This is a genomic window from Thermodesulfatator autotrophicus, from assembly GCF_001642325.1.
GTDB lineage: Bacteria > Desulfobacterota > Thermodesulfobacteria > Thermodesulfobacteriales > Thermodesulfatatoraceae > Thermodesulfatator > Thermodesulfatator autotrophicus.
On record NZ_LSFI01000007.1, the window covers coordinates 1 to 57,671 of the forward strand.

Consider the following 57,671-nt stretch of genomic DNA (forward strand, 5'->3'; position numbering starts at 1 on the left):
TGCGGACACAGTTGACGAAACACTATGAAATATTTCGAGATTTCTTACGAAAATGGAGTGATAATTTTAAAACCCCTCCAAATAGAACCAATAAAATCGGATACTATTCGGCAAAAAAATGAAAAAGCTTGGTCTTTCTGAAGATTCTGTAGCTGAGGCTATCAAGCATGAGTTCCATTTCGGGGGTCAGAGTGGCCATATTTGCTGGATGATGAGGATTTTGAACATCATGACGGGGTTATAGGCTTTACGGCCGACTTTAGAGAGATGGAGGGAAAAGAGGATTTGTTCGAAGGGTGCCAGTTAATGAGCTCATTGATGCGAGATATGTCTTCTGGGAGATTTTGGTATATGAGATGTTTGCCGATAGTAAGTTGGCCATTGTTTTTCTTGAACATTAAGCAACCCCTCAAGTTTTGAAGCCGTTTCAATATGGGAAACTAAGCTTTTCAGGAATTCCTACAAAGATCTTTAAATTGTTTTAAGTAGTTGGTCTATAACTAAATCAAGATCTTTAAGTCTAGCATTCAAATTCCTACTACTTATGTTAGGTAATCTTTTCATATTCGTTACTTTTACAGAATGAATTTTATTTCCCCATTCTCGAATTCTATGAGCAGCATTATAACCAGTTTTGGTAATCAATTTTGCCTTATAAGTCTCATCAATTAAAGTTTTAAGATTCGGAATCCGAGATAAGTAAATTTCGTTATCATCTGTAATAGTAATATTGTATTTTTTAAGATCTTTTTCTGACCAATCAAATAATTCCAACAAAAATCTTGCCATAAGTATAGTTTCTAAAGCAGCTCGTGTAGAAACGAGGCCAGCAAAATAAGCTTTTGAGTTAAGACATATTTCTGCCTCATTTCTATATTTTTGTACAAGTTTTAACATCAACTTCCAATTTATGCGCCTTTTCATAGATCTATCGAATATATATAAGCTTAAAAATTTAACCTTTATTGCCTATCCATTCTCCGTTATTGACATAATTCAAAGATCTTGGAAATCCGCAAGCATTCCATATTGAATCAAAACAAGGACGTAATATTTTAGCAGGATCAATATCATAAGTTTCAATGAAAATTTCTGGAACTAATAAATTTTCTCGATCAACAGGATAAATTTCAGTTTCGTCACGAAAATGTGAATAATAAGGATATCTTTTATCAAGATGCATATGATAATCTTTTATCTTTACAAAAGATAAGAATACAAAGAACGATGGTTCCGCTCCTAATATTTTTAGGAGTTTTAAATAATTTGCAAAAGATTCAATCACTACTTTTTCAAAAACTAAACTAGGAATTATTAAATTTCCATTTTTAGGAGCCAAGGTATAAGCATTTACCATTTCAATAATTCCATTTTTAAATAACTGAAGATAAAAATTTGGCATTCCTTCTAGAGACTCTGAATAGCTAAGAATACCATCAAGATTATATCTATCTCGGCTTCCAAAGCCATATCCATTTGATATCTCCTTTTTGAAGCTAAAAAATTTAAAAATATCGTATCTTTTTCCTGGATAAAAGCTATTATAAGGAATTATGTGAAAAACAATTTTAGCTCCATCTGGCAATAATATTGGAGTATCATTTGTCTGGATTTTAGATATTCTTTCCAATCTAAAATTACGAACCTTTTCTGCTATCCTTTCAGATAAAGTAAATGCAATCCGTAATTCTGTTATATCCATACGATATTTTCCTTTTGTGCTACGAGAGTAAAATTTGCAATGATCCTTGAATTTTATCCAATGTGGACCAATATAACTTTTGGGAATACGAATAATTAAAGCGTACTTTGAATTTGAAAGTTTAATAGAGTAAACTTCGACATTAAGAATCCTTGGTTCAATTCCTGTTCTTATTATTTCTTCAAGTCTTAATATTTCTTTATCTATGTCTTCAACATCTATTCCTACCAATTCTTTTGGTATTCCATTTTCTTCTGTTATTCCATAGATAATATCTCCTCCGTTTGCATTCGCAAAAGAAGAAATATCTGCCAGAAATTCCTTCTTTTCAGAATCAGTATTGCCTGGCAGTTTTTGTTTGTATTCCAAAGTTTTTTGTTCAATTACCTCGTTTTTTATTAAGGTTTCTAGATCTTCCTCGGTTATCTCATCAAGTGGTTTTTCTAACATTTTATTACTCCGTTAACACAAACTTATTGTCAATCTTTTTGACTATCTTTATTTGAGCAAGTTCTGTTAGTGCTTTCTTGCATATTGCCAGTGATATTTTGAGTTCTTCAGCTATTTCCTCGGCACTAAAAGCCTCATTAGACTCAACTAAAAAGTCAAAGATTTTTTCTTTGATACGCTCCAGGTTTTCGGAAGAAAGGTAGTCGCTCGTAGGTTCGGCGGCTTTTGGGAGGGAGTATTCCGGGGAAAGTTTTTCTTGAATTTCTTCGTAAGTAACGGTTGGTTTTTCTCGCTTTCTTTCTTGGGCCTCTTTGAGGGAGATCACCTTGGTGATTGGCTTTTCGTCCAGGGGTTTGGGGTGGGGGATCTGGCCGTCGAAACGGTCGTATTGTTCGAGGCAGAGGCGTTTGGTGCGGTACTCGCCGAAACGTTCTTCGTCCTTTCGGCGGACGATGGGGAAGGTGTCCAGGATATAGGCGAATTCGTCACGGGTTAGACCGTAAAAATGGGCGAAAATGGCGTCAAGCTCGGCGCGGATTTGGGCCCGACGCTCTTCGTCCCATTTGAAGGGTGGGAGAGGGCATACATTTTTATTGGGATTGTTAGGTTTTAAAGAATAAATGATTTCCAACCAGTCTGGTGGAGTTGCGTTTTTGTGTCCTCCGGTTTCATGGGCGTTTTCCTCCCATTGCTCGCGTATGGCAGAGCGAAGAGTTTCATCAGCTTCAGCCCAGATGTCGTCGGCAAAGGGCTTCATGTCCCAAGCAGTGTAAGTGAGCTCCAGTATGCGGGGAATGGCAAAAAGTAAGTGGTTAATGCTGTAAAAATCAGGCGGAAAAATTGGAAGTTGTTTTACTACAAAAAAATCTAAATGAATTCCGCTAATTTTTTGTCGGGCTGAGTAATTTACTACTAAAGAGTTAAAATTACTACATTGTTTAGAAATAATGATTGGAATTGTATCAGTAGTAGCAACAAATGGCAAAAAACAAAACCAACATGAGTATAAATCTATAGCTCTAGTTATTCTTCTAAATCCCAAAAACCACAACCTAGGCCATTCAGTAATATTTTTATCAATATTATCTAAACGCACCCAATACCAGGGTGTTATTACAAAATTCGGATTGTGTAATTCTTTAGTAGAAATGGAAGGTAAAGGTCTACTAAACGGTCTTTCAGATAAATCTTTATAATCTCCATGTCTATGGTCAAATTGAGTAATCATCTTAGCTTCATATAGAGGTAAGTAAACATCTTCTTCTGCCTTGACAAAAATGTTGCCTTTGAGCTTGTAGCCTTCAGCCTCAAGCTCCTCCCGCGTACGGAAAAGGTGAGAATCGCTGGATATGTTAAACAGACCTTGTTTAAACCGAATATCCCACGGATTACCGTCTTTCCTGGTCTCGTCCACGAGCACCGGGCAGTGGCGGTAAATCTTGAGGGTGAGATCGGCGTCGCTCCTGCGGCGGAAGATGGGGCAGGTGCGGGTGTTGGGGTTCAAGAGCCGGAAATCCTCCGGGGAGAGGCGGAAGCGGCGGTCTTCCTCACGGAGATGTTCGGGCCTCGTCAGGAAAAAGGTAAGCTCCGCCCTCTCGCCACCTTTTCCAGAAAGTCCAAAGAGGCAAAATTTGTAACTGCGATGAATGTTGAACAAGCCCTCCCTATTCTCAAAGTCATAAAGAAAGGCCAGTTCGCCAGATTCGCTTATACTCTGGAAGAATTCCTTGGTGGTGTTGTCGGTGGCGATGCCGGAGGGGATGATCAGGCCCACGCGCCCGTCCCGCCGGCCCATAAGGGTTCGTGCTCGCTCGGCGAAGACAGCGTAGTAATTTATATGACCTTGGGCTGTTAACGGGTATTGGCTTGAATAACGTAAAAAACTGCTAAAACATTTTGTGTCGTAAAGGGTCTTTTGGTACTCCTCATAAAGGAGCGGATCTTCTTCACGTAAGACTTCAATAAGCTTGGCTCGTTGGGCAGCGGTGCGCGCGGAAACTATGTCTTCACGCCTTCCAGCGAAAAACTGTTTATCTTCTACTTGAATCTTTTCCCACGGAGGGTTGCCGAGTACGGCGTGAAAGCCTGGGGCTTCCGTAAGGAAGACCTCGGGGAACTCAAGCTCCCAGTGGAAGAAGCGATGTTTTTGAGCCACCTTCCGGACGGTGAAAAATATTTCCCAGAATCTTTCTTCAGAAATGAGTTGCGGGGGCTTGGGGAGTAGGGATTGGGCAGTGGGGAGTGGGGAGTTGAGGAAATTTTCCATAAGGGTTTTGAGGTAAGCGCGGTATTCCCGAGTTGTCGGTTTACGGACATCTCTGGGCCAGAACCAAAGGGCGCACCAGGCGTCACCTATGGCCTTGAGAAGCTGATACTCCGGACTTTCCGCAAGATGTCTTAAAAGAGACTCCTTGTTCCGGTAATCATCAGGGGTGGCGGTGGCCCGCCGGTCTATTTCCCGCCGAAGTTCAATGAGTTTTCCAAGAAACTTGCGAAGATCGAAATTGCCCCAAAAATCTTGCTGGCCGTGGGCTAAATCTTCGAGTTGTTTCCTGTTAAGTTTCTTTAAATCGGCTTCCTCCTTCGTAAAGACTTCCTGAGGGACAAATTCAAGCTGGTGCAGTCGGAGAGACTTCCGCCTACCAATGGAGACATCCACTTCTTTAAAGAACCAGGCGCCAATCAGGCTGTTGCCACACCGCAGGTGCGCATTGAGAAAGGTGAAAGGCTTGTTGCGGGCGAGGCTTTCTATCCAGAGGGAAAGCTTGGCCAGCTCCACGGCCTCCGGGTTCACATCCACACCGTAAAGGCAACGCTCCACCACCAGGCGCCTGGCCTGGATGAGCATTTCGTCTCTCTCCTGAGCCAGGGGTTCCTCTTCGGCAAGGCCTTTGGCCGGCGTGGCAAAGGGAAGCACTAAAGTAGCCTCGGGAAACTCCTCGCGCCGCCTCTCCCAGGCGGAGACCAGGGCTTCGGCCAGTTCCTCCGCCGCGGCCACAAGAAAGGCCCCGGAGCCCATGGCCGGATCCAGGATCTTGAGGCTCAAGATGTCCTCTGGGGTCAAGGGGGCCGAGGGTGCGCCTTACGACCTCTGTGGTCAGCATTTTGGGAGTGTAATAGGTGCCGGTGCGTTTGCGAAGCCCAGAGGGGATAAGGCATCTTTGGCCCTCTTCGTTTTCCCTTACGGCATAACCCAGAAGGCCCTCGTACATGTGGCCGATGTGCTCGATCTGAAGAGTGCGGTAGCTTACACGCTGGGCTATCTTTTGCCGGCCAACTCTCGCCTCGGTGTTGGTCAAGGCCTTGAGGATTTCGTAGACCACTTCGTTTGAGAGCCTCAGGCGCGCTCCGTCAAGAAGGGAAAAGCGTTCGGGATTGAAAAGGTCGCCGCCGTAAGGCCGAAGATTTAAATCGGGATGAGGACAGCCACGGTAAATCAGGCGAAAGAGGGCCTGAAGCCGAGGCCAGGCGTCGTAGCCCTCGCGAAAGGCCTCAGGGTGTTCTCTTTTTTCCTCTTCCAGGCGAAAAAGGAGCCTGCCGAGACTGTAGGACTCTTCATAAAGAGGCATTCCGTGGGGGAGAAGCTCGCGCTCTTCGGCAAAGAGAATGAAGACCAGGCGCATCATGAGGGCTAAGCCCGCGGCATGAAGTTCCTGCGGGGAAACCGGGCCGTCTATCTCCGCGCGCTCCACAAATATTTGAAGGGCTCGAAGGGCCTGTTCTCCCAAAGTCTCGGTAAGTTCGGCCTGGCGCTTTTCGCTCTCACGGCAAAGCTCAACGAGAAGACGTTTCTTCTCGCCGATAAAACGCTCGAGCCTGAGAAAGGTGTAGAAGGCGTCGAGAACCAGCTTGTCTCCTCGCAGGGCCTCCGCCGAAAAGGTAATCCAGGAGGAGGGAAGCCCCATGGGGGCGTAAAGCAGACGGAAGTGAAGGCCGTTTGTGACCAGGCCTAATGGGCAGTCAAGGCCGCGCAGAAGCCTTTCAAGCTTTACCGTAGGGGAGGCCCGCCATGTATGCCGGCGCCTCTCGTTCCGGTCAAGGGGATGGGCAAAATCAGTTTTATAGACTAGAAAAAGAGGGCTTCCATTGGATAGAATCGCCCCGTAGGGCTTTAAGGTTTCCCGATGCTCTTCAAGGTAAAGGGTGCAGGACTCGGGGACGTCCCTTCCAGTAACCCAGTAAGGGGCACGGTAGCCCAGAAGATCGCCGAAAATAAAATTGAGCCAGTGGCGCAAGATCGGGACGGCTTCTTCGGGAGTATCTTCCAGGCTTCTTATACGCTCCCATTCCCGGAGGTAACGCCGAAAAAGCGGATCGGGGACTTTTTCCGGACCTTTGGAAAAGTGCTGTTTAAGCACAGGCTCGCTTAAAAGCAGGCCGTGGAGATCCACCTGCGAGAGCCAGAGCCGATGATCCCTCGCTTCCTCCACTGATTTTTTCTTCTTACCTCCGCGCCCCATTCACTCTCGGTTAAACTTTACAATAATTTCTTATTTCTCAAGCTCTTCTTCAAATTCTTTTATAAAAACCTTTTTGGAAAGTTGTTTAAATTCGGGAAATTCTTTTACGAAAAGCTTAAACAACTCTTTTGCGCAGTAAACACATCCTCCATCAGCCTGCTTTAAAATATTTAAGACTCTTTCTGCTTCTTCTTTGGTCATTTTCCCTCCAAGTTGAGGTGGACCTTCCCTTTAGAGCAAAACAACGGAGAGAAAGATATTTTAAAAAAATCCGTCTGTTCTGAAGCGTGCTCCAAGGTTAAAGCCACAATTTTTCCATCTTTATCGACATCAACTTATAGATTTTCAGAAACTTCGATAGTTTCAGTTGCTTCTCGATTAGAAAACTCAATTAGTATTGTATCTGTGTCTTCAAAATATTTAACTTTCATGATTGCCTCTAATCCGACCGTTTTCGATCGGGTCTGCTAGTATACAATATACTCAAAATAAGCTGTGCTTTTAAAAGCTTTTATTTTTCCTGAGCTGTTTCGACCAAGGATTCCGGCAAGACAAAACACACACCCACCGGAAATATTTTTACCGTTTTAAGTTCATAGCGCGTTCTGATTCTTTCAGGCTCTCTTGAAAGATCCTCCTCCAGAGTCTTTCGCCGCGCCTCAAGATACTTTATATCCTCGCGCAGGGTCTCATCTATACGCCGAAGCTCTTCAAGAGAAAAAAGAAGCCTTTGCGGACTTTCTTTTTCTTTACGAAGTTTTTCCAGGGTGGCTTCTATTTCCTTTAGGCGGTCGCGAATGACGTTTCTTATTTCTCGGGTTTCAACGGTGGTCTTTTCCTTAAGAAGCTTCCGAAGCTCCTGGAATTTTTTCTTCTCCAGGGCCTCGATTTTTTCTTCGATTAAATCGTGGCTCTTGCGGAAAGAGGAGCGAATTTTTTGGGCCAATTCCCTAGGGATGGGGCGATGCTCTCCGGTAAAGAGAAATCCGAAATCTCTATCCTCGGTCAAATACACCAAAGGTTCACCGGGATTAAAAGAAAAACGAAGAGAAAAAAGTTCCTCATGAAGTTTCAGCCCCTGCACACTTGAGGCCAGGAGTTTCAGAAAGATTACCGCCTGGGGTTCCCTCAAATAAAGATCAGACATAACAACAAAGGAGGCGCGGTGAAGTTTCTCCCCGGTAAAACCCAGGGAATAAAAGGCTTTCTTGAAGACTGAAAAAGCCTTCTGCATGAGGGGATGATTCAGGTGAAGGAGCACCACATCCCGGCAGTCCCGGGCAAGCTCTGGTTTGAAGACCAGTGTAAGAAGCCGCCCTTCGGCATCCCTGATGGTTGAAAGTAGATCTTTTCCCCAGGAAGGTGGAAGACTTTCCAAAAGATATCCTTCCTCAAAACCTTCCCGTTTTTTAAGACCGGGATGCCTCGAAAGTTTAAGGGCCTGGTCGAGAACAAGGCACAAGGTCTCGGGATAAATTTTCTTCTCGTGGCGAATGGTTTCTATTTTCGCCTTGATTTTTCGGATACGTTCCAGGTCGAAAAGTCTTTCTCGAATTTCGTCTTCGAGTTTTCTCCGGGGGGCGAGTCGCTCTATTTCCTGAGGGCTCACCTTCCGGCCAAGCATTCTTTCGTGGAGTTTTTCCTCAAGCACTGCGGCTACAGAACCCAGATCCTCCCGCATCTTTTCCACTTTGTGCACAATGGTGTTCAGAAATTCTGAATCTTTGTGGTCTTGATAGACGAAGTGAAAGATCTTTACTTCTTCGGCTTTCTGGCCGTGACGGTCAATGCGGCCATTTCTTTGCTCAAGACGGTTGGGGTTCCAGGGAATCTCGTAATGCAGGAGATGGTGGCAATGGTTCTGAAGGTTTATACCCTCGGCAGCGGCATCAGTGGCCACCAGGATACGCACAGGATGTTCGGAGGGCGGAGCCTGAAAGGCCTCTTTGATTTTTTCGCGCTCGGAAAGATTCATCCCTCCGTAAAGCGCAAGCACCTTCTCTTCTCCATAGCGGACGGAAAGCTTTTCGTAAAGGTAATCAAGAGTGTCCTTGTATTCGGTGAAGATGATAAGTCGTTTTTGGGCGATCAGATTATCGGCGAGAGAAAATAGAGTTTCCAATTTGGTGTCGGGAAGTTCAGGGGAAGACACTAAATCCCACATGCGGGTAAGAAGCTCCCCTTCTTCTGAAGATATTTCTCCAAGAAGAAGGCTCCCTTCTTTTAAGGCTTCCAGCTCTAAGGCCTGTTTCTCAAGGTCGTCGGCCGAGTCTTCGGCAAGCCTTTCGGCAAGCCGTTCAAAAACCATAGCCTTGGAAGAAGTTTCTTCGGTCATTGAGATTGTAGGCCTGGTTACATGTTCCAAATGAACTTCAAGGGAATTTCGGAAGGCCGCGTAACTTGAGAGCAGGCGCTTTTTGAGAATGGTTAGGGCGAAACGTAAGGCGTTTCTTTGAACTTTGTCTTTAAGCGGTCTAGCAAGTCTCTTCTCAATATAAGCTTCGAGGTAGTCAAAGAGTTCTCTTTCTTTAGGAGAAAGGGCCACTTCCAAGGCCTTGATGGTCCTCTTCGGGAAAGTTCGGTTGGAAACCTCAGGGGTGAGGTCTCTTTTAAGTCGCCGCACCATTACGAGTTTCGCCTGACGGGGGTCCACTTTGGGGCCACGTGTGAAACGCAGGGGATCAAGCAACTCCAGAAGGGCGGTGAAGGACTCAGTATAGCCGTTGTGAGGAGTGGCGGTCAGGAAAAGGCGGTGTTCAAAATGAGGGGTTATCTGGCGGAGGAGCTTCGTGCGATCAGAATCCTGAACATAGTCCTTGCGGCCTGAAGGGGCACAATTATGGGCCTCGTCCACGATAAGAAGATCCCACTTTGAGATACCAGGCTTTCCACCGTTTTTGTTTTCGGTGGTGCTCAGGAACTGCTGGAGATAAGGTTCTCGTTTTAAAAAGTCCATGGAGGTGATAAGCCGCGTGAAGGATTCCCAAGGGTTCACATGAAGCCCGTATTCCCTCTGGAGCCTTAGAATTTCATCACGGTCTATAATCTTGAAGACCAAATTGAATTTAGTAAGCATTTCGTCCTGCCACTGCCTCTGAAGCGAGGCCGGGCAAAGAATCAGGATCTTACGCACACGGCCGCGAGCGAGAAGTTCCTGGAGGATAAGGCCGGCCTCTACCGTTTTCCCGAGCCCCACATCATCCGCAAGAAGGAGAGAGACCCGGGGCATGGCCAGCGCCCTTGCCACCGGCTCAAGCTGATAGGGTTCAATCTCTATAGCCCCACGGAAGGGCGCGGTAAACGAGTCATTGGCGAATACCGAAGCCTCGGTCCACTTGAGAGAAAGAAGAAGCGAGGCCAATCTTTCCGGAGGGTCCCAGTCCGAAAGGTCGGGAAAACTTATCACGTCTTCGACCTGGGGAGAGACTTCAAGCTCCCAGATAAGTTCGAGAGTAGTGCCTAGGCGATGGTCTTCAAGGGATTCCAGGCTGACCTTATGATAAATGTTTTCAGGGCCTGGGTAGGATTGAACATCCTGCACCAGAAAAGTCTGCTTCCTAACCATCACTATCTGTCCAGGTTCGGGGACGACCAGAGGCATAAAAGACATTATAAATGATTTTGTCGAAAATGGGATTCGGATTTTGCCTAAAATGCACCATTTTTACGCCTTTGTATAACTATTTCCTCTAATTCAAGAACTTCTTTACATAATTTACCTCTATTCCCTAACTTGTCCTTATGTTGAGGCAATTGAGAGCCGCGATGAGAACTACATCTTGAGTAAGGATGGCAGGGAGGCGCTACGTGTCTAGATAATGCCCCCAAATTTTTTGCACAACTTAAGCTGCAATCGCCATCACTTCTGACAGCCTTTCAAAGATCCATGCTCACTATAATAATTGATTGTTTGGTCTTCTACTTCTGATTCCCCTTACACATATTACCAATTTACTACTTTATCGCTTGACATCTGTGACCCGCTTATGGCAGGGAAATATGAAGCCTTTCGGATGGGAAGATATGGCTTTTTTCAATGATATTAAGGAATGGGCCTAAAAGGCCCTAGTGTTAAGAGGAAAGGTCCAAACCGAAGAGGTCACCAAACATGCTTTAGTTTTGCTATTTCTTTAAATCTTTGGCTATAACGTCTTCGATCCTACGGAAGTAGAGCCAAAAGGTTGTATTGGTCCAGCACTTTTGACACTCTGGACCTTTTTCAATAAGCCATTTTACTAGCGGCTTCATTTCTAAACTATGATGTGCTAATACCGTATTATATTCTACTAACCATTCTCCCAGCTTCTCGTAAATCTTCATGAAAATCTACAAATTCTCCTGTATCGTCCTATTAAACCTCTCATTACATCAGGGCTTAAGTAGCTCGTAAACACGGGCTTTTCCCAGGTTGGAATATTTCTTCCTCAAATAGCGGATTTGCTCAATGATTTTTTTGGGCCACTGCATTTGTGGTTTCTTTTAGGAATCGTTTTTTGAGGTTGAAGAACAGCAGGATTACCGCCAGCAGCTCCCAAAATAAACCTGAGTTGGCCATTTTATGCCGTAACCTAATGTTTGTATATAGCACCTCCTTTGACGTGCCAAAAGTTCTTGAACTTTTACAAAGAAATTGATTAATAGACTTAACATTGTTCTTATGTTAAGCCCTATACTTTTTTGGAATTTTTTGTTAGGAGAGGATTCTTGGTGGTGATTCTTCTAGGTTGGAGCAGCTTAATGTCAGAAAGGTTACTTCTTAAAAATTGCCTGCAAAAATTGCCTGAGAATTGCCTGCAAAATGCAGGCAATTTGGGCATGAAATTCCATGAAATTCCACGAGTGGCTTTTTCGGGAAAGCCTTCATACTGCTGGGAAACCCTGGTGCGGGAGGGGGGACTTGAACCCCCACGGGGAATAGCCCCACCGGATCCTAAGTCCGGAGCGTCTACCAATTCCGCCACTCCCGCGGCTACTTCAAATTGTCAAGAAAATAGGCTTTCGTCAAGAGGGTAAATAAAAAGGCCCGCTTTTTAGCGGGCCCAGGCGGGAGATTTGCCTATTTTTCCACTTTGACGGGAATTTGTTTGCCTTTAGCTTCCGCTTTTTTGGGTAAAACTATTTTTAGAACACCATTTTTGTACGTAGCTTCAACTTTTTCCGTATCTACATCAGCAGGTAGCTGAATGCTCCTTACAAAACTTCCGTAACTGCGTTCAATGCGGTAGAAGTTTTCTCCTTTTTCTTCGCGTTCCTGTTTTTTTTCACCCCGAATGGTGAGCATATTCCCGGAAACAGTTATCTCAAGTTCATTCGGGTCAATTCCTGGAACATCAGCCCTTACGATTACAGCATCCTGTGTTTCCGAAACATCAAGGGCTGGCACCCACTCAGCCTCAAAAGCTTCAGGTAAAGTTTCTTTTCCAAAGAACTCTGTCCAGAGTCTATCCATCTCACGCTTGAGCTCACGAAGTGGTCTAAAGGGTACGAGCTCAGGCATTGTTATCACCTCCTTATCGTTTTTCTACCGAAAAGATAAGTTCGTTAAAACTGGAGTCAATTGTCTTGATTAGCGTTTTTGGCGGCGGGGGTCGGTAATTTCCTGGATAGCTTCACCGAGTAGATTAAAGGCCAGCACAGTTATTAAAATGGCCATTCCTGGAAAAACTGAAAGCCACCAGGCAATGTCAAGGGTTTCTTTGCCTTCTGTTAACATATTGCCCCAGGAAGGCATAGGAGGCTGAACCCCAAGCCCCAGAAAAGAAAGAGCAGATTCTACCAGAATGGCACTACCCACTCCTAGGGTGGCAGATACCAAAATAGGCGGAAGAGTATTTGGCAAAATGTGAAGAAAGATTATCCGCCAACTGCTGGCCCCTAAGGCCTTTTCTGCCAGGACAAACTCTCTTTCTTTGAGGCTTAAAAATTCAGCCCGCACAAGCCTTGCTACCCCCATCCAGCTGGTAAGCCCTATAACTATCATGATGTTAATTATAGAAGGTTCAAGGTAGGCTATAACAGCCAGAATGAGAAAAATAGAGGGAAAGCAAAGCATTATATCTATGAAGCGAGAGATAAGATTATCAACCACACCGCCGTAGTAGCCGGCCAGAGCCCCAAGCACTACTCCTATGGCCAGAGAAATACCTACAGCGATGACTCCCACTTCTAGAGAAACACGAGCTCCGTAAATAAGGCGGGATAACACATCACGCCCTAAGAGGTCTGTTCCGCAGGGATGAGCAAAACTTGGAGGGCTTAACACGGCTTCTACGTTAACGGCTAGAGGGTCATAAGGAGCAATATAAGGAGCAAATACTGCCACTACTACCAGTAGCAATACTATCGCTCCGCCAGCAAGGCCCAATGGATGACGCAGAAGCTCTCTAAGCATTTAAGTTTTCCCCAGCCTGATTCTAGGGTCAGCCAGGGCGTAACATATGTCAGCCAGCAGATTGCCAAGCAGGGTAAGCACCGAAACTATCACTAAACTTCCCATGATTACAGGATAGTCTCTGGCCATAACCGCCTGCCACATAAGCTGCCCAACTCCTGGAATACTAAAGATGGATTCAAAAATTACACTTCCCCCCACCAGCCCTGGCACTGAAAGACCAAGCAAAGTAATTACGGGAAGAAGCGCGTTTCTCAGGGCGTGTTTGTATATGACTACTCTTTCAGGTAGGCCTTTGGCCCTGGCGGTAACGATAAAATCCTGGCGTAAAACTTCTATCATAGATGAGCGCATAAAGCGAGAGAGGCCAGCCAGGCCTCCAAAGGCTGATACCAGTACAGGTAAAACCAGATGTCTGGCCCAATCAAGGATTTTTTCAAAAGTGCTCATGCTTTCATAGCCCATAAGAGAATGAACGCCAGAGATGGGCAAAATTGGCCACTTGATGCCAAAAAGCCACATGAGAAGGAGGGCCAGCCAGAAGCCAGGCATGGCGTAGCCTATGAAGACAAAAACCGTGGTAGCCCTATCAAAGAGGCTTCCCTCTTTAACAGCAGAGGCCACTCCCAGGGGTAGGGCCACGGCAAAAATTATAATCATGGAAAGAATGTTTATAAGAATGGTGACCGGAAGGCGTTCTTTTATTTTATCCCAAACCGGACGGCGGTCAGGGGCAAAAGAGCGGCCAAGGTCAAGGGTTATAAGCCCTTTTACCCAGCGCAAATATTGTACGTAAAGTGGTTTATCCAGGCCGTACTGAGCACGCAATCTTTCGCGCATCTCGGGAGTGAATTTGGGGTTAAAGTCAGCCATGGGGCTTATAGGTTCTCCTGGGGCAAGCCTTATTACCAGGAATGAAATGATAGTGATTCCCCAGAAAGTCACTACAAGGGTTAGCAAACGACGGAAAAGCCAGCGTATCATGGTTTTGAGGCTCCTGGTTTTGCTTTTTTGAGCTCAGCCTCTGAGGGCCGCAAATAAATGGGTAATAATCTGAAGGGATTATCCACCTTACCGTTCAAGTAGCGCCTTCTGGCTAAAAAAGCCACATTGGCCGGCCTTATGTGACGCAAGTTAGGAGGAGCCATTAAAAATTTGTTCTCCAGTGTTTCTTTAAAGAGAGAAAAATAAGTTTTAGCGCCATCGCCGACAAAATAAGCTGGTTCTTTTATACGGCTAGCAAGCTTTTCTGGCGAAAGCAGGGCAGGGGGCATAATCTCTTCAAGGTGTCCATCTTTTGGTTTATATATAGCCGCATAGACCTGGCTCCTACGGGCGTCAAGAGCGGCGCAAACTGGTTTTTCGGAAAAAACTAAGGAATAAGCCAGGGCTTTAAGGGTAGAAATGCCAATTAGAGGTAACCCGCTTGCTAGGTGAAGCCCCTTAGCCGTAGCAAGCCCTATACGCAGACCAGTAAAACTTCCTGGCCCAAGGCCAATACCAATAGCGGCTATATCTTTTAAACCAAGCTTTAGTTGTTTTAAAAGGTAATCAATGGCAAGCATTAGGCGACGGGAGTGTGTTTCCTGGCTTGAGAGAGTTATTTCTCCGAGTAATTCTTCTCCCACTACAGCCACACCGCCACAGGGGCTTGCGGTTTCTATGCCTAAAACTAAAGAACTTTCACTTTTCATGGCCATCATATTCTGGTTATGATAGGCGGAGAAAGGAGTTTTGCAAGCCATGGAAGACAAAAAAGAGTTTCTGGCTCAAACCATTCTTTTTAAAGGTCTTTCTGACAAACATTTAGAATCCATCAGCAAGATTGCCTATCCTAAAAAAATGCGCAAAGGGGAACTGATTTTTCAAGAAGGAGACGAGTCCCACGGATTTTACATTGTGTATGCCGGGCGGGTTAAAATTTACAAAGAATCTCCCAGCGGCAAAGAGCAGATTATTCATCTTTTTGGTCCTGGAGAGCCTTTTGGGGAGGTACCAGTCTTTTCTGGCTTTGATTTTCCAGCTAACGCCCTGGCTCTTACAGATGGCGAGCTTCTCTATTTTCCCAGGAAAGAGTTTGTAGGGTTGATTAAAGATGATCCTTCCCTGGCTTTAAATATACTTGGTGTTTTGTCGCAAAGATTACGCCAGCTGGTAAACATGGTAGAAGCTCTGGCCTTAAAAGAAGTTTCAGAAAGACTTGCTTCATATTTGCTTTACCTAGGGGAGCAAGCAGGGGGAGATATTTTTGACCTGGGTATGAACAAAACCCAGTTAGCCAGTTTTCTCGGCACTTCGCCAGAAACCCTTTCGCGCATGTTTGGCAGATTGCAGAAACTTGGCCTTATAGAAACTCAAGGAAGACAGGTAAAAATTCTTGATAGGGAAGGACTTTCTGAAGTTGCCGCTGGCATTAAACCCTTTAGCTTGTAGATTGCTTCCCCTGTCCCTGAGACTACTTTGCTCGCAGTGACGAAAAGAGGGTCTTGCGAGGCCGCGTTGGTAGCCGAAGCAATTTCATCCCAATCTACCTGGAGATTACTTCATCGCGCATTCGCGCTCCTCGTATGACCCGGTAGGGTCACTTCGTCGCGCATTCGTGCTCTTCGCATGACGATAGGGGAAATGTGCTCCCTGCAAGATATTTTGCTATGTAAAAAGTCTTCAAAATAGTTTGTCTTTTGGAAGTTGAGTGCTAAAGTATAGCTTATGCGAAAATGGTTGTTTTCTTTAATTTTCGCCTTTTTTCTTCCTGAATTGGCTCTGAGTTCTGATTTACTTACCCTGGAAAAGGCCAAAGAAATCGCCCTAAAAAGAAACTTTTCCTTGATAGCGGCTAAATTGAATATAAAAGCCTCGGAAAACAGGCTAAAGGAGGCCAAAAGCCGCTTTTTCCCAAAAATTGATATATTCTTGCTTTATCAGCGGAGCAATAGCCCTATACAGGTCTTTATGGCCAAGCTGGCCCAGGAAGATTTTAAAAGCCAGGATTTTGAAATTTCCAACTTAAATCATCCTGACGCCCGCACCAATTTGCAAACTGCTATAGAAATTACCCAGCCTCTTTTCAAAAGAGGTGAAGTCATTATTGGCTATCATCAGGCCAAAAAACAGGTAGAAATAAGTTTCCTTGAGGAAAAGGCTTTAGAACAATACATCCTTTACAGAGTAGAAGCTGCTTATATTTCCTGGATTCTTGCAAAAGAAAAGGCCTCTGTTCTCAAAAAGGCGGTAAAAACAGCAGAAGCTAATCTTGAGATGATTTCTAAGAGACTTAAACAGGGGCTTGCTCTGCGTTCAGACCTGCTTCAGGCCCAGGTTCACCTGGCAGCCCTTAAAAGAGAATGGTTGGACGCTAAAAACAAAATAAAAACAAACCGCTCAAGGCTTAATCTTATCCTGGGGCTACCTATTGATACTGAATGGATACCTGCCTCTGACCCTTTAGCTCGAAGTCAGATAACAAAACCCCTAGCTTACTGGCAAAAACTTGCCCTTAAAAACAGGCCGGACCTTTCTGTTATGAAAGAAAAAACAGCCCTGAGTCAGCTAGAAGTTAAAAAGGCCAAGTGGCGATTTGCGCCAGAAATTAGCCTTAAGGGCCGTTACGAATATAATTCTCAAGGCCTGGGCGGGGTATCTGGAGATTCTTTTACTTTTATGGCCCAGGCTAAATTCAATTTGTTTTCAGGCTTTGGAGATAAAGCTAATCTAGCCAGGGCGCGAGCCGAAGCCCTTGCTGCAGAAGCACAACTGAAAGAATGGGAAAATAAAATTATTCAGGAGGTAGAAGAGGCCTTTTTGTCCCTAAAAACGGCTAAAGCCCAGGTAGAAGTTAGCAAGGCCTCAGTAGCCCAGGCAGAGGAAGGCCTGCGACTAATTAAAAAACGCTATGAAAATGGCCTGGCCAATATAGTTGAACTTTTAGGCGCTGAAACTTCCCTTAAAAAGGCTGAGCTTGAACTCCTCACCGCCAGATACCGTGAGCGCTTAGCTTTTACGGAACTTTTATTCCGAACAGGAAGCCTTGAATAAGGAGAGCTCTATGCCCAAAAAAGCTCTTTTTCTGCTAATTTTAACCATTTTTTTAGCTAATTGTGAAAAAAGAGAAGAACCTCAACAAGCTAAACCCTTTAGCCAGGTAAAAGCAAAAGTCTTTGAAGTTAAGGCTGTGCCTGTTTCATCTTATAGAATATTTCCAGGAAAGGTATGCGCTAAACAAAAAATAACTATCAAGGCCAAGGTTTCAGGTTATGTAGAAGATATCCTGGTCAAAGAAGGAGAGAAAGTTAAGGCTCACCAGGTTCTTTTGCGCATTGATAGCCGTTCTATTAAAGCCCGGCTGAAAGCCATTGAGGCAGAAATAGAGGCCACTATCAAAGAATACGAAGCCGTGCTGGCTCGCTTAAAATATGCCGAAGCCAACCTTAAACGCTTCAAAGCTTTGTGGGAAGAACAGGCTTCCACTAAAGAAGAACTCGAACGAGCCCTTTCTGAATTTAAAAGTCTTAAGGCCAAAAGTGAGGCCTTAAAAGCCCGCCAGATGGCTCTTCAAGCTGAAAAAACTGACATATTAACTCTACTTGACTATGCTGTTATAAAAGCTCCCAGCGAAGCAGTGGTAACCCAACGCCTGGTGGGAAAAGGCAGTGTTGTTAACCCTGGAGAACCCCTTCTTATTCTTGATAATCTAAAGGCTGGTTTTGAATTTTGCGCTGAAATTGACGAAAGCTTTTTCAAACGTTTGAGGCCCGGCCAAATTTTAACCCTTGAATTTCCAAGCCTTGGGAAAACTTTAAATCTCCCCTTAACCACCATAGTGTCCCAGATAGACCCTTCTTCGCGCACCTTTCATATAAAAATTGACTTGCCTTCAGATCTTTGGCCTTCAGGGCTTTTCGGGCAGGTAAAAATACCAGAAGAAGAAACTAAAAAAACTCTCATTCCAGGAGAAGCTTTAATAGTTAGAGGTGATATTTACGGTGTGTTCACCTTAAGTCCTTCTAATACCGCCAGATTCCAGGTGGTAAGAATTGGAAGTGGATACATTTACCAGGATGGAAAATGGATTAAGACGGCTCTTTCCAGGGCTACCCACTGGGAAGTTCTTTCAGGCCTTGAAGAAGGGGAAAAAGTCGTCCTTAGTCCGGAAAAAGTAAAAGACGGAGCCCAGGTCATTTTCTAGCTATGAGAAAAAAAGGGTTTATAAGCAGTATAACAGAATATTTTATAGATTCACCGCTTACCCCGATTGTAATCATAGCTACTCTTATTCTTGGAGTAATGGCTGTTTTAAACACCCCCAGCGAAGAAGAACCCCAAATCGTGGTCCCCATGATAGACATTTTTGTGGAAATGCCAGGGGCCACCGCTGAAGAAATAGAAAACCGTGTAGTTTACCCTATGGAAAAGCTACTCTGGGAGATACCCGGAGTGGAATATGTGTATTCCACCGCCATGAATGGCCGGGCTTTAACGGTGGTGCGTTTTTATGTTGGCGAAGACGTTGAAGACAGTCTGGTTAAAACGTACGACAAACTTTATTCACATCTTGATTGGATTCCCCCAGGTTGTTCCCACCCGCTTCTTAAACCGCGTTCTATAGACGATGTCCCCATTGTAGTTCTCACCTTCTGGGGAAAGGGCTATGATGCCCTCACCCTGCGCCAGATAGCTAAAAAGGTAGAGCAGGAAGTAAAACGCATCCCAGGCATATCTGAAACCTTTATAAAGGGTGGCCTTAGAAGAGAAGTCCGGGTAGAACTTGACCCTACAAAGGTTTACGCCCTGGGTCTTGATCCTTTAGATGTTCTTAAAACTATAAGCAGTCAAAATCAGGCACGAATTACTGGCACTTTCAGAGAGAACAATTATCAATTTCAAGTTCGGCTAAACAACTTCATCTCTGATTTGAAAGACCTTGAAAACACGGTAGTGGCGACAGTAGCCGGCAAACCAGTTTTTCTCAAAGATGTTGCCAATATTAGTCTTACTTCAGAAGAGCCGGAAAACTATGTCTTTTTTGTTCCTGGGCCGGCGGCTTCTCAAAAACAAATTAAAGCCCAAACAGGTGAACTCTATCCAGCTGTTTCTTTAGCAATAGCCAAAAGAAAAGGGGAAAACGCCACCAAACTTGCCGAAAAAGTCCTTCATAAAGTAGAAATTCTTAAGGGCTACGTAATCCCTCATGACCTCAATATAACAGTTACCAGAAACTACGGAGAAACTGCCAAGGAAAAAACCGACGAACTTTTAAAACATCTTTTCATCGCCATTTCTTCAGTAGCTATCTTGATAGCACTTTTCTTGGGATTTAGAGCCAGCCTGGTGGTGATGGTAGCTGTTCCCGTAACTTTGGCCATTACCCTGGCCATATATTGGCTTTTTGGCTACACCTTAAACCGTGTAACCCTTTTTGCCTTGATCTTTTGCATTGGCATACTGGTTGATGATCCTATAGTTGACGTTGAAAACATAGTGAGGCACCTGAGACTTCCTGAAAACCGGGGCAAGTCTTTTCGTGATATCATCGTTGGCGCGGTAAATGAAGTAAGGGCTCCCCTGATCCTTGCCACTTTTACGGTGATTGCAGCCATTGCTCCTATGGGTTTTGTGCGAGGCTTAATGGGGCCATACATGCGCCCCATGCCTGTAGGAGCAACCGCTGCCATGCTCCTTTCCATGATAGTTGCCTTTATCATAACTCCCTGGACCGCGAAAAAAATACTATCTAAAAAGGCCCACGGGGAAGAAAAAGAAACTCTTTTCACCCGCTATTATCGCTGGATGATGGAACATCTCATAAGAAGTCCTTTTTGGCGATGGAGTTTTTTGCTACTGGTGGGCTTTCTTTTTGTTCTTTCCTGTTCGCTAATTTATTTCAAAATAGTCCGCGTAAAAATGCTTCCCTTTGATAATAAAAGTGAATTTCAAGTAATAGTGGATATGCCAGAAGGCACCGCGCTTGAAAAAACAGCTAAGGTGGCTCAATCCTTGGGCCAGGTCCTTGAAAAAGAGCCCTATGTTACCGACTACCAAATATACGTGGGAACTTCTGCTCCCTTTAATTTTAATGGCCTGGTTCGCCACTACTATCTGCGTTCAGGGGACAATATTGCTGATATTCAGGTAAACCTTCTTCCCAAACACGAAAGGGATTTACAGAGTCACGACATCGCTAAAAGGGTAAGGGAGAAGTTAAGACCTGTGGCGGAAAAGTATGGAGCTACCATCACCGTGGCTGAAATCCCTCCTGGCCCTCCTGTACTACAAACTCTGGTGGCTGAAGTTTATGGCTCAAATTACGAAGAACAAATTAAACTTGCCCGTAAAGTTAAAGAGATTTTTGCCCGCACTCCTGGAGTAGTAGATGTTGACTGGTATATGACTGAGCCACATACCGAATGGCGCCTCAAAGTTGACACGGTAAAAGCAACTTTGGCAGGTATTTCTCCAGAAAAGATTATAGAAGTCCTTGAAACAGCCATTAAAGGAAAGGTTGCAGGTCTCTTTCATGATGCCAAAGCCTCTGAAGACATATACATCAAAGTGCACTTTCCTGTTTCTCAGCGTTCAAGCCTGCCTGATCTTGAAAGTATCAAGATAAGGGGAGAAAACGGCCGTTTAGTATCACTGGCTGAAATTGCCACCTGGGAAGAAGCCATAGTGCCAAATCCCATTTATCATAAAAACCTGCGGCCGGTGATTTACGTGGTGGGAGATATGGCAGGTAAAGAAGAAAGCCCCATCTACGGAATAATGAAAATAAACAAGCTACTGAAAGAATTAAAGGCCCCCAACGGTGAAGAAATAAAAATTTACTACACCAAACAGCCCTTTTCAGAAAAGGAATGGGCAATTAAATGGGACGGTGAGTGGCATGTCACTTACGAAGTCTTTCGTGATATGGGTCTGGCTTTCGGGGTTTGTGTATTGTTAATCTACATATTGATTGTGGCCTGGTTTAAGTCATATACCGTGCCGTTGGTGCTCCTCGCTCCTATCCCCCTTTCATTAATTGGCATTTTACCAGCCCACGCCTTAACAGGGTCATTTTTTACTGCTACTTCCATGATTGGCTTCATTGCCGGAGCAGGAATTGTGGTGCGAAATTCCATTATTCTCGCTGATTTTATAGAGATGCGTTTAAAAGAAGGCTTGCCTTTAGAAAAAGCCGTGATAGAGGCCGGGGTAGTGCGTTTTCGCCCCATGCTTTTAACCGCCGCTGCCGTGGTAGTGGGAAGCTTCGTAATACTTTTTGACCCTATATTTAATGGCCTGGCCCTATCTCTCATGGCTGGAGAAGTGGCCTCTACCTTATTTTCCCGCATGGTGGTCCCGGTTTTATACTATCTGGAGCATCGTATCAAAACCGAGGGCCGCTTGGTGCTTTAAAACTTATTTTTGATGATTTTGACGATTCAGGTAATGGTGCTATTTAAAAAGTACTATTCAAGTAGTAAACTACTTGACAAATAGGAAAATTGAGTTTAGTTATCGTGAAAAAATAACTTTGCTTTTATTGAAAATGGAAGAAAGAAAGCAGAAAACAGTTGGTTCCCCTGTGGGCTAACCCCTCAACTCCACCCTCAATCAACCAGATACCCACCTCCATCCCTCTTTGGCCCACAGGGGGCCTTTCTATTATAACGCTACCTGAAATGAAACCTCCTTGACGAATTGTTAAAAAACTTTAACTTTTTCTGCGAATAATTGATTCTTTAGTAATACAAGCGGGTAGGAGTTATGGCCAAGGATTACTACAAAATTTTAGGTGTTTCGCGAAATGCCACCCAGGAAGAAATAAAAAAGGCTTACAGGCGTCTTGCCCTGAAATATCACCCTGATCGTAACAGGGGAAATAAAGAGGCTGAAGAACGTTTTAAAGAGATAAACGAGGCTTACGCTGTCCTTTCAGACCCGGAAAAAAGGCGCCAGTATGACAAATTCGGTTCTACTGAATTTCATCGCCGTTATACCCAGGAAGATATTTTCCGTGACTTTGATTTTGAGTCTATTTTTCGTGATTTGGGGATAGGTTTTGACCTGGGGAGCTTTTTTGGTTTTGGAGGAAGACGCCGAGCGAGTACTGGTTTCCGTCTGGACCTGGGAGACCTTTTCAGCCAGGTATTTGGTACCTCTCCAGAGGAAGATTGGTTTACTAAAGAGTCGCACCAGAGTAGGCACACCAGGCAAAATTTTGTCTCAAGCGGGGATGTAGTTCTTGAGCTTCCGGTAACCCTTGAAGAAGTGGCTCAGGGGGCAGAAAAGGTCATATCCGTTGCTCCTACAGGCAAAGCCGAGCGCATAAAAGTTAAAATTCCTCAGGGTATAGAAGATGGCCAGAAGTTGCGCATTACGGCGCAAGGGGCTTATGGCCCTGATGGGCGGCGAGGGGACCTTTATCTCAAGATTAAAATTGAAGAACATCCCTTTTTTGAAAGAGAAGGCCAAGATGTTATTTGTGACCACGAGATAAAATTCTCTGAGGCTGTTTTTGGCACCACTATAGAAGTGCCCACCCTTTACGGTAAAAGGGTAAGGGTAAAAGTTCCCCCGGGCACAAGGGGCGGAGCAAAGCTCAGGTTAAAAGGGCTGGGATTGCCAGATAGAACAGGCCGTAAAGGAGACCAGTTTGTCAGAATAAACATTAAAGTGCCAAAGACCCTTACTAAAGAACAAAAGGATTTGATTAAGAGGTTTGCTGAAGAAGGGCTATAAACTGCGCTGGAAACTTATTAAAGAAATAGCCAAAGATTTACGCTATCTTCTGGCGCGAGATTATCATAAAGAATCAGCCATTAACTTTTTGGCTAACCGCTGGCAATTAAGTGATTTGGAAAGGGAAGTTCTAAGGCGCGGGGTCTTTACCCCTTATGAGGCTCGTGTACGACTTTTAAAAAAGAAAGAAGAAAGCTACATAAGGGGAAGGGCCTTATACGTAGATGGCTTTAACGTGCTAACTACTATAAGATCAGCTATAGCTGGCCTTCCTGTTTTTCTTGCTGACGACGGCTTTTTGCGAGACCTGGGAAAATTAACCCCAAAATTTAAAGCAGACGAAATTTCAGAAAAAGCGCTCCTGCTTTTGATAAAAAAACTCAAAAAACTAAACCTGGAGAAAATAATAATTTATCTTGACAAACCCCTTTCTAAGAGCGGAGAGCTAGCTGCTAGATTGCGCCAGCTTTTTGAAGAAGAAGCCATTTCAGGAGAAGTATTTCTTGTGCCCTCAGCTGATAAGGCCTTACTTGGAATGCCTTTGTTAGCCACCAGTGACGCGGCTTTGTTAGACAGATGTGAGGCGGCCTTTGATCTGGCCGCCTCAGTATTACAGGAGGTTGGGTATGAAGGGCCAGAACTAACCGGCTACCACTTCTCCCAGCTTGAAAATGGGGAGATAAAGCGAGATAATGATCCCGCCAATTACTCCCCCTAAAAAGACTATCATTACTGGTTCAATCATTTGTGACAGTGCATCTACGGTGTTATCTACTTCTTCTTCAAAGAAATCAGCCACTTTATCTAACATTTTTTCAAGGGTACCACTGGCTTCACCCACGCTTACCATCTGCACCACCATGTAAGGGAAAATACCGCTTTTAGAAAGGGGCTCAGCAATGGACTGCCCTTCTTGAACGGACTGGCGTACCTGATTAATAGTCCTTTCTACTACGACATTGCCTGCGGTTCTGGCGGCAATACTCAGGGCATCAATGATGGAAACACCACTCATTATCAAGGTGCTAAGGGTGCGTGAAAAACGAGCTACCGCTACTTTGCGAAAGAGGTTCCCAAAAAGTGGAAGCTTGAGAAATAGGGCGTCAAGGTGAAGCCGGCCTTTTTCCGTACGGTAATATCTCCTTAAAAGAAAGATTGAAAGTATTATGCCTCCGATGAAATGGGGAAAGTATTTTTTGGTTAAACGGCTGGCTTCAATAACTATTTGAGTGGGTAAGGGGAGGGCGTGTCCCATTTCGCTGAACATTTTTTCAAAGGTTGGAACTACGAAGAGCATAATTATGCTTAAAACTATCACCGTAACAAATAAGACGATGGCTGGGTAGATCATGGCTTTTTTCACTTTGGCTTTAAGGGCAAGGCTTTTTTCCATATAAGTGGCTAGGCGTTTAAGAGAAAGTTCAAGATTTCCGCTGCTCTCACCAGCCTCAATCATGTGGTGGTAAAAACGGTCAAAAATTTTGGGATATTGTTTAAGGGCTCCGGAAAAAGGGGTACCTTCTTCTACGTCTTTTTTGATTTTAAAGATTACTTCTTTAAAGTAAGGGTTTTTTTGCTGGTGGGCTAAAGAATCAAGGGCCTGAATTAAAGGAAGCCCGGCCTCAAGCATAGCCGCTAACTGCCTGGTAAATACTACTATTTCCTTTGGCTTTACTTTTTTAGGAGTACTTAGACGGGCTAAGAGTCCTGAGCCTTTGGCCTTTATTTTTACAGGGGTTATTTTCTGGCGTCTTAACTTGATGCGGACGATTTTTTCATCGGCGGCTTCAATGGTTCCTTTTACTGTTTCTCCAGCCGGGTTTTTACCCACCCATTCATATACTGGCATAAACTTCCCCTTCTATCTTATCTTTTTTATTTTCTTTTCGGCAGGATAGAAGGGGAAGTTTATTTTTTATTAACGGCCAATCCAGTAATTGGGGGCTTCTTTAGTGATAATTACGTCGTGGACATGGCTTTCACGCAGGCCAGCCGGGGTAATTCTTACAAAGCGGGCCTTGGTGCGTAGTTCTTCAATGTTTTTGCAGCCACAATAACCCATGCCTGAACGAAGGCCACCTATAAGCTGGTAAATCATGCCTGAGACTGGACCACGATAAGGGACTCTGCCCTCTACTCCTTCAGGCACAAACTTGGCTGGAGAATCGGCTTTTTGAAAATAGCGCTCACCGCCTCCTTTCATCATGGCCCCAAGAGAACCCATCCCACGGTAAACTTTATACGTACGGCCTTCGTAAAGAATCATCTCTCCAGGTGCTTCATCTGTGCCGGCAAAAAGCGAACCAATCATCACGGCGTGTGCTCCCGCTCCGATGGCCTTGGTTATGTCACCAGAGAACTTGATGCCTCCGTCAGCAATTACAGGGATTTCATATTTATTGGCCACGGTGGCGCTATTGTGGATAGCTGAAAGTTGAGGAACCCCTACACCGGCTACAATGCGAGTGGTACAAATTGAGCCAGGCCCCACTCCTACTTTTATACCGTCGGCTCCAGCTTTAATAAGGGCTTCAGCCCCTTCAGCCGTGGCAATATTGCCTGCAATCAAGTTGCATTCAGGAAAATGAGCTTTTATGTCTTTTACCGCTTCAATGACGTTTTTAGAGTGTCCGTGGGCAGAGTCAATAACGATTACGTCACATCCTGCTTTTAGCAAGGCCTCTACATGGGCTAACCTTTCTGGGCCAACTCCCACCGCTGCTCCCACCCGCAGGCGGCCAAGTTCATCTTTGCAGGCGTTGGGGTATTTCTTCAGTTTTTCTATGTCTTTAATGGTGATTAATCCTTTTAAACGGAAGTTTTCGTCAACTATCAGGAGTTTTTCAATACGATGTTCGTGAAGAATTTTTTTGGCCTCTTCAAGCGAGATGCCAGGGCCAGCTGTTACTAAGTTCTTAGTGGTCATTACCTCTCGTACCGGGCGGTCTAGTTGGGTTTCAAAGCGAAGGTCACGATTGGTTACTATACCCAAGAGTTTCTTTTCCGGGCCTTCTACTACTGGCACCCCAGATATACGATAATCTTCCATTATCTTTAAGACTTCGCGAATGGAGACATCAGGCCCCACGGTAACCGGGTCAATAATCATGCCATATTCTGACTTCTTTACTTTTTCTACCTCGCGACATTGCTGTTCAATGGACATATTGCGATGGATAATACCAATGCCACCTTCTCGGGCCATACTTATGGCCATGCGTGCTTCAGTAACAGTGTCCATAGCGGCAGAAAGAAGAGGAATATTTAGCGTAATTTTGGGAGTTATTTTGGTTTTAAGGTCAACGTCTTTGGGTAAGACGTGGGACTCTGCCGGCAAAAGTAATAAATCATCAAAAGTATAGGCTTCCTCTATAGGAAGATTTAACATAATCAATCACCTCTTTTTGATTTTATTATTCAACAAGACCTTTCCCCTGCTCAGGCCTAGATGAAAAAATTTTTCCTAGCAAGGGTAAAAGGACTTCTTTTTTGTGCCAAAAAATCTCTCTGGCAACGATGTAGCCCTTACAATAACTCTTCATCACGTAAAGTTTTCCTAATTATTTAGGAAATAATGGGACTTTTTTCTAAAAGATGCAAGAGTATTCCTTCAAGAATTCCGGTATCACTTATAAGAATCCTTTTCGCTTCTAAAAGGTCAAGTAATGCCTGATAAATTAAAGCCCCAGAAAGAATTATATCCTCACGCCCTTCTTCCATACCTTTTAAATATTTTCTGTCGCTGGGAGAAAGACTGGCTAATTTTTTAACCAAATTTTTGAGCGCATTTACTTTAAGCGAATAACCGTGAATTTTAGAAGGGGCGTAACGTTCAAGCCCCTGAGAAAGAGCGGCCAGGCAAGTTGCTGTACCTCCAGTGGCTATCAGAGTAGCAGGCTTTGGGCTTAAATTTTTTATTTCGGAAAGAATGGTTAAAATTTCTTGTGTAGCCCTTCCTATTTCAAGTGGGGTAGGGATATCATCAGAGGAGAAAAATCTATCTTTTAAGAGTACGGCCCCTAACTTGAGGCTTCCGGTTTTTAAAATCTGATAGTCGTCACAAAGTATGTATTCCGTGCTACCTCCCCCTACATCTACAATTAGGGCAGGATAATCCTTTATTTTTAGGCTAAAAAGCACGCCCTTTGCCGTATAAATAGCTTCTTCTTGAGGGGTAAGGACTTTTATGGGGAAGCCGAGGATCTTTTCTGCTTTTTCTAGAAATTTGTCTGCATTTTTAGCCCGGCGAAATACTTCTGTTCCTGCGGCAAAGACATTTTTTACGTTAATTTTATCAAGCCTCTGACGTATTTGTTTAAGGGCCTTAAGCCCCCTTTCAAAAGCCTGTTCAGAAATAAGACCTTCTTTAGCCAACTCTTCCCCTAACCGGACGTTAAAACGCTCTTTGCAAATGGCCCTGAAATGGGGGTTGGCTTGTTTACCAACAAGTAACCTGAAAGTCTGGGTTCCGAGATCAAGACTGGCAAAGGCTGGTTGATTAAGCCTTTCTTTTAAGTCTTTCCCTACTTTGAAAATGATTCTCTTACGGGCAGGGATTATTTGTTCTTCACCTGTTTTAGGATTTTTAAAGAAACGCTCTTTTTGTTTTTTGACAACAAACCTTCCAAAACCACGAATTTCAATACGTTCCTCTTCTTTTAAAGCCTGTGTTAATCTTTCAAAAAGTAGATTGACGATGAACTCCAAGTCTTTACGTTTAAATTCGGGAAATTCCTGCCAGAGTTTATCTATTAAATCGTTTTTATTCATGCTTACTGCCATTTCATTATGTAAAGAGGAGAAAAAATTATAGCCAGCCCTTTACTAATTTTTTGTTCCACCAAAAAACGTTCCCAGAGTTTTTCTTTAGGAGGATAAACTATATAGTAATCTTTAATTCCTGCCAGACTGGCCGCCAGTTCAATAGCCTGATTAAGGTTCCCTAACTCATCTATCAGGCCATATTCTTTAGCGGCTCGGCCGGTGAAAACGCGCCCGTCAGCGAACTTTCTGATTTTTGTTTCCTCAAGCCCTCTGGACTCTTTTATAGCGTTCACAAACTGGAGATAAATGTCATTAATAGTTTGATAAAGGACCTTTTTTTCGTCTTCTGTCAAAGGGCGAAACATATTGCCGGTATCTTTATAGGGGCCACTTTTGAGAATAGTGGCTTCTACCCCGATTTTTTCTAGCAGTTTGCTGAGGTTAGGGACCTGCATCATTACCCCAATACTTCCCGTTATGGTGCCCGGGGCAGCTACGATTTTTTGGGCTCCAAGGGCAACGTAAAGGCCCCCTGAAGCAGCTACAGAACCCATAGAGGCTACCACTGGCTTTTTCTGAGAAAGTTTTTTTAGGGCAAGATAAAGTTCCTGGGAAGCTCCTACTGCTCCGCCAGGGCTGTCAATCCTAACTACTACCGCCTTTATATTTTTATCTTTTTCAAAATTTCTAAGCTCTTTGAGATGCTTTTCAGCCTCTGATATAACCCCTTTTATCTCAATCAGACCTATTTTGGGCCTGGAAGAAAAGGAAGGTTCTCCTTTAATTAAAAAGAAGAGGCTTATAAAAAAAAGAATCAGAAAAAATAGAAAGATTGCCCCTAAAAAGGCCAAAAAATTGGTAAAAATTTTTCTAATGGCCATCTTAGCCCCTTATAAAATTATAAACTAATGAGACCATTGCAAAATATTTTTTGAGACCGCTTCGCCTGTCCCGAGCGAAGCGAGAGATCCCCTCGCAGTGACAGTTAGGAATATGCTCCCCGCAATAACATAAAAAAGTCTCATAGCAACTTCCTTACTGCCTTGTCATTGCGAGCCCCGTCAGGGGCGAAGCAATCTCAGGTGAAGCAAAGCAATCTTTGTCGCCAGGCGACGTAGTCGCCGTGGCGATCTCAATCTAATGTTTTAGAATTTTGCAAAGGTCTCACTTATTTATTTTTTTCGGAGTTTAAGGTTTCTTTAAGAATGGCTCCAAGGGTTATGCTTCCCTTTGGAGTGCCTTTATTAAATTCCTGGTATTGCTTTTTTTCTTCGTCTTCTTTGAGTTTTTTGATGGAAAGTCCAATACGGCGAGCCTGAGGTTCAATCTTCACTACTTTAGCTTTTACTTCCTGGCCGGGTTCAAACATGCCTACGGGTGTTTTTATTTTTTTATCTGAGATTTCTGAGACGTGAATAAGCCCCTCCACCCCTTCTTCAAGCTCTACAAAAATTCCGAAATCAGTAACGTTTGAAACTTTACCAGTTACCACACTGCCTACTGGGTATTTCTCTGGCACGCTTTCCCACGGGTCAGGAGTTAGTTGTTTGACCCCTAAGGCCAATTTTTCCTTTTCACGGTCAATTTTAAGAATAACCGCCTGAATCATATCTCCGGGTTTGTAAAGCTCAGAGGGATGTTTTACTCTCCCCCAGGAAAGGTCAGAGACATGAATAAAGCCGTCAATCCCTTCCATAACTTCTACAAAGACGCCAAACTCAGTTACGGTTTTCACCGGAGCTTCAATAACCATGCCTTCAGAAAACTGTTCTAACAGCACATCCCAGGGGTTAGGTTCTACCTGTTTAAGAGAAAGAGAGACCCGGCGGTTTTCGCTATCAACTCCGAGAACCACAACTTCTACCTTGTCTCCAACTTCTAAGATATCCCGCGGGTGTTTAATGCGCTTAGTCCAGGAAAGTTCAGAGATATGGATAAGCCCTTCTACTCCGGGTTCAAGCTCTACAAAAGCCCCAAACTTGGTTAGAGAAACGACCTTTCCTTCAACTCGTTTGCCTTCTGGATATTTTTCTGAGACCGTTTCCCACGGGTCAGGGGTGAGCTGTTTGATGCCAAGAGCTATTTTTTCTTTTTCGCGGTCGTATTTAATGACTTTAACTTTAACTTTATCGCCAATTTTAAAATAGTTTGAAGGATGTTTTACCCGCCCCCAGGAAATGTCAGATACATGTAAAAGGCCGTCTACTCCGCCCAGGTCAACAAAAACTCCGTAGTCAGTGATGCTTTTAACTGTTCCCTCTAGTACCTGGCCTTCCTCAAGGTTTTCCAGCAATTCCTTTTTACGACGCTCGGCCTCTTTTTCTAAATAATTTCGGTGAGAAACTACTATATTGTTTTTCTTGCGGTCAGCACTAACTACTTCCACTTTTAGAGTGGTGCCGATGAGTTCTTCTGGGTTTTTGGGAGGTTTTAAAAAGGCCTGGGAAAAAGGTAGAAACGCCCTTAAGCCTTCCACATCTACGGCGAAGCCACCTTTTATTCGTTCTAAAACGTAGGCCTCTAATGGTGTTTTATCTTTTTGAGCTTGTTCAATTTTACTCCAGGCCTTACGCCTCTGGAGCTTTTTATAAGCTACTCGCACCATTCCATCTGGAGTGCGGAGACTTTCAATAAGGATTTCTACTTCGTCGCCGGGTTTTACCCTGACTTCTCCATTGGGGCCGGCAAATTCCGTGGCCGGAGCAATTCCTTCGCTCTTATAGCCTATGTCTATGAAGACCCACTCAGGGTCCACCCTTAAAACTTTCCCGGTAAGAATTTCTCCTCGGGAAATAGTTTTAAGTTCTCCGGCTAAAAGCTCCTCAAAGCTTTCTTCCGAAGCTTGATTCTGGTTTTCAATAACGTTTTCCATGCCTCAACCTCCCTTAATTTGACTGCACCTTATACCACTTGAATTCATAAAGTTCAACTTAGCAGACCAAGTTTCCCCAAAATCCTTTTCAACCCTTTTCTAAAAAAACTTTTTAAGAAACTCACTTTTTTTGCCGAAGATAGGAAAGACATTGGTCCAAAGACTTTTAGGAGAAAAATTATGAAAGTACTGGTGGTAGATGACTCTAAATCCATCAGACAAATTGAAAAACGTTATCTGACCGGTATGGGCTATGAAGTCCTTGAAGCTGCCAACGGAAAAGAAGCCCTCCAGGTACTTGAAGATAATCCAGATATTGCCCTCATCCTCCTTGACTGGCACATGCCGGTGATGAACGGCTTTGAGTTCTTAAAAGCCGTCCGCCAGGACCCTCGCTGGAATAACGTAAAAATCATGATGGTCACCACTGAAAACCAGGAAAAATGTGTAATTGACGCCATCATGGCTGGAGCCAATGAATATCTCATGAAACCCTTTGATCAGGAAATGCTTGAAAGCAAGATTCGCTGGCTTATGGAGGAGGCCCTGTGAAAAGGATTCGCGTTCTAGTAGTAGATGATAGTCCCCTTGTGCGGCGCCTTATTTCCGAGGCCCTTAAGGCCGACCCTGAGATTGAACTTGTTGGCACAGCTTCTAATGGAAAAGAAGCCATTGATAAAGTCCGCCTTTTGCGCCCAGAAGTGATAACCCTTGATATTGAAATGCCCGTTATGGACGGGCTCACCGCCCTTGAAAAACTAAAGCGCCTTTATCCTAAAGTCCAGGTGATAATGTTTTCCACCCTTACGGAAAAAGGGGCCAAAGAAACCATAAAGGCCCTTTCCCTGGGAGCTTTTGATTTTGTTACCAAACCGTCTTCCCGTTCCTTAAGTGAAAGCATCAAGCGTATAAAAGAAGAGCTTATCCCTAAAATAAAGTCAGCGGTCCCCCAAATAACCACACCAGTTAGACCTGTTCCTCAAAAGCCAGCTATAACGAAACCAGCGGTTAAACCCGTTCAAAGAAGGCCTTTAATTACTGGACGCAGAGAAGTGGTAGCCATAGGAGTTTCAACTGGAGGGCCAAAGGCCCTTTCTGACATAATTCCCAAGCTTCCAGCTGGCTTCCCTGTGCCTATTCTTATCGTTCAGCATATGCCACCTCTTTTTACCGCTCAACTCGCCTCAAGGCTAGACCAGCTCTCAGCCTTGAAGGTGGTGGAGGCCCAGGCTGGGATGCCTCTTGGGCCTGGCAAGGTTTTCATTGCCCCTGGAGACCAGCATATGGAAGTGGCCAAACGCGGAGTGGCCAAGGTGATACACCTTCACAAAGGCCCCCCTGAAAACAGTTGTCGCCCGGCAGTAGATGTGCTTTTCCGCTCGGTGGCCAAAGTTTACGGGGGTCGAAGTGTGGCCATGGTTCTTACTGGTATGGGGCAGGACGGTCTGGCCGGAGCCATGATCTTAAAAGAGGCCGGTGCCCTGATTGTGGCCCAGGATGAAGCCACTTCAACGGTTTACGGTATGCCAAGGGCCGTGGTAGAAGCCGGCCTTGCTGATTACGTGCTGCCCCTTCAAGAAATACCTTTATTTTTACAGAAAATATTCTTGCAACGGAAGGTAGCATGAAACCAGAAGTATATCGTTTTTTTGCTGATTTGGTTTATAAACACAGTGGCATCGTTTTAAAAGAAGAAAAGACTTACCTTATTGAAAGTCGCCTAAGAGAGCTTGCCAGGGCCTTAAATTATCGTGATATTGACCAGCTTTATCAGGTGGCCTCAAAGCGCCTTACTCCACAGCTTCGTGACGAAATAATTGACGCTATGACCACCAACGAAACCTACTTTTTCAGAGATCAGCACCCCTTTGAGGCCCTGCGAAAAGTGGTAATTCCTGAGTTAAAAAAATTCCGAGAAAAAGAAAAGGAGCTTAGGTTCTGGTCAGCAGCGGCTTCAACCGGCCAGGAGCCTTACAGCCTGGCCATGCTAATTCACGAGTACTTTCCCGAACTACTTAGCTGGCGGATTCAAATACTTGCTACAGATATTTCCCAGGAGGCCTTAAAAAAGGCCCAGAAGGGTGAGTACTCCCAGATAGAAGTAAACCGCGGGCTTCCAGTTACCTTTTTAGTCAAATACTTCAAACAAAACGGCGCTAAATGGAAAGTTCAGGATAAAGTGCGCCGAATGATTCAGTTTCGCAAGCTAAACCTGGTAGAGCCATTTCCACCCACTCTGGGTAAGTTTGATGTGGTCTTTTGCCGGTACGTTCTTATCTATTTTTCACCCGAGATAAAGGCCAAAGTGCTCAAAAACATAAGCCGGGTTATGAAGCCTAAAGGTTATTTATTCCTGGGAGCCACCGAGAGCCCACAAGGACTACCTCAGGGCTTTAAACGGAAAGTTATTGGGAGAACCATATGCTATCAGTGGGAAGGTTAAAGTTTTTTCACCTTCTTTTCGAATAAAACCTAAAGGAAGGCCTTTTATAAGGAGGAAAATATGAGCTTTGAAGAAGATGTCTTGAAAGACTTTATAACTGAAGCTAAAGAAAACCTTGAGCGTCTGGACGAAGAGTTTGTTGAACTAGAACAGCGTCCTGAAGATAAAGAGCTTCTATCAAGTATTTTCAGGACCATTCATACTATCAAAGGCACCGCTGGTTTTTTTGGCTTTAAGACCCTTGAGGCTATTGCCCACTTTGCAGAAGATATTCTCTCTAAACTCCGTGACGGCCTGGTAGTAGCAGACGAAGAAACCATTGACATGCTTCTTAAGTCAGTTGACTACATTAAAGCTATCATTGCCGCCCTTGAAGAAACCGGTAAAGAGCCGATAGACGATACCTACCTGGAGTTCCTGGTAGATTTGAGGAACTTTGCTGACAAGGTAGCCAGGCGAGCCGAAGGAGGAGCAGAAGCCCCAAAGCCACCTCAGGAAGCAAAGGCCGAAGAACCTGCCAAGCCCTCTCCCGAAGAAGCTAAAACCGAAGAGGAGGCTAAAACCGAAGAGGAGGCAAAAACCGAAGAGCCTGTCAAAAGTGAAGAGCCCGAGCCCGAAGAGCCTAAAAAAGAAGCTGAAGCCAAAGTCCCTGCCCCTAAAAAAGAGCTTGAAAAGAAAGAGAAAACAACACCTAAATTAGATAAAACGCCACACGTCCAGCTTACTGAGACCCATGTTCGCGTGGATGTTAGGTTACTTGACCAGCTCATGAATCTGGCTGGCGAACTTGTCCTTTCACGCAACAGGCTGGTGCAAATTGCCTCAAAGCTCAATGACTCAGAGCTTCAAAATGCCACGCAAAATCTTTCGCTGGTTACCACCGAACTTCAAGAAAAGATAATGAAAACCCGAATGCAGCCTATTGGCAACGTGTTCAATAAGTTTCCCCGTATTGTAAGAGATCTCGCACGCTCAACAGGCAAGAAGGTAACCCTGCGCATTGAAGGAGCAGATACAGAGCTTGACCGCTCCATTATTGACGCTATTAAAGATCCCCTAACACACCTGGTGCGTAACTCTATTGACCACGGCATAGAAGATCCAGACATTCGGGTCCAGGTAGGCAAACCTCCTGCTGGCACTCTAATCCTCAGGGCTTATCACGAAGGTGGTCAGGTAGTAATAGAAATTGAAGACGACGGCCGTGGTATAGATGTGGAAAAAGTTAAGAAAAAAGCCATTGAAAAGGGGCTTATTACTCCAGCTGAGGCCGAAAAACTAAGTGATAGAGAAGCACTTGCCCTTATTTTCAGGCCTGGTTTTTCCACGGCTGAAAAGGTAACTAATATTTCCGGCCGTGGGGTAGGTATGGATGTGGTAAAAACTAATGTGGAAAAACTTGGCGGAAGTATTGATATTCAGTCTGTCCTTGGGGCTGGCACCACGGTGCGCTTAAAAATTCCTCTAACTCTGGCTATTATCCCGGCGCTGGTGGTTACCTGTAATAGTCAGCGTTACGCAATACCTCAGGTAAGCTTAAGAGAACTGGTAGGCCTTTCTGAAGAAACCCGCAAAAATATTCACCAGATTGGAAGCTCAGAATTTTTCAGGTTAAGAGGCGAGATGGTCCCCATTATCAGGCTTTCCAAAATTCTTGGAGTAGAGCCTTCTTCACAGGAAAACGCTAAAGAAGAAAGTCTGGTAATTTTAACCAGTGGGGCTATGGACTTTGGCCTGGTGGTAGATGAAATCTGGGATTCTGAAGAAATCGTGGTTAAACCCCTTGGTAAGCATTTTAAAGACCTTTCCATTTTTGCCGGGGCTACCATTATGGGAGACGGGAAAATGGCCTTAATCCTTGATGTGGTAGGCATTTCCCGCAAGATAGGCCTTAAGACCGAAGACGTAGACCGCGCTAAAGAAGCAATGGCCACCGAGGCCTTTGCTGAAGATGAACAGCAGTTTATCCTGCTTTTCAATGTTGCCTCAGAAGAACAGTTTGCCATTCCGTTGGCCCTGGTGGCTCGTCTGGACAAGATTTCAGCGGATAAACTTGAGTTTGTAGGTGGTAAAGAAATTATCCAGTATCGCGGACGCAGCATGCCCATTATACGCCTTGAGAACTTCTTGCCTATTCAGCCTTTACCAGAGCAGGATGAGTATCACCTGCTGGTGTTTGCTGAAGGTGAAAATGAAGTGGCCTTCCTGGTATCTCGTATTGTGGATAGTATTCAGACCAAAATAGACCTTGACGAGAAGCTTTACCAAATTGAAGGTGTTTTAGGCTCAGCTATTATCAAGGACCGCACCACTCTTTTCCTTGATGTCTATAAAATTATTGAAATGCACGATCCTTACTTCTTCGTAAAAGTGATTCCTCAGGAAGACAGACCCTACAGGATACTCCTCGCAGAAGACTCGCCGTTTTTCCGCCAGATGATTGCCAACTATCTGGCTTCTTCTGGGTATGAAGTAGAAACAGCGGTGGATGGCCAGGATGCCTGGGAAAAATTACAAAAGGATTCTTATGATGTCCTGATAACAGATATTGAAATGCCTAGAATGACCGGTATTGAGTTAGCCAAGCAGGTAAGAAGTGATGAACGCTTTGCCGATCTTCCAATTATGGCCCTTACTTCCCTTGCCAGCGACGAAGACAAGCGCCGCGGCCTTGAAGCCGGCATTGACGAATATCAGGTAAAACTTGAAAGGAGCCAGGTTCTTGAGGCCCTGGCCAATCTTCTCAAAAGAAAAGCCGAAGCACAGGCGGCATGATGGCGTTTGATCCATATCGCATATTGGGAATAGCGCCTGGGGCCAAGCCCAAAGAGATAAAGGAGGCCTTCAGGCGCAAAGTACGTCACTTGCATCCTGACGCAGGAGGAGAAGAAAAGTTATTTCTGGAACTCAAACGCTCATATGACTTTTTACTGGAAAAATATTCTCCTCTTCGGCTTGAAATTGTTAAAGAAAGGCCAGTTAAAGGAAATTATGTCTTTTCCTTCCTTGATGTAACAGCCGAAGAGTTAGCCCTGGGAGAGAAAGTTACCGTGGCCATTCCTGGCCCTATGATAGAATGTAAAGCCTGTCAAGGCACAGGTAAGAACTTATCCGGCAGAAAAGTAAAATGTACGCTCTGTGAAGGTCTTGGAAAAATTGACCTGGTTAAAGGTATTTCTCAGGTAGTTTGTCCAGAGTGTGGAGGTGTAGGTGAAAAATGGCTTGATTTATGCCCTAAGTGTCGGGGGAAAGGGGTGGTTTCTAAGGACATTGAGATAACTTTGAAACTACCCCTTGGGGCGCGTCCTGGAGATATTCTCTTCTTGTCGGGAGAAAAGTTAAAAGCTGGTGTTGACCTTTACTTTGAACTTATAGTGCACGAAAAAGACGGTTTTTATTTTGAAGGAAATCGGCTCGTTATTAAAGTAAAAGTACCTTTTTGGGAAGTGGCTTTAAGGGGAGAAATATCTTTTCGAACCCTTGAAGGCTATGAAAAACTAAAGATTCCTGAAGACCTTTCCCGGGAAGCATATTTAGTTTTTCCCAGGCGAGGAGCTTATTTGCCAGACGGTTCTAGGGATGACCTACTGGTAAAACTTGAGGTCTATTTTCCCACAAATCTTCCAGATGAGGTCTTCAAAAAACTGGAAGAAATAAAAGAAATAGTAAAGGAGGATAAAAATGGGTCTTCCAACTCCTGAAAAACAGGAAAAAAGCATAGTAACTGAAAAGACAAGACTTTTTATTACTTTCTGGCTGGCTGACTTTCTTTTTGCCCTGCCAGTAGAAGAAGTAGTGGAGATAAATCGTTCCCTTGATATCACTCCCGTGCCCCAGGCCCCTCCTTATGTAAGTGGTATAATCAATTTGCGGGGCCAGATTCTTACAGCCATTGATTTGGCTAAAAGAATTGGACTTAAAAGAGAACGCGAAGCCCATCATAATGTGATTGTTGGCCGCGAAGAAGAGCCCTTAAGCCTTTTGGTAGAACAAATTGGCGACGTACTTGAAATTCCAGTATCTCAGATAGAAGAACCTCCAGAAGTTATAGAAGGGCTTGATACCGATTTTGTAAAAAATGTTTCCAAGCTTCCCGATAGACTCTTGGTAATTCTTGACCCGGAAAAACTGTTTAAAGTTTAAGATTCTATAATTCCGGCGAAATCAAGGAAATGGCGCCAGACTTTTTGTTTTTCTTTGGGAAAGTCCTCCATAATAAGGCTTTCCCAGCGGGGGGCTTTGGGAGTTGAAAGAAGCTTCATGCCAGCCTCTTCAGGGGTGCGGTTGCCTTTCTTAATATTACATTTACGGCAACAGAGAACCACGTTTTCCCAGGTGGTTTTACCACCTCTAGAGCGAGGAATAATGTGGTCAATGGTGCGGTCTTTCGGGTTTTTAACGCTTTTTCCACAATACTGGCAGGTATAGCGGTCTCTCATAATAAGATTAGCTCTTGAAAAGACTACTTCCACTCTTGGTAAACGGTCATAAGAAACCAGATAAATGGCGTCAGGGGCGAGAAAAGAAAGATTAGGGCTCCTGATAAAACGATGGCCATTTCCGTTCCCAGCATAGAACTGTGAAGCTAAAATCCATTCTTCCAGGGTATGGGTGGTCCAGTCAGGGGTGATGACTTTGGCTGTTCCTTTTACCAGGTGACAGATAGCCTTTTGTACCGTAGTGATCTGAATAGCTTGATAACTACGATTAAGTACCAGAACCTTTTCACTTAAGATGTTTCCGTTGCTCTTCAAGGAATCACCTTACGTAAGTTTTGCTGATAATCTAACGCAAAAATAATCTTTTGTCATTCTACTGCTAAAACGTTCAAAAAATGTAACAATTAGGGACAGGCAAAGTTCAGGGAGTTCAGGGAGGTTGGTGATGATACGGGTAAAAATTTGCGGGATAACCAGGGATAGTGACGCTGAGCTTGCTGTTCAGCTGGGAGCACATGCTATTGGCTTTATTTTTTATCTCAAGAGCCCGCGCTACCTCCCAATAGAAAAGGCCAGAGAAATTCGTCAAAAATTACCACCTTTTGTTAATGTAGTGGGAGTTTTTGTAGATGAAGACCCGCAAACTATTAAAGAGATTGCCAAATTGGTAAGCCTTGATTTTATACAGCTTCACGGGAAAGAATCTCCTTGGGTTTGTGAAAAATTTTTTCCCAGAGTAATAAAGGCCTTCAGGATAAAAGACGAAAAAGACCTTCAAAAAATTCCGGATTATAAAGGGAAGGTATCAGCTATTCTTTTAGACACATACGTTAAGGGGGAGCTAGGGGGAACCGGTCGGGTTTTTGATTGGCGTCTGGCCATAAAGGCCAAAAAATTTGGAATACCAATAATTCTTGCCGGGGGGCTTAATCCTCATAATGTTGTAAGCGCTGTTAAGAGTGTTTCCCCTTATGCCATTGACCTCAGTTCAGGGATAGAGATAGCTCCAGGGGTAAAACATCCTTTCCTGCTAAAAGAGTTATTTAAAAACTTAAAAGGCTTGTAATCTTTTAGGTGTTTCTTTATTACTGTTTTAGCGTGTAGTTTTATCCTGATAAGGAAGTAAAATTTCTACTGAATCTGTTTAAAAGTAAAGTTTAAAAGGTGAAAATATGACCAAGGAAAGCGCTCAAAAGCGTAAACATAAAAAAAGCAAGAAAAAAGGCAAAAATTATCCTGGCAAAAACAATAAAAATAAAGAGCTACAAATAATAGAACTAATTTTACGGGAAGGTTATGCTGGATTTCATGCGGTAACCCAAGGCCTTGCTATTAAACCGGGGGACTTTGTTTTGGTAGAATTTCCTGAACAAAAAGAAGTCGCCAAAGTAGTTTCCTTGCCAGTTAGTATTCCAATTTCTCAAGAAGCAATAGATGGTCTCCCCAGGGTTAAGCGCCTGGCCACTTCCAAGGAAATTGAAAAGTATAGGGAAAATTTGGCCTTTGAGGAAAAGGCCTGGAGTATTTGTGAGCAACTGGCTGAAGAGCAAGGCCTTGAAATGAAGCTTGTACGGGTAGAAAGGCTTTTTGACCGGAGTAAAGTCATTTTTTACTATACCGCCGATGGCCGTATTGATTTCAGGCAACTGGTAAAAGACCTGGTAAGGGCTCTTCGCACAAGAATTGAAATGCGCCAGATAGGCGTCCGCCATGAGGCCGGTATGGTGGGAGGTATTGGTTGCTGTGGGCGCGAAATATGCTGTGCTACCTTTCTTAAGAAATTTGATCCTGTTTCCATAAAAATTGCCAAAGAACAAAGCCTCCCCCTTGATCCAGTGAAGATCTCAGGTATTTGTGGAAGACTTCTTTGTTGCCTCCTTTTTGAGCATAATGTTTATGCTGAGCTCTCAGCCAGCCTTCCCAAGATAGGGAAAAAAGTCTCCCTTGAGGAAGTTGAAGGTAGGGTGGTACGCTACAACATCTTCAGAGAATCAGTTACCATTGAGACAGGCGAAGGCGAAGAGATAGAAATAGCGATAGATAACTTTAAAAAGGAGCTAGGATAATGGCTTTTTACATAACGACGCCTATTTACTATGTGAATGCAGAACCTCATCTAGGGCATGCCTACACTACCTTAGTGGCTGACGTGGTTAGCCGTCTTAAAAGGCTTCTTGGTGAAGAGGTCTTTTTTCTTACTGGAACCGACGAACACGGTGACAAAATCGTTCAGGCGGCTCAAAAACAGGGCCTAAGTCCTAAAGAGTATGTTGATAGAATAAGCTCTCTTTTTAAAGATGCTTGGAAACTTTTGAATATTTCCTATTCCAGGTTTATTCGCACCACTGACCCTGATCATATAAAGGTGGTTCAATATGTGCTACAAAAAATTTATGATCAGGGAGACATTTACTTCGCCGAATATGAAGGACTTTATTGTTTTGGTTGTGAACGTTTCTTAACAGAAAAAGAACTGGTTGATGGCCTTTGTCCCGATCACCAGAAACCACCTACACCTTTAAAAGAGGCCAATTACTTTTTTAAGCTTTCCAAATACCAGGACTGGCTTATTGATTATATCCAGAAAAACCCTGACTTTATTACCCCTGAACGCTACCGCAATGAAATTCTTTCTTTTTTAAAAGAAGACCTGGAAGACCTTTGTATCTCTCGCCCTAAAACAAGGCTTACCTGGGGAATTGAGCTTCCTTTTGATAAAAATTTTGTGACCTATGTATGGTTTGATGCTCTAATTAATTATCTTTCAGGAATTGGTTATCCAGAAGACCCTCTCTGGCAAAAATACTGGCCGGCCCATCATGTGATAGCCAAAGATATTCTAAAGCCTCATGCGGTTTATTGGCCAATTATGCTTAAGGCCATGGGGGTTGAACCTTATCATAGCCTTCATGTTCATGGTTACTGGAATGTTGGCGAAACTAAAATGTCTAAATCTTTAGGCAATATCGTGCGTCCTAAAGAGTTGGTAGCCAAGTATGGAGTTGATCAGGTTCGCTACTTCTTGATGCGGGAAATGGCCTTTGGCCTTGACGCTAATTTTAGCGAAGAGGCTTTAAGAACGCGCATTAATGCAGATTTGGCCAATGACCTGGGTAACCTGGTGTTTAGGACCCTTACCATGGTAAAAAAATATTTTGCTGGAAAAGTCCCTGAGTTTTTTGAGCGAGAAAAGGCTGATCAAGAACTCTGGAATTTGTGTGAAGAAAAAGTTTCGGCCTATCTTTCTTTTATGGAAGGCTTTCAGTTCCATCGAGCTCTGGCCAGCCTCTGGGAGCTAATTGGAGAAGCCAACCGCTACGTTGATTATCAGGCTCCCTGGGCCTTAATGAAAAAGGGCCAAAAAGAACGTACGGCCACGGTGATTTATCACTTACTTGAGGTGTTAAGAGTAATAGCCACTGCTCTTTGGCCGGTAATGCCAGAGTCTTGCGAAAAGATTTTACAAAAACTTGGCCTTGAGCCTGAAGACTTTCTCAAAAAAGAATATCTTTACCAGTTTGGTATCTTAAATCCAGGAACCGGGATTACCAGAGGTAAGGCCCTTTTCCCTCGTCTTGAGGAAAAAGAGCCCGAAGAACCAAAAGAGTCAAAAGAACCTGGGAAGGAGGAAAAGGTGTCTCAGGAAGATATGGTATCTTTTGAGGAGTTCCAAAAGCTTGATTTGCGTATTGCTCAAGTGGTAGAGGCGGAAAGAGTCCCCAACACTGACCGTCTTTTGAAGCTCAAGGTTAAATGCCCTGAGGAACGCATAGTTATAGCAGGGGTGGCTGAATATTACACTCCAGAAGAACTAACTGGCAAAAAGGTAGTGCTTCTTGCCAATTTAAAGCCGGCTAAGATTCGGGGGATATTGTCTCAGGGGATGGTCCTTGCTGCCAAAGATGAAAATGGGCTTACTTTATTGGCTCCAGAAAAGGATATCTCCCCTGGGGCTAAGATAAGTTAGCGAAGATAACTTTCAGGGAGGTTATTTAAGGTAAGTTCCTCTATTATTTCCTGAAATCTTTTACGAAATTTTTCTTGTAGTTCTACTATTTCAAGGCCAGCGTAATATTTTTCTCCGTCTTTCCGCACCCAGACCACCCTGGCCCGTCCTTTTACAGGCGGTTTTGTTTCTAAAGAAAACTTTATTCCCTGGCCAGGGCTGAGGCTGGTAAAAGTAGATATACGAAAGCCGCCAAGGCTTATGTCTTCAATCTGAGCGTCAAACACTTGGTAGCCGTCTTCCACTACCCAGTGACAGGGACATTTTAGCGTAAAACGTTCAAAAATTCGTTTGTCTAGCATGTCTTTATTTTTATCGTCTTAGTTTAAGAAGAACTTAAAGCCGAAAAAGGAGAAAGCCCGGGAAATTTTGTCATTTTTTCAATAATTTTTTCCACTTCACGTGCCTGGTGAAGTTTTCCTCTTTTTAAGGCCCCCTGGCGATATATGTTCCCCTTGCGTATGGCTTCTTTTATAACCAGAAGCCTCATAGCCGGGGTTAAGAAGGGGGCTTTGTAAATTTTTGCCAGGGCCTTTAACCGAAAATAATCAAGACCAGGAGTGGAAGAAAGCTGGTCTTTATGGCCTCCTCTTTTAATTACCAGAGGTTCGTTAATTAAAAATACGGGGTAGCGGGCAAGGAGTCTCAGCCAAAGCTCATAATCTTCACAAGCCGGAAAGCTTTCGTCAAAAAGGCCTATCTTATCAAAGACTTCGCGCTTTAACATTACCCCTGAAGGGCTTATAAGGCATAACTCCAAAGCGCGGTCAAAAAAGTATCCTGAAGGCTTTTTGTGTCTCTGGCGAGGGTTTACCCTCTTTCCGCGCCTGATCCAGATTTCTTCAGTTTGTACCGCTACAGCTTCGGGATTTTTTTTAAAGAAAACTATTTGTTTGGCCAGTTTCTCAGGAAGCCAGAGGTCATCACTGTCAAGGAAGGCGATAAAGCTTCCCTTAGCTAACCTGATACCAGTGTTTCTTGCTGCTGAAACCCCCTGCCTCTTCTGTTTGCGAACATAGCGTATGTGATAGCGCGTAGCCAGATAAGGGGTGTCATCAGTTGAGCCGTCATCTACTACAATTAGCTCAAAGTTTTTAAAACTTTGAGCCAGAACAGACTCAATGGCTTCTTTTAGAAAAGCTTTGCGATTGTAAGTGGGAATAATTACTGAAACAAGCGGCCTCATTTGCTTCATTTGTGATAAGGCTCACCAGAAAGAATACTTAAGGCCCGGTAAATCTGTTCGCAAAGGACTAAAACAGCGATTTCATGGCCCAGAGTTAATTTAGAAAGAGATAGCTTTAGATGGGCTTTTTCCAGGACTTCCCGGGAATGCCCATAGGCTCCGCCTATCAGAAAGTGTATTTCTCGTTCTCTTTCAAGGATATTTCCCAAATGTTTGGCCCATTCTCTGGAGCTAAACTCTTTCCCCCTTTCATCAAGGGCAATGATAAAGGCCTTTTCTGTTCCCAAAAGCAGGGCTTTGCCTTCGTTTTGTTTGATTAAGTCAGGAACCCTGGCTTTGACTACTTTCCGTTCCTCAAGTGAAAAGTTTATGTAATTTTTGAGGCGCTTTTCATAGAAGCTAACTCCGTCTTTTATAAAAGAGAATTTAAGCTTTCCTGGTATTACGACTTTTAAAGTGTTTGGCCAGCGCATCAGGGTTTGTCTTCTTTGTAAGGCTTAATATCCAGAATAGGGGTGCCATCAAGCATATCAAGGCCTTCAACTTCAATTATGTTTTCTCTTACTTTTAAGACCTTAACCCGGGAGAGCCCGATGGGATTTGGCCTTACCGGAGAACAGGTGCTAAAAACTCCTCGCTTTTCACCTGGCCGATGCGGGGGTTCCTGAACCATGTGTTTTTCTGGGTCAAATGGCGGGCTTTTATGAAAGGTAAAGATTACCCACAGATAATCGCCTGGCTTTATGTCTTTTAAGCCTAGTTTGTATTCTGGCAAAATATGAAGCTTACCCTTTACCTTGGAAATAGTGTAAAAACGCGGCACTTCTTTGGCTTCAGTATGCACCCAGCCAATGGGTTCAAAACAAATTTTTTCCTGGGTTTTTTCTTTTTTCATACGAAACGTTTTAGCCAGGTTAATACCTGCTCATAGGTTGGAAGGGGTTTTAGACGCCCGTCCGGCGTTCTGTAAGGCCTTCAGCTCAAAAATGTTTTTCCAGTGGCCTGCGGTTCTAAATCTATTCCATTTACCTTTACTGTTGGAGACCCTAAAAAGCCCAGTTCTTCTGCCTCTTTTCTATTTTTAATTTCTTGGGTAGATATTTGGGCGTAAAGGCCTAATTCTTTGACGGCTTTTTCTATTAAAGAAACCATTTTAGGCCAGCTTTTACATTTAGCGAGATATAAAATTTTTATGTCAATGCCTGAAGAATACATTGTTAAAACCCCTGCTTTTGAAGGTCCTCTAGATTTATTACTGCATCTGGTACGTAAAAACAAGCTCAATATATTTGACCTTCCCATCTCCCTCATTACCGAACAGTATTTAGCGTATCTTGAAATGATGAAGGCCCTTGATTTAGATATCGCCGGGGAATATTTAGTTATGGCTGCCACTTTGCTTTATATAAAAAGCCAGATGCTTCTTCCCAGGCCCGAAGAAGATAGCCCCCAAGAAGAAAACATCGATGACCCGCGTCAGGAAATCGTAGAGCCGCTTTTAGCTCTTGCCAAATACCAGAAAGCCGCAGAAATCCTCTGGAAAAGACCAATACTCGGAAGAGACGTCTTTGTGGCTCCTGCTCGGGAAGTGGCTCCCCATGACGAGATCTCTGTTTCTCTTTTTGAACTTCTTTCGGCATTGAAAGAGGTTCTTGGGCGTAAGCCTCCTGCTCCTTTAGAGGTAAAGCGGGCTAGATATTTAATCCAGGAAAAGATAGCCGAAATAGAGGCCCTGCTCAAAGATTCTCCCAGGATGTATCTTAAAGAATTTTTTAAGAAGGCCAAAAGCCGCGAAGAGGCTATTACAGTTTTTTTAGCTCTCCTTGAATTGGCCCAGAGAGGCGCTATCATTCTCGTGCAGGCTGAACCCCTGGCTGAGGTGGAAGTGCTTAAAAGATGAAGTTTTTACTCCTCGGGATTCTCTCTTTTCTTTTGCCTTTGGCTTTTATAAAGCTTTGTTATGCCATAGGAACTATTTCGGTGATAAGGCGTACCAAAGGGGCTCTTTTTGTTTCTACTTCTAAGGCCAAAATAGAAGCTATTCTTGATGAGCTTGAGGGACAGGCAAACTTTCATCTAGTTGATTTAGGTTGTGGTGATGGTAGGTTTTTAAGGGCTGTTTACCGGCGTTTGGGTGTTGCGGGAGAGGGTTACGAAATAAATCCCTGGGCTTATTTTTTAGCCCGTCTCAAAAATATTCTGACCGGGATGCCGATAAAAATTTACCGTAAAAATTTTTTTGAGGCAGACCTTTCAAAATATGACGTCATTTTCTTCTATCTTTTTCCTGACTTATTGCTAGACCTTGCGCCTAAGTTGCGTAAAGAGGCCAAACCTGGAGCCATTTTTATAAGTGCTAATTTCCCTTTACCAGGCTTTAAACCTTACAAGGTTCTAAAAGTGGAAGATCCCATTTATTTTTATCGGGTTTAGGTTGTCCTTTGGCTGAGATTTGCTAACTCTTAAAAGAATTTTGTGAGGAGGATTGATATGTTCAAAGCGGTTTCTTTGGTTCCTTTAGGAAGTGTGCGCCAGGACGTGATTGACGCTATTGCTGGAGGAATCTATGAAAACTTACAGCTTGAAGTTTTTTTTGAAGAGCCGGCTTCTCTTCCTCAGGAGTTTTTTGACCCGGCACGAGGCCAATTCAAAGCCGATGACCTGGTAACTTATTTTCAGCAAAATATAGAGACTCGCTCTCGTTTAAAACTCGGTATTTGCGAAGCTGATCTCTACGCCTGGGATTTAAACTTTGTCTTTGGTATTTCTATTTTAAAGCAGGGTACGGCCTTGCTTTCTTATAAGCGTCTTGACAATAAGTTTTACAACCTGCCGCCCAATGACCGCCTGCTCTATGAAAGAGCCCAAAAAGAAGCACTCCATGAACTTGGTCACGCTATAGGCCTTGACCACTGTGAGGCTCCCTGTGTTATGCATTATTCTAACAGTGTTATGGAGGTTGACGTTAAACCTGCTAAATTTTGCCCTGAATGCTGGCGGAGGTTAAATTTGCTCTTAGGGCGTAATCTTCATTAGAGGTGAAAAATGGCGGAAAAAACTGAAAAACGAGTTATTTTGGGCACAGCTGGCCATATTGACCATGGAAAGACAACCCTGGTCAAAGCCCTTACGGGTATAGATACAGATCGCTTAAAAGAAGAAAAAGAACGCGGCATAACCATAGAACTTGGTTTTGCTCATCTCACTCTTCCCAGTGGTATTCGCCTGGGAATAGTTGATGTGCCAGGGCACGAGCGTTTTGTGAAAAATATGGTGGCTGGAGCCAGTGGAATTGACCTGGTGGCCCTGGTAGTAGCTGCTGACGAAGGCGTTATGCCACAAACAAGAGAGCATCTTGAGATATGTGAGTTGCTCGGGGTAAAAACCGGCCTGGTGGTAATAACCAAAAAAGACCTGGTAGAAGAAGACTGGCTTGAACTAATTAAAGAAGATATCACCGAGGCCTTGAAAGGCACCTTTCTTGAGGGGGCTCCCATAATAGCGGTGTCAGCCACCACGGGAGAGGGCCTTGATGAACTCATTGCCCTGCTTGACGAGCTGGTTAAAAAGGTGCCAGCCCGCCCGGCTAAAGGGCCTTTTAGGCTTCCGGTTGACCGTGTGTTCACCATTAAAGGTTTTGGCACCGTAGTTACGGGCACAGCCCTTTCTGGCAGGATAAAACTAGGCGATGAGGCCATGATTTATCCTCGCGAGCTTTCTACCCGCATAAGACGCATTCAGGTTCATGGAGAGGATAGAGATGAAGCCTTGGCTGGCCAGCGTACAGCTTTGAATCTCCAGGGTATAGAAAAAGAAGAAGTAGAACGAGGCGACGTGGTGGCCATGCCAGGCACTTTGCGGCCCAGTCTTATTCTTGATGTTTCTCTGCGTTATCTTTCAAGTGCTTCAAAGCCTCTTCTACACAACACCAGGGTGCGCCTGCATATAGGTACCAGCGAAGTGCTGGGGCGTGTTTTCCTTTTCGGTAAGGATAAGATAGAACCAGGAGAGGAGGCCCTGGCCCAACTGCGGCTTGAAGAACCTGTTGTCTGCTGGCGTGGAGACCATTTTGTTTTAAGAAGCTACTCGCCTATGGTGACCATCGGCGGAGGCGTGGTACTTAACCCAGTGGCAGAGCGCCGTAAACGTTCTCAAAAGCGCCAGGTAGAAGAATTAAAATTCCTTAAAGAGGCCCCTCTTGAAGAAGTTATTCTTTATCACCTTAAAATGGCCAAGGAAATGGGTCTTCCCGAAGAGGAAATAGCCCTTAGAGTATCTTTGTTTGATGAAGACCTGGCTAAAGTGCTAAAACGCTTGAAAGAGTATGGTAAAATAAAAGAAATTCCCTTTGAAAACAAAAAACTTTATTTGGCTCGGGAAATATACGACCAGATAAAAGGGGAAATCCTTAATCGTTTAAAGAAATTCCACGAAAAGTTTCCTCTAAAGCCAGGACTGACCAAAGAAGAGCTAAGGCAGCGTCTTCCTTCTGGTCTTGATAATCGGGCTTTTGAAAAGATGCTAGAAGAACTCATAGCCAAAAATAAAGTTGTTCAGGAAGAAAAGTTTATAAGGCTTTCTGAACACAAAATAGTACTTGCCGAAGAACAGGAAGCCATAAAACAGAAGCTTGAAAATATATTCCGTAAAGCCGGTGTTACTCCACCAGATAAAGACGAAGTTATTGCTAGCTTTAAGGAAAATGCTCCTGTGGCCCAGGAAATTTTTTCTTTGCTTTTACAGGAAGGAAAATTGGTAAAGCTTCGTGACGAGTTAATATTCCACGCCGATGTTTTAGAAGAAGTTAAAAATAAAGTTATTTCTTTTCTCAAGAATAATCAGGAAATGGCCGTGGGAGATTTTAAAAAATTACTGGGAGGGGCCAGCCGCAAATATACCATCCCGTTGCTTGAATATCTTGACCACCAAAAAATAACCATTCGGGTGGGAGATAAAAGAGTTTTACGTAAAGCCACTTAGGCTAAAATAGAAATATGATTACTCTTACCTTAAAGCATCGCACCAGGTTAAAGGCGCCATTGAAAGAAGAAGAGCGCGAGGAAGAAGTTATCCTTGAGCGCCCTTATCGTATTTACTTAAACGAGGAGCCGGTGGGTTCTTCCATGGTACTGCCTACAGGGCTTGAGGAATTCGGAGTAGGTTTTCTTTTTGCCCAGGGATATTTTGAAGACCCAAAAGTTTTTAAAGAAGTAAGACTTTGCCACGAGAAAGGAAGCATATTTGTTTACGCCGATGTGGAAAAAATAGAAGGAAAAGATTTAATTATTACCTCAGGTTGTGGGGGGACAGGCAAAATATCCCGTGACTTTCTTGAAAAAGAATTTTCTCCCTTGGCCGAGTGGCAGATGAGGCTCTCAGAGGTGAGGGATTTTATTTTGGCTGTTTTAAAAAAATCAGACCTGGGCTTGAGAACCCATTGCGTGCACGCCTGCGGCTACTGGGAAGATGGGCGCTTGCGTCTTTTTTACGAAGATGTTGGCCGTCACAACGCAGTGGATAAGGTAGTTGGGGCCATTTTAATGGGCAAAGCCAGCCCTAAGGGAGCCATTTATACCACTGGGAGGCTTACTTCGGACATGGTTTTAAAATGTGCTCGGGTTGGTATTCCCATTGTTATGTCACGCACGGCAACTTCGTCTTTAGGGCTTGAAATCGCCAAAAGAGCAGGTATTACTCTGGTTTGCTACGCGCGCCCGGAGCGGGTAAATATATTTAACGCCCCGGAGCGCATAATTAACGACTTAGTCTAGGGGTTGAAACGCTATCTTGCTTGAACCGCAGACAGGGCAAGTCCAATCTCTGGGTAAATCTTCAAAAGGGGTTTCAGGAGGAATGTCGTGCATGGGGTCACCCTTTTCCGGTTCGTAAACATAACCACAGGTTTTGCATTGATACTTTTTCATCTTTAAACTCCTTAAATTGAAATTTATATTAATTTAGATTAAATCTAAAATTATAATTAGTCAAGGAGAATGAGATGGCTGACTTTGTGCATCTTCATTTGCATACTGAGTGGAGCCTTTTAGACGGAGCCATACGTTTAAAAGATCTTTTCCCTAAAGCAGTAGAATACGGTTATAAGGCCGTGGCTATTACAGACCACGGAAGCCTATTTGGACTTGTTCATTTTTATGAAAAGGCCAAAGAATTTGGCCTTAAGCCCATTCTCGGCTGTGAACTTTACGTAGCCCCGGGCTCTCGCTTTGAGCGCAAGGCCAAAAGTGCCCACGAGGCGGGCTACCATCTGGTGGTGCTTTGCCAGAACGAAACCGGTTATCGCAATCTTCTGAAGCTTGTGACTCTCGCGAACTTTGAAGGTTTTTACTGGAAGCCCCGGGTGGATAAAGAGCTTTTGCGTCAGTATAGTGACGGGCTTATTGCCCTTTCAGCCTGTCTTCACGGGGAGGTGGCCTCAGCGGCACTTCGCGGCCAGATGGCTGAGGCGCGTAAGCTGGCTAAAGAGTACGCCGAAATTTTTCCAGGCCGCTTTTATCTTGAGCTTCAGGAAAACGACCTCCCTGAACAAAAACAGGTTAACGAAGCCCTGGTGGAGATTGCTAGAGAACTGGGTCTTCCTCTCGTGGCTACTAATGACTGCCACTACCTAAAAGAAGATGATGCCCGTGTTCACGATGTCCTTCTCTGTATTCAGACGAACAAGCTCGTTACTGACGAAAACCGTATGCGTTTTTCTACGGATAAGCTTTATTTTGCTTCACCTGAAGAGATGAAAGAGCGCTTTTCCTGGTGCCCTGAAGCCATTGAAAATACTTTGCGTATTGCTGAAGAGTGTCACCTTGAACTTGAACTCGGAAAACACCATTTTCCTCGCTATCCCTTACCTGAAGGGAAGACTTACGAAGAGGTATTTGAAGAAAAGGCAAGAGCAGGTTTTGAGGAGCGCCTTAAAAAATTGAAGGAATGGCCGGGACTTGCCACCTCTGAAAAGGAATATCGAGAAAGACTTGACCTTGAACTTGAAGTCATAAAAGAAAAAGGCTTTGCCAGTTACTTTCTGGTGGTCTCTGATTTTATTGCCTGGGCTAAAAAGCAGGGTATTCCTGTGGGCCCAGGCCGGGGTTCAGCTGCTGGGTCTCTGGTGGCTTACGCCATGGGCATCACCGAGCTTGACCCTATTCGCTACGGGCTACTTTTTGAGCGCTTTCTAAACGTTGAAAGGGCAAGTCTCCCTGATATAGACGTTGATTTTTGTATGCGTCGTCGGGAAGAGGTAATCCGCTATGTGCGGGAGAAGTATGGCGGAGAAGAGTTCGTGGCTCAAATTGCCACTTTTGGGCAGATGAAGGCCAAAGCGGTGGTGCGCGATGTAGGCCGTGCCCTTGGTATGCCTTATCCCCAGGTTGATAAAATTGCCAAGCTTATTCCTGAAACCCCTGGTATTACGCTTGAAAAGGCCATAGCTACGGAGCCGCGCTTAAAAGAACTCATAGAAAAAGACCCTAAAGTACGGGAACTTATGGCTATTGCCCAGGCCCTTGAGGGGCTACCAAGGCATTCTTCTACCCACGCCGCAGGGGTAGTTATTGCTGATGCCCCCCTTACCAACTACTGCCCGCTCATGAAAGGTGACGAGGAGGAAATCGTCACTCAGTTTGACATGAAGGCTGTGGAAAGGGTAGGGCTTATCAAGTTTGACTTCCTGGGCCTTAAGACCCTTACCATTATTGACCATGCCGTGCGCCTGGTAAGAGAGCATTATGGAGCAGAGATTGACCCTTCGCGCCTTTCCCTTGACGACGAAAAGACTTATGAGCTTTTGAGGCGAGGAGAAACTGACGGCGTGTTTCAGCTGGAATCTGCGGGGATGAAAGAGCTTCTGGTGCGCATGAAGCCTTCGGAGTTTAACGACTTGATAGCTATTCTGGCCCTTTATCGCCCAGGGCCCCTTGAGTCTGGCATGGTTGACCAGTACGTCAAGGCCAAACACGGGGAAATAGAAGTTGAATATCCATTGCCTGAGCTTGAGCCTATTTTAAAAGAGACTTACGGGGTTATCGTCTATCAGGAACAGGTGATGAAAATCGCCCAGGTTCTGGCTGGCTATAGCCTTGGCGAAGCGGATATTCTCCGTCGGGCCATGGGTAAAAAGAAGCCGGAGGTCATGGCCGCCCAGAAGGAGCGTTTTATAAAAGGAGCCACAGAGCGCGGCATTCCTAAAGATAAGGCTGAATACATCTTTGACCTTATGGAAAAGTTTGCCGGTTACGGCTTTAATAAAAGTCATTCAGCCGCTTACGCCCTGGTGGCTTACCAGACGGCTTATCTCAAGGCCCATTATCCCATTTGCTACATGACGGCCCTTCTCTCTTACGAAATGGGAAATACCGACCAGGTGGTCAAATATGTTTCAGTTTGCAAACATATGGGCATAGAGGTTCTCCCGCCTGACATAAACGAAAGTGAGGTAGGTTTTAGCATCAAAGATGGGAGAATTCGTTTTGGCCTGGGGGCGGTCAAAAACGTAGGCGAAGGAGCCATTGAAGAGATTATCAAGGCGCGTCAGGAAGGGCTTTTTAAGTCCTTTGAGGACTTTTGTCTGAGGGTTGACTTAAAGAAGGTAAACCGCCGGGTTATAGAATCTCTCATAAAAGCCGGGGCCTTTGATTCCCTGGGTCATGCAAGGGCGGCCCTTTTTGAAGCGCTACCTGAGATGCTTGATTGGGCTCAGACCCGCAAAAGAGCCAAAGAACAGGGCCAAAAGTCTATTTTTGACTTTGCCAGCAATGTAAATACTTCTAAGGATAGCGCTGGAACTTTTGAGATTCCTGCTAAAGAAGAATGGCCGATTAACACTAAACTTAAATATGAGCGAGAGGCCCTTGGCTTTTACTTTAGCGGGCATCCCCTTGAGCCTTATCGTGAGTGGCTATCTCTTTTAACACCTTACACCGTTTCTTCCCTACTAAAACTTAATTCATCGGTGAAAGTAGGGGTAGGGGGGGCCATTTCTGAAGCCAAGGTCAAAAACACCCGTAAAGGCGATCGTATGGCCATTCTTAAGATAGAAGACGGCTACGAGACGATAGAAGTTATTGTCTTTCCAGACCTTTTGCGCCAGTGTGAAGAATTAATTGACGAAAAAGGCCTGGTTTTTGTGGTAGGCCGTTTTGAGAAAGATGACCGCGGGGCCAAAGTCGTAGCGGAAAAGATAGTCCCTTTAACCCGGGCGGCTGAAGTGATAAACGGGCGCGTTGCTATGGTGTTAAAGGGTGAAGAAACAAATATTTCCCAACTTAAGGCCTTACATGATATACTTAAAGATGCACAGGGGAAGTTCCCGGTGGAGATAAAACTTAAGTTTAACGACGGTGAAGTGCTGATAGATTTAAACGGGGCCTTTAAGCTTGACCCTAGGCCTGAGCTTGCCCGTACCCTTAAAGACATCCTGGGTTATGTGCCCCTTCAGGTGCAGGCAAGCTTTTAGAATTTAAAGGAGCTTTTATGCAGCTAGAAATATTGACCAATTCTGGCTCATTTTAGAGGGCTGATATCTAAGTGAAAGTAAATGATTACCTGTAAATGTGCTGAAAGCGTATGTGAGATTCATGATGATGCCTTTAAGGCGGAAAGAAAGGCTATTCGTGATTTTTTACTTGAAAAAAAGGGCTATCTTCCCGAAGATATAAAAGAAGAGGTCCCTCTAGTTATAGAGGTAGCTAATAAACGACTCCACTCCATGGTTGATATTCTGGTAAATATCGCTGAAAAGCCAGCTATTGTTATAAGGATTAACGAAGGCTCAGTGGTAAGCCGTGAACGGGGCACTATCGCTGCGGCAAGGCTTATTTCCCCTGAAGCGCCACCTCCTATTTGTGTTCAGACAAACGGAAAGGAATTTTCCCTTATTGATACCCATACTAAAAAAAGTTTTTCCCAGTCTCTGGAAGATCTTCCCTCTCGCCAGGAAATGTTAATATTTTTAGATGGTTACAAGCCAAAGCCACTTACTCCCAAACAAATAGAGGGAGAAAAGAAAATTCTCTTTTTTTATGACGGGGTAGGCTGACCTGGGAAAGTAAAGATAGAGGATCTATCTTCTCAGGGCCATGAGTAACAATTTTGAACCAGCTTATTTAAAGCTTCATCGCCAGGGCAAGCTTTTAGAAAGGGCAAGGCTTTTGCGAGAAAGCCTCGCTGCCTGTAATTTGTGTCCGCACGAGTGTGGAGTAAATCGCCAAAAAGGCGAGAAGGGTTTTTGTCGGGTGCTTGATAAACCAGTGGTTTCAAGCTACGGCCCTCATTTTGGTGAAGAGCAGCCCTTGGTGGGCTACGGTGGTTCCGGGACTATCTTTTTTACTTACTGCAATATGGCCTGTGTTTACTGCCAGAACTGGGAGATAAGTCATCTGGGGGCAGGGGAGGAAACCACGGCCGAAGAGCTTGCCCGCATGATGCTGGCCCTTCAGGCAAGGGGTTGTCATAACATCAATTTCGTTACTCCTACCCATCAAATTGCCTTTATTGTAGAGGCTTTAGTTATAGCGGTGGAAAAGGGGTTAAGAGTGCCCCTTGTTTACAACTGTGGAGGGTACGAAAGGGTAGAGACCTTAAAAATTCTTGATGGAATCATAGATATTTACATGCCAGACTTTAAGTATTGGGACGAAGAGATAGCTTTAAAGCTTTCCAAAGTCCCGCGTTATCCCCAAGTGGCTAGAGACGCTCTTAAGGAAATGCATCGTCAGGTGGGAGACCTTGAGCTTGACGACGAATTTATTGCCAGGCGAGGTCTTCTGGTGCGGCATCTGGTGCTTCCAGGTGGCCTTTCAGGCACCAAAGAAGTTTTAAAGTTCATTGCCGAAGAAATATCACCAAATACCTATGTTAACATTATGGACCAGTATTACCCCTGCGGGGATGCCTGGAAGTATCCTCCCCTTGACCGCCGTATTACCCCTGAGGAATACGAAGAGGCCCTACGCTGGGCCAAAGAAGTAGGGCTCAAGCGTCTTGACCAGCGAGCCGAAAGAAAGCTCCTCTGGCTTAGCTTCTAATATGGATAATATTTACGCTATTGGAGATATTCACGGTTGCCTTTACGCCTTTGAAGAACTGCTGGCCAAAATCCCCATTCGTTTGGGGGAAGACTATCTTGTTTTATTAGGAGACTATATAGACCGCGGCCCAGACCCGCGTCGGGTATTGGAAATGGTTATGGAACTCAAAGAATCTTATGGAGATAAAGTCATTGCTCTTATGGGCAATCACGAATGGATGCTTTTGCGATATTTAGAAGGGGACTGGCGCGAAGCTTATCTCGCCAATGGCGGAGACATTACCCTGGCCCAGTTTACCAATGACGAAGGAAAGTTTGAAATACCGCCTGAGTATGTTGACTTTTTAGCAAGTCTTCCTTTATACTGGGAAACTGAACGCTATATCTTTGTTCATGCTGGTTTAAAACCCGGAAGGCCCCTTGATAAACAGCGTTTGGAAGACCTTCTTTTTATTCGGGAAGAGTTTATTTATTCTGATTATGACTGGGGAAAAAGAGTTGTTTTCGCCCATACACCTTTTAGACAACCTTTTTTAGCTCCCAATAAAATTGGTATTGATACCGGTTGTGTTTATGGGGGAGAACTTACTGCCCTTGTTTTGCCAGAGATAGACTTTTATTTTCAACCCTGCCAACGGAGGAGGTGATTTTTATGGCCTTTGATGACGAACGGGAAAGACCTACCTGGCGAGAGATAGACAAAATGCGCGACCGAAGTCCTCACACCAGACACCGCAAAGACGAAACAGCCCTTGAGTCTGCGTTAAAAGACAAATGGATGAAGGAGCGCTATTTAAAAGAAGTAGAAAAGCTTTTTGCCGGTAAAAAGGGTACTCCTGAGCACGACAAAGCGCTTTCACGCATTCACAAAAGTTACGGCACCAATCGTTTTAATAAAGCGGTGAGGGACTACGTTAAAGAATATGGCCTTCCTGAGGACTGGGGCACCCTTATTTTACTTTTGGACCATAGGGATGTAGAAATTGTTTGCGGGGCAATGAAGGCTTTGAAAGAACTTTACCCTGCCAAAGGCCCTGTAGAAAAGCAGGGCTTTTTAAGCAAGATGCGCGTCCTTTCCATGACAGCTAAGTCCGAAAAGGTGCAGGAAGAAGCCATGGCCTTGCTTGACGAGTTAGGTATGTGATGGACACCTCTCTCCTTGACCTTTATCTTTCTGTTCTGGCCGTAGAAAAGGGTTATTCACCTAAAACCGTAGAGGCCTATGCCTCTGATTTAAATGATTTTTTTTCCTTTATTGAGGAAAAAGGTTTAAAAAATCTTTCTGAGGTTAAAGCGCCCCATATTCTCCTTTATCTTGCCAGGCAAAGAGAAAAAGGAATTTCCCCTGAAACCGTGGCCAGAAGACTTTCAGCACTCAGGGGTTTTTTCAAGTATCTGGTTTTAGAACATGACTTTCCTGAAAACCCGGTTACCCTGGTAGAAGGCCCCAGGCTTTCCAGAAAGCTTCCAGTGGTGCTTTCAGCAGGAGAGGTGGAAAGGCTACTTGAGGCGCCGGATATTTCCACTCCACTTGGCCTTAGAGACAGGGCCATGCTGGAATTACTTTACGCTTCAGGCCTGCGGGTTTCAGAGCTTGTTACTTTAAAGCTTTTTGACTTGAATCTTGAAGTGGGTTTTGTAAGGGTAATGGGAAAAGGAGGCAAGGAACGCCTGGTGCCCACAGGGGAAGTGGCCAGAGAATTTATCCAGAAATACCTTAAAAAAGCGCGCCCCAAACTTCTTGGCAAGCGCTTTGATGAGGCTCATATCTTTTTAAACAAAAGGGGAAGGCCCCTTACGCGCCAGCGCTTCTGGCAGATAATAAAGACTTACGCCTTAAAAGCTGGCCTTAACCCCAGAGACATTACTCCCCACAGCCTCAGGCACTCATTTGCCACGCATCTCCTGGAAAGGGGAGCAGACTTAAGGACTGTTCAAATGTTACTTGGGCACGCCAGCCTTTCTACCACCCAGATTTACACCCATGTGCAGGCAGAAACCCTACGTAAAGTCCATGAAAAATATCATCCCCGCGGCTAGTTTAGGGCTGCCTATTAGTATTGAGAAAAAGGCCTCAATGGATGAGGCGCTGGAACTTTTTTCCCTTTCAGGGGAAGAAATTCTCATAGTTATGGCCGATGGTGAATATATAGGGGCTCTTAGCCGAAGGAGCTTATTTAATGCCAAAAGATACGGTCTTAAGGTTAATCTTTCTGAGATAGCGGAAGAAATCCCTTCTGGAGAAACTTTCCCCGGGCTAGAAGTTTTAAGAAATCCTCTGGGGGCATTTTTAGTTCTAAAAGAAACCCCTAAAAGCCTTATAACCTTAAAAGAAGGCCCTTTACTCCAGGAAGGCCTTTTTAAGAAAGAGACTGTTAAGCTTAAAGGAGAGCTTAAGACTTTTGCCCAGATTCTTTGTGAAATAAGTAGCGAACTTGGAGTTTCAGCCTATTTTGTGGGCGGAGTGGTAAGAGACCTTATTCTCAACCGGCCCTGTTTTGACATTGATGTGGTGATTACCAGGAAGGTTCAAAAATTTGCCGAGAAGTTTGCCAGGGCTTTACAGGGTGAAATCATCAAAAAATCACTTTTTGGCACCTTCAAAATAAAAGCCGGTGCTTATATTTTTGACATTGCCCAGATGCGCTGGGAGTACTATGAAGCGCCAGCCAGGTTACCTAGAATAGCCCCTGGCCCCCTGCGGCTTGACCTCTTCCGGCGGGATTTTACGGTAAACGCCCTGGCCCTTTGCCCTGTAACAGGCCAGATCGTTGATTTCTACGGCGGGGTGGCCGATATTTTTTCCCAAAAACTTCGCGTTTTACACGTACTAAGCTTTATTGATGACCCCACCAGGATTTTCAGGGCGGCTCGCTACGCTACCCGCTTTAATCTTGAGCTTACCAAAACTACCCTGAGGGCCATTGATCTGGCCCTTAAGTTTGAGACACTCAATCTTTTAACTCCAGCGCGGCTTCGTAATGAGTTTTTAAGGATTTTTGAAGAAAAAGAGCCGCTAAAGGCAATTTTATTTCTTAAAAAACATAGGATTTTGAAGAAGCTTTTTTCCTTAGACCCTGATGAAACTTTATTTAAAAAGGCCTTTCATTTGGCAGAAGTAGCAGGTCTTGGAGAACGTGCTGAGATTGAACTCGTAGCCTTACTTTTAGCGGGTAGTCCGGAAGAGTTTGCCAAACTTGAGCTTTCAACCAAAAAATTTGAAAGCTACCAGAGGCAAAGAAAATCTTTGGAAGAAAAGGCCTCCTGGCTTTTAGATCCCGCTATACCAGTAAGTGAAAAAGTCTTTTTTTTAGAAAAGTTTCCCAAAGAACTGTTATGCGCTTCGGTTTCTTTTTTAGATGAGGATTTTCTTTTAAGATGTTTTAAACATTACTTCAAAGTTTCGCCAGGCCTTTCTGGCAAAGACTTGAAAAGGCTTGGCTTAAACAGTGGGCCTATTTTAGGAAAAATTTTGAAAAAAATAAGGGCAGCTAAGCTTGATGGCCAGATAAAAGACGGAGAAGAAATTACCTTTTTGGAAAAGGAGCTAAAAAATGGATTTCCTTCCTGATTTACGAATATTGATAATAATGGCTATGCCCCTTTTAGCGGCGGTAACAGTGCACGAATATGCCCACGGCTGGGTGGCTTATAAACTGGGAGACCCTACGGCCAAAATGGCCGGGCGTCTGACTCTAAATCCTATAAGACACCTTGATTTTTTCGGTACCTTGGCCTTTATCATCACCCAGGCCATTGGCTGGGCAAGGCCTGTGCCTGTTGATCCGAGGAATTTGCGTGACCCCAGGCGGGATATGATGCTGGTGGCTCTCGCTGGCCCCTCGGCTAATTTTTTACTGGCAATAGCTTTTGCCATAATGCTGCGCTTTTTTGACTTGATAATCTGGCCTCTTTCATGGTTGGGGAAAGATATAGCTGTTTTTTTTGGTAAACCCATCTTTCTTATGCTGGCTATTGGTATTCAGCTAAATATTGGCCTTGGGGTCTTTAATCTGCTGCCTGTACCCCCTCTTGATGGCAGTAAAATCCTTATGGGCCTTTTACCCAGGGAACTTGCCTATAAATACAGCCGTCTTGAGCCTTACGGTTTTATAGTCCTTCTTTTGCTTATTTTTACCGGGGTGATTCAAAAGATTTTGTTGCCGGTTGTCTGGACCTTGAGCCACCTCTTACGCGGCG

General features: G+C 44.3%; 50 protein-coding genes, 1 tRNA gene and 1 pseudogene (1 of these 52 running past the window's edge). 28 read left to right on the plus strand and 24 right to left on the minus strand.

What is annotated here, in order from left to right; genetic code table 11:
- Positions 1 to 139 precede the first annotated feature (139 nt).
- The 12 genes and pseudogenes from TH606_RS12145 to tsaB form a co-directional block, all read right to left on the minus strand.
- Positions 140 to 398 (minus strand): annotated as a pseudogene (locus TH606_RS12145) (transposase); the annotation flags it as partial.
- 73 nt (positions 399 to 471) lie between these two features.
- The gene (locus TH606_RS02185; protein WP_068541066.1) at positions 472 to 897 is read right to left on the minus strand and encodes a hypothetical protein; all 426 of its coding nucleotides are present in this window, start codon (positions 895 to 897) and stop codon (positions 472 to 474) included.
- 58 nt (positions 898 to 955) lie between these two features.
- Positions 956 to 2,152 (minus strand): AlbA family DNA-binding domain-containing protein, encoded by a 1,197-nt coding sequence (locus tag TH606_RS02190; RefSeq protein WP_068541067.1) that lies wholly within the window; start codon positions 2,150 to 2,152, stop codon positions 956 to 958.
- 4 nt (positions 2,153 to 2,156) lie between these two features.
- Complete coding sequence (locus tag TH606_RS02195; protein WP_197460489.1) at positions 2,157 to 5,150, minus strand: Eco57I restriction-modification methylase domain-containing protein; 2,994 nt, start codon at positions 5,148 to 5,150, stop codon at positions 2,157 to 2,159.
- Positions 5,151 to 6,642: 1,492 nt separating this feature from the next.
- A complete protein-coding gene (locus TH606_RS11640; protein ID WP_197460490.1) occupies positions 6,643 to 6,813 on the minus strand; it encodes a hypothetical protein in 171 nt (56 codons plus the stop codon).
- A 134-nt stretch (positions 6,814 to 6,947) separates the two neighbouring features.
- Positions 6,948 to 7,043, minus strand: a complete 96-nt coding sequence (locus TH606_RS12065; protein WP_408033333.1) for a DUF2283 domain-containing protein — start codon at positions 7,041 to 7,043, stop codon at positions 6,948 to 6,950.
- A gap of 80 nt (positions 7,044 to 7,123) precedes the next feature.
- Positions 7,124 to 10,213 (minus strand): DISARM system SNF2-like helicase DrmD, encoded by a 3,090-nt coding sequence (drmD, locus tag TH606_RS02205; RefSeq protein ID WP_197460491.1) that lies wholly within the window; start codon positions 10,211 to 10,213, stop codon positions 7,124 to 7,126.
- Between the two features lie 1,278 nt (positions 10,214 to 11,491).
- Positions 11,492 to 11,579 (minus strand) — tRNA-Leu (locus tag TH606_RS02215).
- 89 nt (positions 11,580 to 11,668) lie between these two features.
- Complete coding sequence (locus TH606_RS02220) at positions 11,669 to 12,109, minus strand: Hsp20/alpha crystallin family protein (protein WP_068541071.1); 441 nt, start codon at positions 12,107 to 12,109, stop codon at positions 11,669 to 11,671.
- A 69-nt stretch (positions 12,110 to 12,178) separates the two neighbouring features.
- Complete coding sequence (locus TH606_RS02225) at positions 12,179 to 13,003, minus strand: ABC transporter permease (RefSeq protein ID WP_068541072.1); 825 nt, start codon at positions 13,001 to 13,003, stop codon at positions 12,179 to 12,181.
- The gene (locus tag TH606_RS02230) at positions 13,004 to 13,987 is read right to left on the minus strand and encodes an ABC transporter permease (protein WP_068541073.1); all 984 of its coding nucleotides are present in this window, start codon (positions 13,985 to 13,987) and stop codon (positions 13,004 to 13,006) included.
- Positions 13,984 to 14,697, minus strand: a complete 714-nt coding sequence (gene tsaB / locus TH606_RS02235; RefSeq protein ID WP_068541116.1) for a tRNA (adenosine(37)-N6)-threonylcarbamoyltransferase complex dimerization subunit type 1 TsaB — start codon at positions 14,695 to 14,697, stop codon at positions 13,984 to 13,986. Before tsaB ends, TH606_RS02230 begins: the two co-directional genes overlap by 4 nt.
- Before the next feature lie 49 nt (positions 14,698 to 14,746).
- On the opposite strand from tsaB, the gene TH606_RS02240 reads away from it, so the two are divergent.
- The 6 genes from TH606_RS02240 (at position 14,747) to TH606_RS02265 (ending at position 23,441) form a co-directional block, all read left to right on the plus strand.
- Positions 14,747 to 15,436, plus strand: a complete 690-nt coding sequence (locus tag TH606_RS02240) for a Crp/Fnr family transcriptional regulator (protein ID WP_068541074.1) — start codon at positions 14,747 to 14,749, stop codon at positions 15,434 to 15,436.
- Between the two features lie 276 nt (positions 15,437 to 15,712).
- Positions 15,713 to 17,038 (plus strand): TolC family protein, encoded by a 1,326-nt coding sequence (locus TH606_RS02245; protein ID WP_068541075.1) that lies wholly within the window; start codon positions 15,713 to 15,715, stop codon positions 17,036 to 17,038.
- Between the two features lie 10 nt (positions 17,039 to 17,048).
- Positions 17,049 to 18,188 carry an efflux RND transporter periplasmic adaptor subunit gene (locus TH606_RS02250; RefSeq protein ID WP_068541076.1) on the plus strand — a complete coding sequence of 380 codons (1,140 nt, stop codon included), beginning with the start codon at positions 17,049 to 17,051 and terminating at the stop codon, positions 18,186 to 18,188.
- A 2-nt stretch (positions 18,189 to 18,190) separates the two neighbouring features.
- Positions 18,191 to 21,397: an efflux RND transporter permease subunit gene (locus TH606_RS02255; protein ID WP_068541077.1), complete on the plus strand. Its 3,207-nt coding sequence runs from the start codon at positions 18,191 to 18,193 to the stop codon at positions 21,395 to 21,397.
- Positions 21,398 to 21,748: 351 nt separating this feature from the next.
- The gene (locus TH606_RS02260) at positions 21,749 to 22,723 is read left to right on the plus strand and encodes a DnaJ C-terminal domain-containing protein (RefSeq protein ID WP_068541078.1); all 975 of its coding nucleotides are present in this window, start codon (positions 21,749 to 21,751) and stop codon (positions 22,721 to 22,723) included.
- On the plus strand, positions 22,704 to 23,441 hold the full coding sequence (locus tag TH606_RS02265) for a DUF434 domain-containing protein (RefSeq protein WP_068541079.1): 738 nt from the start codon (positions 22,704 to 22,706) through the stop codon (positions 23,439 to 23,441). Before TH606_RS02260 ends, TH606_RS02265 begins: the two co-directional genes overlap by 20 nt.
- Here TH606_RS02265 and TH606_RS02270 read toward each other — a convergent pair.
- From TH606_RS02270 to TH606_RS02290, 5 genes are all read right to left on the minus strand, one after another.
- Positions 23,364 to 24,572 carry a type II secretion system F family protein gene (locus TH606_RS02270; RefSeq protein ID WP_068541080.1) on the minus strand — a complete coding sequence of 403 codons (1,209 nt, stop codon included), beginning with the start codon at positions 24,570 to 24,572 and terminating at the stop codon, positions 23,364 to 23,366. The two genes, TH606_RS02265 and TH606_RS02270, sit on opposite strands and share 78 nt — an antisense overlap.
- Before the next feature lie 69 nt (positions 24,573 to 24,641).
- The gene (gene guaB / locus TH606_RS02275; protein ID WP_068541081.1) at positions 24,642 to 26,111 is read right to left on the minus strand and encodes an IMP dehydrogenase; all 1,470 of its coding nucleotides are present in this window, start codon (positions 26,109 to 26,111) and stop codon (positions 24,642 to 24,644) included.
- A 176-nt stretch (positions 26,112 to 26,287) separates the two neighbouring features.
- On the minus strand, positions 26,288 to 27,493 hold the full coding sequence (locus TH606_RS02280; RefSeq protein WP_068541082.1) for a Ppx/GppA phosphatase family protein: 1,206 nt from the start codon (positions 27,491 to 27,493) through the stop codon (positions 26,288 to 26,290).
- A gap of 2 nt (positions 27,494 to 27,495) precedes the next feature.
- The gene (gene sppA, locus TH606_RS02285) at positions 27,496 to 28,368 is read right to left on the minus strand and encodes a signal peptide peptidase SppA (protein WP_068541083.1); all 873 of its coding nucleotides are present in this window, start codon (positions 28,366 to 28,368) and stop codon (positions 27,496 to 27,498) included.
- A gap of 287 nt (positions 28,369 to 28,655) precedes the next feature.
- A complete protein-coding gene (locus TH606_RS02290; protein ID WP_068541084.1) occupies positions 28,656 to 30,359 on the minus strand; it encodes a 30S ribosomal protein S1 in 1,704 nt (567 codons plus the stop codon).
- Positions 30,360 to 30,539: 180 nt separating this feature from the next.
- Here TH606_RS02290 and TH606_RS02295 point away from each other — a divergent pair, with 180 nt between their 5' ends.
- From TH606_RS02295 to TH606_RS02320, 6 genes are read left to right on the plus strand one after another with little or no spacing between them, the layout of a single operon-like run.
- Positions 30,540 to 30,911, plus strand: a complete 372-nt coding sequence (locus TH606_RS02295; protein ID WP_068541085.1) for a response regulator — start codon at positions 30,540 to 30,542, stop codon at positions 30,909 to 30,911.
- Entirely contained in the window at positions 30,908 to 31,987 is a 1,080-nt protein-coding gene (locus tag TH606_RS02300) for a protein-glutamate methylesterase/protein-glutamine glutaminase (protein ID WP_068541086.1), read from the plus strand. The genes TH606_RS02295 and TH606_RS02300 overlap by 4 nt, the downstream gene beginning before the upstream one ends.
- Positions 31,984 to 32,802, plus strand: coding sequence for a CheR family methyltransferase (locus TH606_RS02305; RefSeq protein WP_068541087.1), 819 nt, complete (start codon positions 31,984 to 31,986; stop codon positions 32,800 to 32,802). Before TH606_RS02300 ends, TH606_RS02305 begins: the two co-directional genes overlap by 4 nt.
- A 60-nt stretch (positions 32,803 to 32,862) precedes the next feature.
- The gene (locus TH606_RS02310) at positions 32,863 to 35,577 is read left to right on the plus strand and encodes a hybrid sensor histidine kinase/response regulator (protein ID WP_068541088.1); all 2,715 of its coding nucleotides are present in this window, start codon (positions 32,863 to 32,865) and stop codon (positions 35,575 to 35,577) included.
- The gene (locus TH606_RS02315) at positions 35,574 to 36,503 is read left to right on the plus strand and encodes a DnaJ C-terminal domain-containing protein (protein ID WP_082863469.1); all 930 of its coding nucleotides are present in this window, start codon (positions 35,574 to 35,576) and stop codon (positions 36,501 to 36,503) included. The genes TH606_RS02310 and TH606_RS02315 overlap by 4 nt, the downstream gene beginning before the upstream one ends.
- Positions 36,484 to 36,945, plus strand: coding sequence for a chemotaxis protein CheW (locus TH606_RS02320; protein WP_082863470.1), 462 nt, complete (start codon positions 36,484 to 36,486; stop codon positions 36,943 to 36,945). The genes TH606_RS02315 and TH606_RS02320 overlap by 20 nt, the downstream gene beginning before the upstream one ends.
- Here the strand turns inward: TH606_RS02320 and TH606_RS02325 are convergent.
- Positions 36,942 to 37,556: an HNH endonuclease gene (locus TH606_RS02325; protein ID WP_068541090.1), complete on the minus strand. Its 615-nt coding sequence runs from the start codon at positions 37,554 to 37,556 to the stop codon at positions 36,942 to 36,944. The genes TH606_RS02320 and TH606_RS02325 overlap by 4 nt on opposite strands.
- Before the next feature lie 130 nt (positions 37,557 to 37,686).
- On the opposite strand from TH606_RS02325, the gene TH606_RS02330 reads away from it, so the two are divergent.
- From TH606_RS02330 to metG, 3 genes are all read left to right on the plus strand, one after another.
- The gene (locus TH606_RS02330; RefSeq protein WP_068541091.1) at positions 37,687 to 38,307 is read left to right on the plus strand and encodes a phosphoribosylanthranilate isomerase; all 621 of its coding nucleotides are present in this window, start codon (positions 37,687 to 37,689) and stop codon (positions 38,305 to 38,307) included.
- 106 nt (positions 38,308 to 38,413) lie between these two features.
- A complete protein-coding gene (locus tag TH606_RS02335) occupies positions 38,414 to 39,307 on the plus strand; it encodes a PSP1 domain-containing protein (protein WP_082863471.1) in 894 nt (297 codons plus the stop codon).
- Positions 39,307 to 41,208, plus strand: coding sequence for a methionine--tRNA ligase (metG, locus tag TH606_RS02340; RefSeq protein ID WP_068541092.1), 1,902 nt, complete (start codon positions 39,307 to 39,309; stop codon positions 41,206 to 41,208). Before TH606_RS02335 ends, metG begins: the two co-directional genes overlap by 1 nt.
- Here metG and TH606_RS02345 read toward each other — a convergent pair.
- The 5 genes from TH606_RS02345 to TH606_RS02365 form a co-directional block, all read right to left on the minus strand.
- A complete protein-coding gene (locus TH606_RS02345) occupies positions 41,205 to 41,549 on the minus strand; it encodes a PilZ domain-containing protein (RefSeq protein ID WP_068541093.1) in 345 nt (114 codons plus the stop codon). The genes metG and TH606_RS02345 overlap by 4 nt on opposite strands.
- Positions 41,550 to 41,572: 23 nt before the next feature.
- A complete protein-coding gene (locus TH606_RS02350; RefSeq protein ID WP_068541094.1) occupies positions 41,573 to 42,433 on the minus strand; it encodes a glycosyltransferase family 2 protein in 861 nt (286 codons plus the stop codon).
- A 5-nt stretch (positions 42,434 to 42,438) separates the two neighbouring features.
- The gene (locus TH606_RS02355; protein ID WP_068541095.1) at positions 42,439 to 42,906 is read right to left on the minus strand and encodes a 23S rRNA (pseudouridine(1915)-N(3))-methyltransferase RlmH; all 468 of its coding nucleotides are present in this window, start codon (positions 42,904 to 42,906) and stop codon (positions 42,439 to 42,441) included.
- Positions 42,906 to 43,328, minus strand: coding sequence for a tRNA (N6-threonylcarbamoyladenosine(37)-N6)-methyltransferase TrmO (gene tsaA / locus TH606_RS02360; protein WP_068541096.1), 423 nt, complete (start codon positions 43,326 to 43,328; stop codon positions 42,906 to 42,908). Before tsaA ends, TH606_RS02355 begins: the two co-directional genes overlap by 1 nt.
- Before the next feature lie 80 nt (positions 43,329 to 43,408).
- Positions 43,409 to 43,585, minus strand: coding sequence for a DsbA family protein (locus TH606_RS02365; RefSeq protein WP_157627843.1), 177 nt, complete (start codon positions 43,583 to 43,585; stop codon positions 43,409 to 43,411).
- Between the two features lie 40 nt (positions 43,586 to 43,625).
- Here TH606_RS02365 and TH606_RS02370 point away from each other — a divergent pair, with 40 nt between their 5' ends.
- The 5 genes from TH606_RS02370 to fdhD are packed head-to-tail and all read left to right on the plus strand — an operon-like array spanning position 43,626 to position 48,204.
- The gene (locus tag TH606_RS02370; RefSeq protein WP_082863472.1) at positions 43,626 to 44,333 is read left to right on the plus strand and encodes a segregation and condensation protein A; all 708 of its coding nucleotides are present in this window, start codon (positions 43,626 to 43,628) and stop codon (positions 44,331 to 44,333) included.
- Positions 44,330 to 44,866, plus strand: a complete 537-nt coding sequence (locus tag TH606_RS02375; protein ID WP_068541099.1) for a methyltransferase domain-containing protein — start codon at positions 44,330 to 44,332, stop codon at positions 44,864 to 44,866. Before TH606_RS02370 ends, TH606_RS02375 begins: the two co-directional genes overlap by 4 nt.
- Positions 44,867 to 44,923: 57 nt before the next feature.
- Positions 44,924 to 45,469, plus strand: coding sequence for an archaemetzincin (locus TH606_RS02380; RefSeq protein ID WP_068541100.1), 546 nt, complete (start codon positions 44,924 to 44,926; stop codon positions 45,467 to 45,469).
- A 9-nt stretch (positions 45,470 to 45,478) separates the two neighbouring features.
- Complete coding sequence (gene selB / locus TH606_RS02385) at positions 45,479 to 47,413, plus strand: selenocysteine-specific translation elongation factor (RefSeq protein ID WP_068541101.1); 1,935 nt, start codon at positions 45,479 to 45,481, stop codon at positions 47,411 to 47,413.
- 14 nt (positions 47,414 to 47,427) lie between these two features.
- A complete protein-coding gene (gene fdhD / locus TH606_RS02390; protein ID WP_068541102.1) occupies positions 47,428 to 48,204 on the plus strand; it encodes a formate dehydrogenase accessory sulfurtransferase FdhD in 777 nt (258 codons plus the stop codon).
- Here the strand turns inward: fdhD and TH606_RS02395 are convergent.
- Positions 48,196 to 48,357 carry a rubredoxin gene (locus TH606_RS02395; RefSeq protein WP_068541103.1) on the minus strand — a complete coding sequence of 54 codons (162 nt, stop codon included), beginning with the start codon at positions 48,355 to 48,357 and terminating at the stop codon, positions 48,196 to 48,198. The two genes, fdhD and TH606_RS02395, sit on opposite strands and share 9 nt — an antisense overlap.
- A 74-nt stretch (positions 48,358 to 48,431) precedes the next feature.
- Here TH606_RS02395 and dnaE point away from each other — a divergent pair, with 74 nt between their 5' ends.
- The 8 genes from dnaE to TH606_RS02435 all read left to right on the plus strand — a co-directional run.
- A complete protein-coding gene (gene dnaE / locus TH606_RS02400; RefSeq protein WP_068541104.1) occupies positions 48,432 to 51,899 on the plus strand; it encodes a DNA polymerase III subunit alpha in 3,468 nt (1,155 codons plus the stop codon).
- Between the two features lie 81 nt (positions 51,900 to 51,980).
- Positions 51,981 to 52,481, plus strand: a complete 501-nt coding sequence (locus TH606_RS02405; protein WP_068541105.1) for a type I restriction enzyme HsdR N-terminal domain-containing protein — start codon at positions 51,981 to 51,983, stop codon at positions 52,479 to 52,481.
- A 40-nt stretch (positions 52,482 to 52,521) separates the two neighbouring features.
- Positions 52,522 to 53,469, plus strand: a complete 948-nt coding sequence (locus tag TH606_RS02410) for a radical SAM protein (RefSeq protein ID WP_068541106.1) — start codon at positions 52,522 to 52,524, stop codon at positions 53,467 to 53,469.
- A 1-nt stretch (position 53,470) separates the two neighbouring features.
- A complete protein-coding gene (locus tag TH606_RS02415; protein WP_068541107.1) occupies positions 53,471 to 54,118 on the plus strand; it encodes a metallophosphoesterase family protein in 648 nt (215 codons plus the stop codon).
- 5 nt (positions 54,119 to 54,123) lie between these two features.
- Positions 54,124 to 54,615 (plus strand): hypothetical protein, encoded by a 492-nt coding sequence (locus TH606_RS02420; protein ID WP_068541108.1) that lies wholly within the window; start codon positions 54,124 to 54,126, stop codon positions 54,613 to 54,615.
- Complete coding sequence (gene xerD / locus TH606_RS02425) at positions 54,615 to 55,511, plus strand: site-specific tyrosine recombinase XerD (protein ID WP_068541109.1); 897 nt, start codon at positions 54,615 to 54,617, stop codon at positions 55,509 to 55,511. The genes TH606_RS02420 and xerD overlap by 1 nt, the downstream gene beginning before the upstream one ends.
- 37 nt (positions 55,512 to 55,548) lie before the next feature.
- A complete protein-coding gene (locus TH606_RS02430) occupies positions 55,549 to 57,042 on the plus strand; it encodes a CCA tRNA nucleotidyltransferase (RefSeq protein WP_197460492.1) in 1,494 nt (497 codons plus the stop codon).
- Positions 57,026 to 57,671: the 5' portion of a site-2 protease family protein gene (locus TH606_RS02435; protein WP_068541111.1), read on the plus strand. The gene runs 11 nt beyond the window's last position; 646 of the gene's 657 nt are visible here — the first part of the coding sequence; the start codon lies at positions 57,026 to 57,028; its stop codon lies off the right edge, out of view. The genes TH606_RS02430 and TH606_RS02435 overlap by 17 nt, the downstream gene beginning before the upstream one ends.

Bases quoted from the DNA above. Each gene is read 5' to 3' on its own strand.
- TH606_RS02185 (WP_068541066.1), bottom strand. From the start codon at position 897: ATGTTAAAACTTGTACAAAAATATAGAAATGAGGCAGAAATATGTCTT.
- TH606_RS02190 (WP_068541067.1), bottom strand. From the start codon at position 2,152: ATGTTAGAAAAACCACTTGATGAGATAACCGAGGAAGATCTAGAAACC.
- TH606_RS11640 (WP_197460490.1), bottom strand. From the start codon at position 6,813: ATGACCAAAGAAGAAGCAGAAAGAGTCTTAAATATTTTAAAGCAGGCT.
- TH606_RS12065 (WP_408033333.1), bottom strand. From the start codon at position 7,043: ATGAAAGTTAAATATTTTGAAGACACAGATACAATACTAATTGAGTTT.
- drmD (WP_197460491.1), bottom strand. From the start codon at position 10,213: ATGCCTCTGGTCGTCCCCGAACCTGGACAGATAGTGATGGTTAGGAAG.
- TH606_RS02220 (WP_068541071.1), bottom strand. From the start codon at position 12,109: ATGCCTGAGCTCGTACCCTTTAGACCACTTCGTGAGCTCAAGCGTGAG.
- TH606_RS02225 (WP_068541072.1), bottom strand. From the start codon at position 13,003: ATGCTTAGAGAGCTTCTGCGTCATCCATTGGGCCTTGCTGGCGGAGCG.
- TH606_RS02230 (WP_068541073.1), bottom strand. From the start codon at position 13,987: ATGATACGCTGGCTTTTCCGTCGTTTGCTAACCCTTGTAGTGACTTTC.
- tsaB (WP_068541116.1), bottom strand. From the start codon at position 14,697: ATGAAAAGTGAAAGTTCTTTAGTTTTAGGCATAGAAACCGCAAGCCCC.
- TH606_RS02240 (WP_068541074.1), top strand. From the start codon at position 14,747: ATGGAAGACAAAAAAGAGTTTCTGGCTCAAACCATTCTTTTTAAAGGT.
- TH606_RS02245 (WP_068541075.1), top strand. From the start codon at position 15,713: ATGCGAAAATGGTTGTTTTCTTTAATTTTCGCCTTTTTTCTTCCTGAA.
- TH606_RS02250 (WP_068541076.1), top strand. From the start codon at position 17,049: ATGCCCAAAAAAGCTCTTTTTCTGCTAATTTTAACCATTTTTTTAGCT.
- TH606_RS02255 (WP_068541077.1), top strand. From the start codon at position 18,191: ATGAGAAAAAAAGGGTTTATAAGCAGTATAACAGAATATTTTATAGAT.
- TH606_RS02260 (WP_068541078.1), top strand. From the start codon at position 21,749: ATGGCCAAGGATTACTACAAAATTTTAGGTGTTTCGCGAAATGCCACC.
- TH606_RS02270 (WP_068541080.1), bottom strand. From the start codon at position 24,572: ATGCCAGTATATGAATGGGTGGGTAAAAACCCGGCTGGAGAAACAGTA.
- guaB (WP_068541081.1), bottom strand. From the start codon at position 26,111: ATGTTAAATCTTCCTATAGAGGAAGCCTATACTTTTGATGATTTATTA.
- TH606_RS02280 (WP_068541082.1), bottom strand. From the start codon at position 27,493: ATGAATAAAAACGATTTAATAGATAAACTCTGGCAGGAATTTCCCGAA.
- sppA (WP_068541083.1), bottom strand. From the start codon at position 28,368: ATGGCCATTAGAAAAATTTTTACCAATTTTTTGGCCTTTTTAGGGGCA.
- TH606_RS02290 (WP_068541084.1), bottom strand. From the start codon at position 30,359: ATGGAAAACGTTATTGAAAACCAGAATCAAGCTTCGGAAGAAAGCTTT.
- TH606_RS02295 (WP_068541085.1), top strand. From the start codon at position 30,540: ATGAAAGTACTGGTGGTAGATGACTCTAAATCCATCAGACAAATTGAA.
- TH606_RS02305 (WP_068541087.1), top strand. From the start codon at position 31,984: ATGAAACCAGAAGTATATCGTTTTTTTGCTGATTTGGTTTATAAACAC.
- TH606_RS02310 (WP_068541088.1), top strand. From the start codon at position 32,863: ATGAGCTTTGAAGAAGATGTCTTGAAAGACTTTATAACTGAAGCTAAA.
- TH606_RS02315 (WP_082863469.1), top strand. From the start codon at position 35,574: ATGATGGCGTTTGATCCATATCGCATATTGGGAATAGCGCCTGGGGCC.
- TH606_RS02320 (WP_082863470.1), top strand. From the start codon at position 36,484: ATGGGTCTTCCAACTCCTGAAAAACAGGAAAAAAGCATAGTAACTGAA.
- TH606_RS02330 (WP_068541091.1), top strand. From the start codon at position 37,687: ATGATACGGGTAAAAATTTGCGGGATAACCAGGGATAGTGACGCTGAG.
- TH606_RS02335 (WP_082863471.1), top strand. From the start codon at position 38,414: ATGACCAAGGAAAGCGCTCAAAAGCGTAAACATAAAAAAAGCAAGAAA.
- metG (WP_068541092.1), top strand. From the start codon at position 39,307: ATGGCTTTTTACATAACGACGCCTATTTACTATGTGAATGCAGAACCT.
- TH606_RS02345 (WP_068541093.1), bottom strand. From the start codon at position 41,549: ATGCTAGACAAACGAATTTTTGAACGTTTTACGCTAAAATGTCCCTGT.
- TH606_RS02350 (WP_068541094.1), bottom strand. From the start codon at position 42,433: ATGAGGCCGCTTGTTTCAGTAATTATTCCCACTTACAATCGCAAAGCT.
- TH606_RS02355 (WP_068541095.1), bottom strand. From the start codon at position 42,906: ATGCGCTGGCCAAACACTTTAAAAGTCGTAATACCAGGAAAGCTTAAA.
- tsaA (WP_068541096.1), bottom strand. From the start codon at position 43,328: ATGAAAAAAGAAAAAACCCAGGAAAAAATTTGTTTTGAACCCATTGGC.
- TH606_RS02365 (WP_157627843.1), bottom strand. From the start codon at position 43,585: ATGGTTTCTTTAATAGAAAAAGCCGTCAAAGAATTAGGCCTTTACGCC.
- TH606_RS02370 (WP_082863472.1), top strand. From the start codon at position 43,626: ATGTCAATGCCTGAAGAATACATTGTTAAAACCCCTGCTTTTGAAGGT.
- TH606_RS02375 (WP_068541099.1), top strand. From the start codon at position 44,330: ATGAAGTTTTTACTCCTCGGGATTCTCTCTTTTCTTTTGCCTTTGGCT.
- TH606_RS02380 (WP_068541100.1), top strand. From the start codon at position 44,924: ATGTTCAAAGCGGTTTCTTTGGTTCCTTTAGGAAGTGTGCGCCAGGAC.
- selB (WP_068541101.1), top strand. From the start codon at position 45,479: ATGGCGGAAAAAACTGAAAAACGAGTTATTTTGGGCACAGCTGGCCAT.
- fdhD (WP_068541102.1), top strand. From the start codon at position 47,428: ATGATTACTCTTACCTTAAAGCATCGCACCAGGTTAAAGGCGCCATTG.
- TH606_RS02395 (WP_068541103.1), bottom strand. From the start codon at position 48,357: ATGAAAAAGTATCAATGCAAAACCTGTGGTTATGTTTACGAACCGGAA.
- dnaE (WP_068541104.1), top strand. From the start codon at position 48,432: ATGGCTGACTTTGTGCATCTTCATTTGCATACTGAGTGGAGCCTTTTA.
- TH606_RS02405 (WP_068541105.1), top strand. From the start codon at position 51,981: ATGATTACCTGTAAATGTGCTGAAAGCGTATGTGAGATTCATGATGAT.
- TH606_RS02410 (WP_068541106.1), top strand. From the start codon at position 52,522: ATGAGTAACAATTTTGAACCAGCTTATTTAAAGCTTCATCGCCAGGGC.
- TH606_RS02415 (WP_068541107.1), top strand. From the start codon at position 53,471: ATGGATAATATTTACGCTATTGGAGATATTCACGGTTGCCTTTACGCC.
- TH606_RS02420 (WP_068541108.1), top strand. From the start codon at position 54,124: ATGGCCTTTGATGACGAACGGGAAAGACCTACCTGGCGAGAGATAGAC.
- xerD (WP_068541109.1), top strand. From the start codon at position 54,615: ATGGACACCTCTCTCCTTGACCTTTATCTTTCTGTTCTGGCCGTAGAA.
- TH606_RS02430 (WP_197460492.1), top strand. From the start codon at position 55,549: ATGGATGAGGCGCTGGAACTTTTTTCCCTTTCAGGGGAAGAAATTCTC.